The sequence below is a fragment of the Paraburkholderia sp. Ac-20336 genome (assembly GCF_017105025.1).
Lineage (GTDB): Bacteria > Pseudomonadota > Gammaproteobacteria > Burkholderiales > Burkholderiaceae > Paraburkholderia.
The window spans coordinates 1-57,671 of record NZ_JAAGPS010000025.1 but is presented as its reverse complement, the minus strand read 5'-3'; the positions used below and the strand labels follow the sequence as shown (position 1 = coordinate 57,671).

Below are 57,671 nucleotides of genomic sequence, written 5' to 3'. Positions count from 1 at the left end.
GAACAACGATCACGGCAGGGGCGGTATTGACAGCCAGGGTCATGAACGACTGAATCATGATCGCCATTTCCAGTAGCTCGGGTTTTATGCCACAAAGCAAAACCGTCACATCCGTACCGTAGAGCAGGCCAGCGCTGCCGTCAAAATAGATCGCACCACCTTCCAACTTTTGTGGCGTGAGATTGCCATGACATGCTGCTGTTTCATGGACGATGCCGTTGCTGGGGAAGTCGGTTGTTGATCCGGTTCCTGCGATTTCCCGTCCTTTGAGGGTTATTTGGGGCAAGGTTAGTTTTCTGTGCAGCAGTTTCGGAATCGGGACGGAGATACCCATCCCAAATCCGGCATATTTGAACTGCTGGCGTTTGCCTTCAGGGTCATCCAGAACCAGAAGTCCAACGGATACGAGGAATGCGCCAAGACTATCCGCCACACCATCTCCACTTTGATTTGAGCTTGACCTGTTGTTAGCCAGCAAACGATCAACTATTCGGCGTCGCTCGCGGCGCTTTCACGTACGTCCGTTTCGCGTAGATGTGCCGTGCCAGGCTATGTTCGGAAAGGTCCATTTCAATTGGAATGGGATAACTCCGAAAAGTGGGATTGTGAGATCGGAATCAAAACCAAAGGCCTGCGCGGGATTGCTCCGGCAGGCCCGTCAGTCATTGCAGTTGAAGCTACTATGACAGTGCAAACAGATCGGTTTCGCGACTCGGGCGCAAGCGATCATGCTGCGTCGTCTTATCTAATCGGAAAACCTCGGTCAACCCATGTCATGGACGAAGAGCAGTACCCGCTCCAATGACGTTCAATCAGAACGCGTGCCGCAACCCCACCATCCCGACGAACTGCGATGGCCCCGACGACGGCGTCGTGTTCTGCGAGTCGCCCACCACCGCGACCGCGTCGGCAATGCTCACGCCGCTGCCCGCCGCGATCAGCGCCTTGCCGCTCGCATGCTGATATGCCTCGAGCGCATAGAGCGTCGTGCGTGTCGAGAGGTTGTACGTCTGCTCGAACGAAATCTGCTGGTAGTGCGCGGGATCGTCGATGCCGTTCGCCTTGCTCTGCTGCGTGAAGCTATAGCCGCCGCCGACCGTCACGCTCGGCGTGACCCGGTAGGTCGCAATCACGCCGTAGGTGTTGAACACGGCCTTGTCGAGGAACAGCGAGCCGTTGCCCGGCGCGTACTGCACGTTCGAGTAGTTGAGCCCGACCATCAGATCGTGCCAGCTATAGCGGCCCGCCGCCGCGAACAGTTGCGCGCTGCGCGCGCTCGCATAGCCGTTGTTCACCGGCGAGTTGATCGCGAAGCTGCCGAGCGCCGCGCTCGTCGCGACGTCCTTGAGCTTCACGTAGCCGGCCGCGATCGACACCGGCTGATAGTCGTAGCGGAACGCCGCGCTGAAATTGCTGCCGTTCGCGACGCTGCCCGGCACGCCGCCGAGCGCGTATTGCGCGCTCATCTGCAGGCCCGCGATCGTCGGCGATAAGTAGGTTACCGAATTATTGAAGCGCAGCGTCGTGTCGAGCGCGTCGATATCGCCGGGGTGCGCGCCGGTCGCACCGGTCAGCACGCCGGTCGGCCCGAGCGCGCCGACCATGTTGAAGTAGGGCGTGTACTGGCGGCCGAGCGTCACGGTGCCGTAGCGGTCATTGGCGAGGCCGACATAGGCTTGCCGGTTGAACAGGTAGCCCGCGGTGCTTTGCGCGCCGGTCAGCGAATTGAAGCCGCTTTCGAGCCGGAAGATCGCCTTCGTGCCGCCGCCGAGATCTTCCGAGCCGACCAGGCCGAACTTGCTCGCCTGCAGGTTGCCCTGGCTCATATAGAAGTTCGAATGCCCCTTCTGGTTGCTGACATAGCTGAACGCATTGTCGACGACGCCATACAGCGTGACGCTGCTTTGCGCCGATGCGTTGGTCGACAATACGGCGCCCGCGAACGGCAGGCAGCAGAGGACGAACGCGCGAGTACGCGCGTGCTGGATGGGATTCATGATGGACGTGTCTCCAGACTGGATGAATAGGCCTGAGAGATCGATGAGCGCTCAATCAGTTCTCGATCGGAGTGGGTCGGAGTTGATAGGGCGTTCATCGATCTCTCAGGCCGCTGCGGTTGTTGTTTCGTGCTGCGCGGTACTTCGTCTTTTGTACTTCGTACGTCGTTTGTGCTTCGTTTGTGCCTCGTAGTGCTGGCGAGTGTCTCGCGATACCTCAGTGCGGCAGTGAAACTGTCAGGCAGCGCCAGCCGTCCGCGACATGGTCGTCGGCCAGCGTGCCGTTTGCGCAGACGATCGCACGCGTTTCGCTCATCGGCACGAAGATGCGAACCTGCGCTTGCACCTGCGATTGCGGCAGCCAGCCCGGCCGCTCGACCGCAATGCGCAACGTGCCCGTATCGTCGCTCGATAGCGCGACCTGCCAGCGACCTTGCTCGCCGTTGCGCCATGCCTCGCTCTCGCCGTCGTCTTCGATCGAGCCGCCTTGCGCGGTGCCCATGCCCGCATACGGCACCGCGATGAACGCGCGTTCGTCGGCGAGGCGGCCGAAGTGCTGCTCGGCAACGTTCAGCGGAATCACGCTGCCTTCGCGCAGCAGGAACACGGGATGCTCGAACGGCGCCGGCAGCGTGACAGTCTGGCCGCCAGCGAACGCTTCTCCGCTCCAGTACGACACCCAGCGCGTGCCGGCCGGCAGATACACGTCGCGCGTGGTCCGGTTCGCGTCGACCACCGGCGCGACCAGCATCGACGAGCCGAGCATCATGTCGTCGCCGTCGGCGAGGCAGCGCGGATCGTGCGGAAACTCCGCGAACATCGGCCGCAACACCGGCTCGTAAGCGCTGTGCGATTGCCACAGCAGTTCGTACAGGTAAGGGATGAGCCGGTAGCGCAGCTTGATCAGATCGGCGACCTGTTGCGTGACCTCGGGGTACATCCACGGCTCGTTGACGGTGCCGTCGTCGTTCCACGAGTGAATCGAAAAGCGCGGCAGGAAGATGCCGAACGCGACCCAGCGCGCGAACAGTTCCGCTCCAGGCGCCGGACCCGCGAAGCCGCCGATGTCGTGTCCGCTGTTCGAGATGCCGGACATCGCGAGTCCGAGGCCCATCTTCAGATTGAAGCGCAGCGTTTCCCACGACGTGTAGTTGTCGCCCGACCATGTCTGCACGTAGCGATGCATGCCGACGCCGCCCGAGCGCGACACGAGGAACGGCCGTTTGTCTGGCGCATGCTCGCGCTGCGCGTCGTGCGACGCGCGCATCATCAATTGCGTTTGCAACACCTTGGCCTGATGCGCCGGATAGGCACGGCCGAAGCCATGCGCGAGCGCATTCGGCGTCCAGATCTCGAACTCGTTGTTGTCGTTCCACGTGGCCGCGATGCCGTACCGGAGCAGCGCGTCCTTCACGCGCGCTTTCCACCAGTCGATCGTTGCCGGATTCGTGAAGTCGAGATAGGCGCCCACTTCGTCCCAGAACTGCACCCATGCGGGTTCGCCGTCGGATGCTGCGATCAGCAGACCGGCTTGCGCGACTTCCCCGAACTTCGGATGGTCTTGCAGCAAACACGGCTTGATATTGGCGCACAGCCGCACGCCGTGATCGAGATAGCTTTGCACGAAGCCGTCGATGTCCGGAAACTTCTCGTGATTCCAGTTGAACACGTAGCGCTTCGGCCCGATCGACGTATAGCCCGAGGACAGATGGAACGAATCGCACAGCACGTCGTGCTCGCGGCAGCGCTCGATGAATTCGCCCATCTGCTGCTGCGCGTCCGGCGCGTCGGTGTAGCTCATCGTCGAGCCGGAGTAGCCGAGGCCCCACTTCGGCATCCACGCGGGACGGCCAGTGAGCCACGTGAAGCGGCGCACCGCGTCGAGCGGCGTGCCCGGCGAGGCGATGAAGTAATAGTCGAGATCGCCATGCTCGGCGATGAAATGGCGATAGTGGCCGTGATAGTTGTCGAGCTCGCGGCCCATGTCGAAGCGGCAATCGGCGAGCGTGTCGTAGAAGAGCCCGAAGCCCGTCGACGTCTGCGGCTGCCATGTCACGTAAAACGGAATGTGCTTGTAGAGCGGGTCCGTGGTGCGCGCGCTGTAGCCCATCGCGTCGATGTTGCGCATCTCGTAGCTCTGCTGCGCGCGATCGAGCGAGCCGGCGCGCTCACCGAGGCCGACGTACATTTCGTCGCGGCGCCGTTCGAGGTAGTGATAGACGCGCGAGTCCCACCAGCCGAAGTTGTACGCCTGCGTTTTGCGATCGCTCATGACGCGATGCCACGTGCCCTCGTGCAGGATGTCCCATGCGCAGGTGCCGCCTTCGAGCGCCACGCTCACGCGCACGCGCGCGGTTTCGATCACGACGTGGCCGGCCTGTTCCGAGACCGTGAACGGCGGCGGCGTGAAGCCGCTCAGGTCGTGCCGTTCGCGGCCTGCGAGCGGCACGTCGTCGGCGCCGGGCGCGATCGCCCACGTGCGTGGTCCGCGCGTTTCGCCGTCCGGCAGCACGAGCACGCGGATGATGTCGTCCGCGAGCACGAACAGTTCGATGCGGCAGTTCGGTTGCGCAGTCAGCACGATCGGGTTGCCGGCCGTGGACGACAGCGCGAAGCGCGGCGGATGCCTGAGAGTGGTCGATGAGGGCATGATGGGTCTCGAGGAAGGTTACGCGGCCGTGCCGGCGTTGAGTTCGGCGCGGCGCGCGCGGCCATGGCGCGGCACGCCGCGCATCAGGATGATCAGCAGCGTCGCGCCGATGATGTCGAATACGCCGAGCGCACCGAACAGCGGCGTATAGCCGATCGAATCGGCCAGCGCGCCGACCATCAGCGAGAAGCCGAGGCCGCCGATCCACGCGGCCATGCCCGCAAAGCCGGCGACGGTGCCGACCTCGCCCGGGTCGAAGACGTCGGCGGCGAGCGTGTTGACGAGCGCGGAGAGCATCTGGTGCGCGAAGCCGCCCACGCAGAACAGCGCGATGGCCTGATACGGCGACGAGACGAAGCCGATCGACGCCGGGCCGAGCATCATCAGCGCGCCGAGCACGACGCCGGCGATGCGCGACCAGATCAGCGGCACGCGCAGATGCTTCATCAGGAACGGCGACAGGTAGCCGCCGAACAGGCCGCCGAGGTCGGCGGCAAGAAACGGCAGCCAGGCGAACATCGCGATCTGCTTCAGATCCATATGACGTTGCGTGGCGAGATAGAGCGGAATCCAGAAGCTGAACGTTTGCCAGGCGGGCTCGGCGAAAAAGCGCGCCTGCGCGATCGCCCAGAAGCGGCGCGTGCGCAGCACCTCGCGCACGCTCGCGCGCTGCGCGGCGGGCGGCGCCTGGCCGTCGAGAATCATGCTGCGTTCGGCATCGCTGGCGCGCTTGTGTTCGTTGGGCGAGCGATACATCAGATACCACATGGCGGCCCACACGAAGCCGAGTGCGCCGGTGACCGCGAACGCGCTCTGCCAGCCGTAGCGCAGCGACAGGAACACCACGAGCGGCGGCGCGAGCAGCGAGCCGAGCGAGGTCCCCATATTGAAGTAGCCGACCGCGACCGATTTTTCGCGGTCGGGAAACCATTCGGCGACCACCTTCATGCCGGCCGGAATCGCGGCCGCTTCGGAGAGGCCCATGAAGCCGCGCAAGGCCGCGAGCGAAAACCAGCTGCCTGCGAAACCGTGGAACACGCCGGTCAGCGACCACAGGCAGGCGAACAGCGCAAAGCCGAGCCGCAGGCCGATCATATCGATGATGAGGCCGCAGATCGGCTGCATCACCGTGTAGCCGACCTGGAACGCGCCGACGACATACGAATATTGCTGTGTGCTCATGTGCAGCAGCTTCATCAGCTCGGGGGCCATCACGCCGAGCGCGTTGCGCGACAGATAGTTGATGATCGTCCCGAGGCAGACGAGGGCGATGATCCACCAGCGCAATCCCTTGATCGTTTTCAAAATCAGTCTCCGTGGCGCGGCGAAACGCCACGCGGGTGGCGGCGCTCGCTGATGCGCGAATTCGAACATTTGTTGATTTTCGGTGACAGTCATCCTACCACTTGCAATGGGCCGAGATACCAGGGAAAACCATGTCGATTTCTCAAAATTTCCTTGATTTTACGGGATAATTTGGAGATTTCTCATTTCAGATCGTAATGTGATCTGATGACAGATTTTTTGTTAGACCGGTTTATATGTTCTTTCGAACATCATAATGTTCGTTTTCGGTGTCGGTAAAGCGAACCGGTTCGAAGCGCCGCAAGCGGCGGGCGAGGCCATTTTTTGCCGCCTTCTTCACCGCTTTATGTCCGATGTAACCAGACGTTACCCGTTGCGTGAGCACGCGATTTTCAGCATCAGTTATTACAAAGTTGAAATACGCGCGACGCGACCTTGCGTTATATTTCCGCCAACAAAACGTGTTTCCATAAAGGGTGATCAATGAAGTCCGCTCGTCTTGTTCCGCTTGTGCTCGGGGTGTTGACGTTGGCCGCGTCGGGTGCGGCGATGGCCGGTGGCCTCAACGTCGGCGTCAATATCGGCATTCCCGCTCCGGTCTACGTTGCGCCGGCTCCGGTCTACGCACCGCCGCCGCCCCCGCCGCCGCCCGTCGTCTATCAGCCGGCGCCTGCTTATTACGGTGGTCCGCAGATCGTGATCGGCTGGCATGGCGACCGTTACTGGGACGGCCATCGCTACTGGGCGCGTGACGACTGGTATCGCCACCATCCGCCGGGACGCGGCGGCTATGGACACGATCGCGGCAATCATCGCGGTTGGCACTGAGTCGGCACTGAGTCAGCGCTGCCTGGTGCTGCGGCGTTGAGCCGGTGTCAGGCATCACGCTGCGTGTTGCGCAGCTCATTACGCTCCTTAACCGGCAGCGCAAAACGGAAACCGCCCGCAAGGGCGGTTTTTCTTTGGTGCGAGCGTTTGTAACCACAACGCATGGCCTTGCACGAGTCGAGCAGATTGCGCGGATTAATTGGGTAGAATGCCCCGCACCGCCATTGCCCACTCATCAGCAAGACCTCTATGACAACTGGCTCGCGACGGGTTCGAACGCCTCATGTATTTCTGCACCACGTGATTCATGGACCCTTGCGCGCCGCGCTCGCTGCCATGCTGGCCTGTGCGGGTCTGCTCGCGGCGGCGCCGGCGCAAGCGGTCCATGCGATCGCGCAATACGGCGAGCCGAAATATCCGGCCGGCTTCAAGCACTTCGACTATGTGAATCCCGATGCGCCGAAGGGCGGCACGCTCGTGCTCGCGAACCCGAGCCGCCTGACGAGCTTCGACAAGTTCAATCCGTTCACGCTGCGCGGCAATCAGGCGCCGGGCCTCGAAATGATGTTCGAGAGTCTGACGACCGGCAGCGGCGACGAAGTCGCATCGGCGTACGGGCTGCTCGCCGACGACATCGTCGTCGCGCCCGACGGTCTCTCGGTCACGTTCCACATCAACCCGCACGCGCGTTTCTCGAACGGCGACCCCGTCACCGCCGACGACGTCAAGTTCTCGTTCGACACGCTGAAAAGCCCGCAGGCCGCGCCGCAATACGCATCGATTTTCGGCGAGATCACGCGTGCGGTCGTCGTCGATCCGCAGACGGTGCGCTTCGAGTTTCGCGACCGCAATCGCGAGTTGCCGCTCGTCGCGGGCAGCATGCCGGTGTTCTCGCGCAAGTGGGGGATGAAGCCGGACGGCCGCCGGATTCCGTTCGACCAGCTCGCGTTCGAAAAACCGATCGCGAGCGGCCCGTATCTGATCGAGAGCTACGACAACGGCCGCACGATCACGTTTAAACGCGACCCGCACTACTGGGGCGCCGATCTGCCGGTGCGCGTCGGCACCGACAACTTCGAGCGCATCGTCTATAAGCTCTACGCGGACAGCACCGCGCGGCTCGAAGCGTTCAAGGCCGGCGAATACGATGCACTCGTCGAATACATCGCGCGCAACTGGGTGCGGCGCGACATCGGCAAGAAGTTCGACAGCGGCGAGCTGGTCAAGCGCGAATTCGCGCAGCACAACGGCTCCGGCATGCAGGGCTTCATCCTCAACACGCGGCGGCCGTTGTTCCAGGATGTGCGCGTGCGCAAGGCGCTCGATCTCGCGCTCGACTTCCAGTGGCTGAACCGGCAACTGTTCTTCAACCAGTACACGCGTATCGACAGTTATTTCGCCAATACCGAATGGCAGGCGAAAGGGTTGCCGTCGCCGGGCGAACTCAAGCTGCTCGACCCGTTTCGCGACAAGCTCGACCCAGCCGTGTTCGGTCCGATGCCGACGCAGCCCGATACCGATCCGCCCGGTTCGCTGCGCGCCAATCTGCTGCGCGCGCGCGATCTGTTGCAGCAGGCCGGCTGGGTCTATCGCGACGGCGCGCTGCGCAACGCCAGGGGCGAGCCGTTCCGCTTCGAGATTCTCGACGATTCGGGCTCGGCATCGTCGATGGAGCCGATCATCGCGACCTTCACGCGCAATCTGCAGAAGCTCGGCATTACCGTGACGTTCCGCACGGCCGATTTCGCGGTCTACCAGAAGCGCCTCGATGCATTCGATTTCGACGTGACGACGCTGCGTATGCCCGATGTTCAGGTGCCCGGTTCGGAGCAGGTCAACCGCTACGGCAGCAAGGCCGCCGATACGCCCGGTTCCGACAACGCGATCGGCGTGAAGTCGCCGGCGGTCGATGCCGTGCTTGACGCGCTCGTGCATGCGCAAACGCGCGAGCAACTGACCGACGCCACGCACGCGCTCGATCGTCTGCTCATGCATGGCTATTACGTCGTGCCGCACTGGTACAGCGGCACGCACCGGGTCGCGTTCAAGCGCGGGCTCGCCTGGCCGAAGACCTTGCCACTGTACTATGGCGCGGAAGGCTGGATCACGTCGATGTGGTGGTACGAAGACCCGCGGGCACGTGGGCAAGCGGACCCGCAAACGGATCGGCCGGCACCGGCACAAACGCCACCGTCCGCCGGCGCGTCGCCGAAGCCGCAGCCGAAACCGTAGCCGCTTCGTCGCAGCGCCGCGTTGCTCGCGCCTCGCCGATTTCGATTTCATCACCGACCGTCCGTTCACCTCAACGCTGTCGCACCGGAACACCGCCTATGTGGAGCTACATCCTCAAACGTCTGCTGCTGATGATCCCGACCTTGCTCGGCGTGCTCACGCTGACCTTCGCCGTGATCCAGTTCGTGCCGGGCGGACCGGTCGAGCAGATGCAGCACGAGCTGCGCAAGGGCGCGGAGGGCGCCGCGCCGTTCGGCCTGCGCGCGCATAGCGGCGTCGACGCGCAACAGGTCGCGCAACTGAAGCAGCTCTACGGTTTCGACAAACCGCCGCTCGAACGCTATGTGCTGATGCTCAGGCGCTTCGCGAGCTTCGATCTCGGGCAAAGCTACTTTCGCCATCAAAGCGTGTGGTCGCTGATCGTCTCGAAGCTGCCGGTGTCGATCAGCATCGGCTTGTGGACGTTCTTCCTCACGTATCTGATATCGGTGCCGCTCGGCATCGCGAAAGCCGTGCGCAACGGCTCGCGCTTCGACATCGCGACGAGCCTCGTCGTGCTGATCGGCTATGCGATTCCGGGCTTCGTGCTCGGCGTGCTGCTGCTCGTGCTGTTCGGCGGCGGCACGTTCCTGCAGCTGTTTCCGCTGCGCAACCTCACGTCCGACAACTGGGACCAGCTGAGCCTGTTCGGCAAGATCCTCGACTATCTATGGCATATCGCATTGCCGATCACGGCCTCGGTGGTCGGCAGCTTCGCGGTCGTCACGATGCTCACGAAGAACGCGTTCCTCGACGAAATCCGCAAGCAGTATGTGCTGACCGCGCGCGCCAAAGGTTTGTCGGAACGGCGCGTACTGTGGAAGCACGTGTTCCGCAATGCGTTGCTGCCGTTGATCGTCGGCTTTCCGGGCGCGTTCATCGGCGCGTTCTTCACCGGCAGCCTGCTGATCGAAACGCTGTTTTCGCTCGACGGGCTCGGGTTGCTGTCGTATGAATCGGTGATGCGGCGCGACTATCCGGTCGTGCTCGGCACGCTGTATCTGTTCACGCTGATCGGCCTCGTCACGCGGCTGATCTCCGACCTTTGCTATGTGTGGGTCGATCCCCGCATCCAATTCGAACAACTGGAGCGCTGATGAATCGAGCCCGCCTTTCCGCCGATGCGACGGCGCGCAGCGAATTGCCGCGCGCGCTCGTGTCGCCCACGCCCGCGCGCCGCGTGTGGCGGCGTTTTCGCCAGCAGCGGCTCGGCTACTGGAGCCTCGTTATCTTTCTCGTCGCGTTCGCGGCGAGCCTCGCCGGGCCGCTGTGGTCGAACGACAAGCCGCTCGTTGCGCGCTATGACGGCCACCTGTATTTCCCGATGTTCAAGACCTATGCGGAAACCACTTTCGGCGGCGACTTCCCGACGCCGGCCGACTATCTCGACCCGTACATCAAACATCGCTTCGACGCGCCGGGCAACTTTGCGCTGTATCCGCCGAATCATTACTACTACGACACGCTGAACTACTTCTCGACGTCGCCGAACCCGGCGCCGCCGTCGCGCGAAAACTGGCTCGGCACCGACGACCGCGGCCGCGATCTGTTCGCGCGGCTGCTATACGGCTTTCGCGTGTCGGTCGAATTCGGCCTCGTGCTCACGGTAATCAGCACGATACTCGGCATTGCCGCCGGCGCCGTGCAAGGTTATTTCGGTGGACGAACCGATATCGTCGGGCAGCGCCTCATCGAAATCTGGAACGCGATGCCGCAGCTTTATCTGCTCATCATCTTCTCGTCGATCTTCGAACCTGGCTTTGCGTTGCTGATCGTGCTGCTCTCGCTGTTCAACTGGATTGGCCTGTCCGATTACGTGCGCGCCGAATTCCTGCGTAATCGCCAGCAGGACTACGTGCGCGCCGCGCGCGCGATGGGCCTCTCGCACTGGCAGATCATCTGGCGTCATGTTCTGCCGAATAGCCTCACGCCGGTCATCACGTTCCTGCCGTTCAGCATGAGCAGTGCGATTCTGGCGCTGACGAGTCTCGACTTTCTCGGTCTCGGCGTGCCGGCGCCGACGCCGAGCCTCGGCGAACTGCTCGCGCAAGGCAAGGCGAATCTCGACGCGTGGTGGATCTCGGTGTCCACCTTCGGCGTGCTCGTGGCGATGCTGCTGTTGCTGACCTTCATGGGCGACGCGCTGCGCAATGCGCTCGACACGCGCATCTCCGATGCGATGCGTGCCGGAGGTCAGCAATGAGCGCCACGTTGCCAGGTAATCCGCAAGACGCGGCGGCGGCGGAGAAGCCGCTGCTCGAACTCGATCATCTGCGCGTGACGTTCGGCGATACCGTCGCGGTCAACGACGTGACGCTCGCGATCGGACGCGGCGAGCGCGTCGCGCTGGTCGGCGAATCGGGCTCGGGCAAGAGCGTGACCGCGCTGTCGGTGCTGCGGCTGCTGGCCGACGCGCAGGTGAGCGGCACGATCCGTTTCGACGGCGAGGACCTGCTCGCGAAAAGCGAGCGCGCGATGCGCGGCCTGCGCGGCTCCGACATCGCGATGATCTTCCAGGAGCCGATGACGGCGCTCAATCCGCTCTACACGATCGGCGACCAGATTGCCGAGACGATCGTCGCGCATGACGGCGCGGGTGCGAGCGAGGCGGCGCGGCGCACGGTCGAGCTGCTCGCGCGCACGGGCATCGCCGAGCCGGGCAAGCGTGCGAACAGCTATCCGCATCAACTGTCGGGCGGCCAGCGGCAGCGCGCGATGATCGCGATGGCGCTCGCGTGCCGTCCGCGTCTGCTGCTCGCCGACGAGCCGACCACGGCGCTCGACGTGACGATCCGCGCGCAGATCGTCGAGCTGCTGCTCGAACTGCAGCGCGACGAAGCGCAGAAGCGCGGCATGGCCGTGCTGCTGATTACGCACGACCTGAACCTCGTGCGCCACTTCGCGCAGCGCGTCGCGGTGATGGAGCAGGGCGTGCTCGTCGAGAGCGGGCCCGTCGAACAGCTGTTCGAGGCGCCGCGGCATCCGTATACGCAGCGCCTGCTCGCGAGCCGGCCGCAGCGCTCGGTCGTGCCGGTGATGCCGATCGCGCCCGTGCTGCTCGAAGCGCGCGAGGTCTCGGTCGATTTCAGAACGAAGCTGCCGGGCTTGCGCGGCTGGTTCGGCTCCGGCCATTTTCGCGCGGTCGACGCGGCGAACCTGTCGGTGCGCCAGGGCGAGACGCTCGGGATTGTCGGCGAGTCGGGTTCGGGCAAGTCGACGCTCGCGATGGCGCTGCTCGGCCTGCAGCGCACCGCGCACGGCGAGATCGAATTTCAGGGCAGGGCGCTCGGCAGCTATCGCGGCGCGGAAAAGACCGCCTTGCGCTCGACTATGCAGGTCGTCTTTCAGGATCCTTTTAGTTCGCTTTCGCCGCGGCAGACGATCGAGCGCATCGTCGGCGAGGGGCTCGCGCTGCATCGGCCGACGATGACGCCCGAGGCGCGGCGCGACAAGGTGATTGCGGTGCTGCGCGAAGTCGGCATCGACCGTACGGCGTTGTATCGCTATCCACATGAATTCTCGGGCGGCCAGCGGCAGCGCATTGCGATTGCGCGGGCGCTGGTGCTGGAGCCGCGCGTGCTGATCCTCGACGAACCGACGAGCGCGCTCGACGTGTCGATCCAGCAGCAGGTGCTGAAACTGCTCGCCGGTTTGCAGCAGAAATACAATCTCGGCTTCGTGTTCATCAGCCACGATCTCGAGGTGATCGGGGCGATGGCGCACCGTATCGTGGTGATGCAGAACGGTTCGATCGTCGAGAGCGGGGAGGCCGAGAAGGTTTTTGCGACGCCGTCGCACCCTTACACGCGAAAGCTGCTGAAAGCAGCGCTTGACCGTTGATTTTTCACTCCTTTAACAATTGGGAGTGTATCTCGATTGATTTTTTCTATTTCTTTTGACACACAAATACTTACTGGCTACTATCGACCAAACTTTTTTTCGCAGTCCACTGATTTTTAGGCAAAAACTACTGACCAATGCAGCAAGGAAATCTAACCCAGGCTTGCACGCGCGTCGTCGCCGGGATGTTCATTGGCGTCCTGATGGCAGCAGCTCCCGGCGCGTTCGCCGACGAACCCGGCAGTTTCAATCAGAACGCCTCCTATTCGACCACCAGCGGGTCGAATTCTTCCTCCCTCTCCACTCCCCAGACTCAAAGCCCAGCGGCCGACAGCGATAGCGGCAGCACCCGGTCGTTCCTTTCCGGCATGGCCGGCAAAGCGGGCGACGTGGTGGTCGGCGCGCTGAACATGATCGGCGTTCGCTACCGTTGGGGCGGCAATACGCCGGATTCGGGGCTCGATTGCAGCGGTTTCGTGCGCTACGTGTTCCAGGACACGCTGGGCCTCGCGCTGCCGCGCCGCGCCGAGGAAATGAGCCGGGTGGGCGAAAAGGTGCGCGTGAGCGACCTGAAGCCGGGCGATCTGGTGTTCTTCAATACGATGCGCCGTACGTTCTCGCATGTGGGCATCTATATCGGCGACAACAAGTTCGTGCATTCGCCGTCTACCGGCAGCACGATCCGCGTCGACGACCTGGATGACGGCTACTGGGAAAAGCGCTTCACGGGTGCACGCCGGATCGAGACCTCGTATGACGGCGACGATCTGCGCAAGCGCGTGAACGCGACGATCGGCGGGAATAACTGATTCCGCGCCGCATTGGCGATAAAAAAGCCTGCTTCGTCTGAAGCAGGCTTTTTGCATTTCATGTGCGCATTTTGCGATGGGGATGCGGTCTCGCCCGCCGGTACACCGGTATGCCGGTACGATCGTACGCGGCGGCTCGTACCGGCTTTTAACCCGAACCGCTTACGCCCCTAGCCGGCGTGCGGCGAGCTTGCGCTGCAACTCCGGCATCATCTTCGCCACGGCTTCCTCGCCCGCGAGGATCGCCGCATTGCGCTGCGAGAAGTCGCTGCCGCTCATCGCGGCGAGATTCGGGCGGATCACGATGTCGGCGTACTTGTCGAGCTCGTAGGCCTTGATCGTCTGGCCCATGATCGTGAAGGTTTGCATCAGCACGTCGAACGAACTCGTGGTGACGCCGGTTTCAGGGCGCTGCGAGATGTCGACCGCGATCACGAAATCCGCGCCCATCTTGCGCGCGAACGACGCCGGCACCGGGCTTACGAGACCGCCGTCCACATACTCGTGACCGCCGATCTTCACCGGCTCGAAAATCGACGGCACGCTGCACGACGCACGCACCGCGATGCCGGTGTTGCCGCGCTGGAACAGGATCGGCTGACCGGTTTGCAGATCGGTCGCGACCACGCCCAGCGGCTTGACCATCTTTTCGATCGGGCGATTGTGCAGCGTCGTGTTCAGGTAGTTCTGCAGCGCGACGCCTTGCAGGAAACCGCGCGTGCGAAACGGCATGGCCCAGTCGCTGATCGAGGCTTCGTCCATCGCGAGCGCGAGCTTGTTCAGCGCAAAGCCGTTCATACCCGACGCGTACAGCGCGCCGACGACCGAACCGGCGCTGGTGCCGGCGACGAGATCGATCTGGACATTGCGCGCCTCGAGCGCCTTGATCACGCCGATATGCGCGAAGCCGCGCGCGGCGCCGCCACCGAGCGCGAGCGCGACGCGCAGAGGCTTCTCGGCTTTTTCGGGCGGCGGGGGAGTGGTGGGCGTGGCGGCGACCGGTGTGCTATCGACTGTGCTGCCGGTCGTGGTGCAGGCGGCGAGCACCGCGGATGCGGCCGCCAGCGAGAAGTTGCGGCGGCTCAAACGGAGGGATGACGGTTTCAACAGGATTCTCCAGCAACGGCGCGGGCAGCGCGGTGGCGCCGCGCGTGCCGCGATCAGCCCGAGGGGCGAACTGGGTTCAGGCGAGCTTGCCGCCGGACCTCGGGCGCAACGGATCGCCGACGGCGATTGCGCGCTGCGTGATGACGTCCAATCGAGCTTTTCCGACTGGGTGTCCGATTGCAGCGCGCACATCATAAAGCAAAGGATCGGCTCGCGCGGCGCGCTGTAATGAAACGTTGCAGAGGAAGTATTCGGGTGCGGTGGGCGAGGTGAGCAGCGCGGTTTTCAGGGGAGTCTCGCGTGTGGAGGCCGGGGCATGCGTAGCATTACCCGGATTCGCAATGACCGCTGATGGCCTGCGTGGACGCACGGTTTTGTCTTGCACGCAGGCCGCGATGTCCGCGCCCGAGCCGGCAGCTCGCCGTCAATCGCAAATGCTTCGAACTATCCTCCGGCAGGGGCTTCCGAGCGCTCGGAAACCTCTTCGGACAGCTTCTGCGCAAACGCCCCTGGCCATTCGGACGAGGGCGGCAACGCGTGTGCGGAAGGTATAATTCGACCCTTGCACTTATTTCCTTCGTGTTCATGCGCAGCGTCGTGCGCCGCATGGGCACGGTCCGCTGCCGCGCCTTGCGGGCTGTTCGCTCGGGCGCTGGCGCCTGTTTTCCGAGTAATCGCTAATGACCACCTCCGTTCGTACCCGTTTCGCACCGAGTCCCACCGGCTTCATCCACCTCGGCAACATCCGCTCCGCGCTCTATCCGTGGGCGTTCGCGCGCAAGATGAAAGGGACCTTCGTGCTGCGGGTCGAGGACACCGACGTCGAGCGTTCGACCACCGAATCCGTCGACGCGATTCTCGAGGGTATGCAATGGCTCGGCCTTGATTTCGACGAAGGCCCGTTCTACCAGATGCAGCGCATGGACCGTTATCGCGAAGTGCTCAAGCAGATGCAGGATGCGGGGCTCGTCTACCCGTGCTACATGTCGACCGAAGAACTCGATGCGCTGCGTGAGCGGCAGCGTGAAGCCGGCGAAAAGCCGCGCTACGACGGCACCTGGCGCCCTGAGCCGGGCAAGGTGCTGCCGCAGCCGCCCGCGGGCGTGCAGCCGGTGCTGCGCTTCCGCAATCCGCTGGCGGGCATGGTCGCGTGGGACGACGCGGTGAAAGGCCGTATCGAGATTTCGAACGAAGAACTCGACGACCTCGTGATTGCGCGTCCGGACGGCACGCCCACTTACAACTTCTGCGTCGTGATCGACGACCTCGATATGCGCATCACGCACGTGATTCGCGGTGACGACCACGTCAACAACACGCCGCGCCAGATCAACATCCTGCGCGCGCTCGGCGGCGAGCCGCCGGTCTATGCACACCTGCCGACCGTGCTCAACGAGCAGGGCGAAAAGATGAGCAAGCGGCACGGCGCAATGAGTGTGATGGGGTATCGCGACGGCGGGTATCTGCCGGAAGCGGTAGTCAACTATCTCGCGCGCCTCGGCTGGTCGCATGGCGACGCGGAGATTTTCACGCGCGAGCAGTTCGTCGAATGGTTCGATCTCGAGCATCTCGGCAAATCGCCCGCGCAGTATGACCACGACAAGCTGAACTGGCTCAACGCGCACTACATCAAGGAGGCGGACAACGCGCGCCTCGCCGAGCTTGCGAAGCCGTTCTTCGCGGAACTGGGTATCGACGAAGCCACGCTCGCGCAGGGGCCGGATCTGACGGCTGTGGTGGGGCTGATGAAGGACCGTGCATCGACCGTGAAGGAGATCGCGCAGAATGCGGCGATGTTCTATCACGTGCCGGCTCCGGATGCCGAATCGCTCGCGCAGCATGTGACCGAGGCGGTTCGTCCGGCGCTCGCGGAACTCGCCGCCGCGTTGACGACCGTCGAATGGAGCAAGGAGGCGATTGCCGCCGCGCTGAAGGCCACGCTCGGTGCGCACAAGCTGAAGATGCCGCAGCTCGCGATGCCGGTTCGTCTGCTGGTGGCGGGCACGACGCATACGCCGTCGATCGATAGCGTGCTGATGCTGTTCGGGCGTGACGCTGTCGTCAGCCGCATTGAAAAGGCGCTCGCCTGAGCGGTTGGTGAGCAGACGCGTTCCGGCGCGCGTGCAAGGTTTTGCGTGCCGGCGAAAAAATCGCATGTAATTGCTCAAAGGGTATTTACAAAGCGCAGATCGCCCTCTAAAATCTCGTTTCTCTGATCTGCAAGGGGGTATAGCTCAGCTGGGAGAGCGCTTGCATGGCATGCAAGAGGTCAGCGGTTCGATCCCGCTTACCTCCACCAACAGAGCAGAGAAGTTAAAGTGGTTACGAAGTCTGAAAGTTGTAGAAAAAAAGACTTCACAAATCACTGAAACGTAGTTAAAGTAGCGGTCTTCGCAGTTGACGAAACGAAATAACTGAACAAGTTAGCGTAAGTTGGCAGCGAGTTAAAGACAGATCTGAAAAGATTATGTCCCCTTCGTCTAGAGGCCTAGGACATCACCCTTTCACGGTGAGTACAGGGGTTCGAATCCCCTAGGGGACGCCAGACATCAGCGTCGCTTTAGTATTCGAGTAGTAGTAAAGCGGCGCAGCTTGCAGAGAATTAACCGACGCTCGCAAGCTAGGGTGTAAAGACTGGAGTGGTAGTTCAGTCGGTTAGAATACCGGCCTGTCACGCCGGGGGTCGCGGGTTCGAGTCCCGTCCACTCCGCCAGACAAAGCCCGTTCAAAAAATCTGAACGGGCTTTTTCATTAAAGATGTAAGCAGTACGTTGTCCCCTTCGTCTAGAGGCCTAGGACATCACCCTTTCACGGTGAGTACAGGGGTTCGAATCCCCTAGGGGACGCCAGACATCAGCGTCGCTTTAGTATTCGAGTAGTAGTAAAGCAGCGCAGCTTGCAGAGAATTAACCGACGCTCGCAAGCTAGGGTGTAAAGACTGGAGCGGTAGTTCAGTCGGTTAGAATACCGGCCTGTCACGCCGGGGGTCGCGGGTTCGAGTCCCGTCCGCTCCGCCAGAAAAAGTCAAAGGGTTACGTCGAGATCGGCGTAACCCTTTTGTCGTTTCTGGGCATCGTGTGATGGTTGGGTCCTGAGTTTCTCGCGCGCAATCTGTCTTTCGCATTGCGTCTCGTAAGCGCATTGTCCGTATCGGCTAGGCTAGGCTGCTGCATTGCTGCCGGCCATGGCAACTTATTCGATCGCGGCAAGCGACATCGGCCCGCATTGTCTACGACCGGACCAGCGCAATCGCCTCCCACGGTTCTTTCGTAACCGCCTCTCGCACAAGCCAAAGAACAATCTCGCTCACCAGGTCGATGTCGACACTGTGATAGGCCGCCTCGCTCAATGCCGTGGCTGAAGGCGGCATGCGACGTTTCATCATTCTTTGCCGGCCTGCGCCGCGGCTTGCTCGATCAACTTCGCGACCTCGGTCGGGTGCGACATGTAGGCCACGTGGCTCGAGTTGATCTCAATGGTCTTGCTGCCTGCGCGCTGGGTCATGAAGCGTTCCAGATCAGGGTTGATCGCGCGATCGGCGGTCGCCACGACGGCCCAGCTCGGCTTCGTTCTCCATGCGGCATGTGTGATTGGCACACCGAACGATTGTGCCGCGGGCGTCACCTGCGAGATAGCCATGAAACCGGCTTCGGCGGCGGGGAGATCGGCGGCGAAATCCTGGTGGAAGTTGGCCGGATCGATGTACAGATGGCCGTCGGCGGTCGCCTTGATGGCCTTGGTCGCGGGCGGCATCTTTTTGGTCAGTTCGAGTGGGCTTTCTCCGGTGTCCGGCTGGAACGCGGCCACGTAGACGAGCCCCGCGACCTTGTCGTCGTTGCCGGCTTCGGTCACCACCGCGCCGCCGTAGCTGTGGCCGACGAGGATGCTCGGGCCGTCCTGCGCATCGATGACGCGGGTGGTTGCCTTCACGTCGTCGTCGAACGAGGTTTCCGGTTCCTGCACGACGGAAACCTTGTAGCCGTCATGCGTGAGGATTTTCGACACGGCTTGCCAGCCCGAGCCATCGGCGAAATACCCGTGGACGAGGACGACGTTTCTGATCGGCGCAGCCGTGGCGGCCTGCGAGCCAAGAGCGGCGGCGGAAAGGGCAACGGCGGCGGCGATGCGGGTGACGTATGAGGCAATCTTCATTTTCATGCTCCAGAGGATGAGGTAACGGAGAAATCGACAGGGTTTTACCTGTTCGATGTAACCATCCTACTAGTAGGATGGAATGGATGCAAGAAAATTTTTGCAACTGGAAATTGCGTTTCTCTCCGCGTAAACTTCCTGACAACAAACCGACTAGATGGTAGGCAAAATGACAGTAACAGGCGACCTGACGGCAAACAGGATCATGGCAGCGGCACGGCAACTCATCATGCGTCGCGGCTACAACGGGTTTAGCTATGCCGACATCGCGGAAGCGATCGGCATTCGCAAGGCGAGCATTCACCATCACTTCCCCGTAAAAACGGACCTCGTGATCGCCGTGCTGAACGAATGGCAAGAAGCGTTCGACGCCGACGTGGCGCTACTTCAGGAAAGCGGCGCCGATGCCATGGCGCAGTTGCGTGCCTATATCGGTCATTGGGAGCGCTGCATTGCGGACGACACGGCTCCGTTCTGCGTAGCGGGCATGCTTGGCGCCGAACGTCCATCGTTGCCTGAAGAGGTGGCGCAAGTGGTGACAGCGTTCTTCGATAATCTGACTGTGTGGCTCGAACAGGTGCTCGAGTCGGGCGTGAAAAGCGATCTCATCAAATTGGGCTCGTCGTTTCAAACCGAGGCGGCCATGCTCGTCTCGCTGGTCTACGGTGCGATGCTTGCCGCGCGGGCCTATGGCAACGTTGAGTTATTCAAGGACGTGACCGGGAGCGCGGTGGAAAGACTGGTGAAGACGCGCAAACGCACGCGATCTGCCTGAGGCGAGGCCCATGCCTGCCGCCCCGATGCAGGCAGGAGTCGCCTCGTTTTTTCCGTGGGGGGATGAGTTGCTTGCGGTGATGTAAAGCGCGTCCAGATATCGACTCGCCGCGGCCGGCACATGACGGCGTATCACGATGGCGGCCGATCTTTTGCGATCGCATCTGGCACGTGAGCACCGGGCAGGGTACCGAACATGTGTTGATTGCATTTCGCTTCGCCCCACGCCGCTTTCAGCTTGAGACCCGCACGCATGCGGCGTGAGACTGGCAGGATCTGTTCGCCGGCCAGCATGCCGAGCAGGCCGATTAGCGCAATGGCGGGCGGAGCCGGCGACTGCACGCCAATCGCGTAGTAGACGAAACCGGCGAGCATGCCGGCGAGCAGCGAGAATGCATACGGTTTCATGACACGAATCTCATTGACGCCCGAGTGGCGGCGTCCACTGGCGTGTGGGCACCTAGTGTGTGGACACTGTTACGCCGCGATTTTTTTTAAAGCGTATCGGCTTTGCGCGAATAAGAAAAGAGTCAGCACGACGATTTAATACGCAATTTCTGGAATAGTTTCGATTCCATTTGTTCGATGTTCTTTTGCCGGATTTGCGTGTTAAATGATTGGGGCTGGATGACGGAATTTCCCGGCGCATCACCTCTTCGGCTCCTCTCTATCGTTACGGAGAGGCGGTCTTCTTTTATCTCCGGATCAGAGGACAAACACGTCATGAGTAATCCGAAGCTTGAAGTACTCACTCCGCAGAACAGCCAGCTTATCATTATCGACCAGCAACCGCAGATGGCCTTCGGCGTGCAGTCTATCGACCGGCAGACGTTGAAGAACAACGTCGTCGCCCTGGCGAAGGCGGCCAGGGTGTTCGGTATTCCGACCACGATCACGACAGTCGAGTCGGAGAGCTTCTCGGGATTCACGTATCCCGAAGTACTCGACGTATTTCCAGGCCAGAAGCTGCTCGAGCGCACGTCGATGAACTCGTGGGACGATCAGAAGGTCCGCGACGCGCTGGCCGCCAACGGCCGCAAGAAGGTGATCGTGTCGGGCCTGTGGACGGAGGTTTGCAACAACACGTTCGCCTTGTGCGCGATGCTCGAGGGCGGCTACGAAATCTACATGGTGGCCGATGCCTCGGGGGGAACCTCGAAGGAAGCGCATGACTACGCGATGCAGCGCATGATTCAGGCGGGCGTCGTCCCGGTCACCTGGCAGCAGGTCATGCTCGAATGGCAGCGGGACTGGGCGCGCCGTGAAACCTACGACGCCGTCATGAAGATCGCAAAGGAGCATTCGGGCTCCTATGGCATGGGCATCGACTATGCCTACACGATGGTCCACAAGGCACCGCAGCGCACGGCGTCCACCCACGAGGCGCTGCCCGCCGTGCCGGCGAAGTGATCGCATGGAACCGTATCTGGTGTCACTGGGTGCGGGCGTGTTGATCGGCGTGATCTATAGCGCAATCAAGGTTCGCTCGCCCGCGCCGCCACTGGTTGCGCTCGTCGGCCTGCTCGGCATGTTGATCGGCGCGCACGCTGTCCCGGTTCTCAAGCCCTTGCTGGGCCTTTAATCGGAGTGAGCGAAGCGAGGATACGCACATGAGCACAACTGGCAGCCAACCTGATCTGATTCTGCATAACGGACGCATCACCACGCTCGATCGCTCGAACCCAAGCGCGAGCGCGGTGGCGATTGCAGATGGCCGCTTCGTCGCGGTCGGCAGCGATGCGGACGTGATGCCGCTCGCGGGCCACGCGACGCAGGTTATCGATCTCGCCGGGCGGTCCGTGTTGCCGGGTCTGATCGACAATCATCTGCATCTGATTCGCGGCGGCCTGAACTACAACATGGAACTGCGCTGGGATGGCGTGCGCTCGCTCGCCGTCGCGATGGAGATGCTCAGGCGGCAGGTCGCGATCACGCCCGCGCCGCAATGGGTGCGGGTGGTCGGCGGTTTTACCGAGCATCAGTTCGAGGAGAAGCGCTTGCCGACGATTGCGGAGCTCAACGAGGCGGCGCCCGATACGCCCGTGTTCATCCTGCATCTATACGACCGTGCACTGCTCAATGCCGCCGCGCTGCGCGTGGTAGGTTATACGAAGGATACGCCGGAGCCTCCGGGCGGCACGATTCAGCGCGACGACATGGGCCATCCCAGCGGCTTGCTGCTGGCCAATCCGAACGCCGCGATTCTCTATGCGACGCTTGCGAAAGGGCCCAGGCTGCCGCCCGAGTATCAATACAATTCGACGCGCCATTTCATGCGCGAGCTCAATCGCCTTGGCGTGACCGGTGCGATCGACGCGGGAGGCGGTTCGCAGAATTATCCGGAGGATTACGAAGTTATTCGCAAACTGCACGATGCAGGCGAAATGACCGTGCGTGTCGCGTATAACCTGTTTACCCAGAAGCCGAAGGCCGAGAAGGAGGACTTCGTGAACTGGACCCGCGCAGTCCGGTATCACGACGGCACGGATTATTTTCGCCACAACGGCGCGGGCGAGATGCTGGTGTTTTCGGCGGCCGACTTCGAGGACTTCCGCGTCGCGCGTCCGGAATTGCCGGCCGGGATGGAGGACGAACTCGAAGGCGTGGTGCGCGTGCTTGCGCAGAATCGCTGGCCGTGGCGGCTGCATGCCACCTATGACGAAACCATTGGCCGTGCGCTCGACGTGTTCGAAAAGGTCGCGAGAGACATTCCGCTCGACGGCATCCACTGGTTCTTCGATCATGCGGAAACCGTCTCCGAACGTTCGATGGAGCGCATCGCCGCGTTGGGTGGCGGCATCGCGGTGCAGCACCGGATGGCCTATCAGGGCGAGTATTTTGTCGAGCGCTACGGTGCGCAGGCGGCGGAGGCCACGCCGCCCATCGCGAAGATGCTGGAGAACGGCATCAAGGTGTCGGCCGGCACCGACGCGACGCGTGTGGCGTCGTACAACCCGTGGGTCTCGCTCGCATGGCTGGTCAGCGGCAAGACGATCGCCGGCCTGCGCATGTATCCCCGGCGCAATTTGCCTGATCGCGAAACGGCGTTACGCATGTGGACGGAGTACGTGACGTGGTTCTCGAACGAAGAGGGCAGAAAAGGTTGCATCGCGCCCGGACAGCTTGCCGATCTGATGGTGCCGGACCGCGACTTCTTTTCGTGCGCCGAGGACGATATCGCCGACACCACCGCCTTGCTGACGGTCGTGGGCGGCAGGATAGTCTGGGGGGCGGGGCCGTTCGCTTCGTACGATGCGCCGATTCCGCCGGCGATGCCCGACTGGTCGCCGGTTCGCCAGTATGGTGGTTATGGCGGCTGGGGCGCTGCGTTACGCGGCGGCGCGCCGTTGCAACGTGCCGCCGCGGCGGCGCTGTGCGGCTGCGCGAGTGCCTGCGGGGTGCACGGCCATGCGCATGCGCGCGCATGGAGCAGCGCCTTGCCGACTTCGGACGCGAAGGGCTTCTGGGGGGCGTTCGGCTGTTCCTGCTGGGCGGTCTGATATGGCGGCAACGAGCGGGCGCGGCAACCCCGCCTGGGTCCGCGCGCTTCTTGAGCCGCCGTGGATCGGATTGCTCGTGCGGATGGCGCTCGTGTCGGCGTGGCTGATCGGCGGCGTCGACAAGGCGCTGCACTTCGACAGCGCAATCGCGGAGCAGGCGCATTTCGGCCTGCATCCGCCTGCACTGTACGCGGCACTGGCGGTCGTCGTGGAAATCGCCGGTTCGTTGTGCGTGATATTTCGCCGATATACGTGGCTCGGCGCGGGCGGCCTCGGCATGTTGACGGCCGTGGCGATGCTGGTTGCGAACGACTTCTGGAATCAAACGGGCGCTGCGCGCTTCACGGCGCTCAACAGTTTTTTCGAGCATTTTGGCCTGATTGCTGCCTGCGTGCTCGTGGTCATGTCCGGCGGTTCCGCAAGCGCCACTGTAAAGGACACCTGACCGATCGAACATCTCGACACGACAACAAGGACATTCCGTTATGAAAACCCTTCGCTCGACGTTGCCTGGCATGATGCTCGTGTGCGGACTCGCTGCCGCGTCGGTGTCGTTCGCGAAACCACCGGCGATGGAGGCCGAGACACCGTCCGTCGCCGTGGCGCCGCAGTACGACACGACGCACGTCTACGTCGCGCCGGAAGATTTCGACCGCTTCACCGACAGCTTCGTGGCGACGTTCGGCGGCAGCAAGTCGCAGCAGGGCGTTTTTCAGGTCACGCCAACGCCCAGTCAGACCATGTCGCAGCTCGTGTTCACCCCGGTGGGCACGATTTCCGTATTCGGCTTCAAGACACCCATCCCGTCTCCTTTCGGCGCGGAGCGTACCGGTTATCTCGTGACCGACATGGATGCGGCCGTGAAGGCGGCGCGCGCGCATGGCGCGGATGTGATCGTCGATACGTTCCCCGATCCGATCGGCCGCGACGCGATCCTGTCGTGGGCGGACGGCGTGAACATGCAGATCTATTGGCATACCCAGGCACCTCACTACGCGGCGTTGCAGACCGTGCCCGAGAACCGTGTCTACGTTTCTCCGCACAGCGTGCACAAGCTGGTGCACGATTTCGTGAAATTTTCGCACGGCAAGGTGGTGTCCGATGAGCCCAGGGCGCCGGGCGTCGAAATCGGCCGGCCCAACGATACCTACCGCCGCATCCGGATCGAGTCCGGCTTCGGCAAGATGACCGTGCTCGTGACGGATGGTCATCTGCCCTATCCGTTCGGGCGGGAAACGACGGGGTACGACGTATCGAATCTCGACGAGACGGTGGGGAAGGCGAAGGCTGCCGGCGCGACCGTACTCGTGCCGCCGTTCACTTCGGACGGGCGCGATGCCGCGATCGTGCAGTTCCCCGGCGGCTACATCGCCGAAATCCACGCCGTCGCGTCGAAATGAAATACGAGGACACGATCCTTGCCGCCATTGCCGGGTTCGTCGATACGCTAGGTTTCGCCGCGCTCTTCGGGTTGTTCACGGCGCACGTGACGGGTAATTTCGTATTGATCGGTGCCGCGCTCGCCGGCTTCGGCACAGGCGTTCTGCTCAAACTGGCCGTGTTCCCCGCGTTTGTCTGCGGTGTCGTGCTGAGCAGCCTGCTGGTGCGAGCGCTTCCCGCGCGGCATGCCCGACAGGGCGCGCGCGTGCTTCATGCGGTACAGGCCGTGCTCATGTTCGGCTTTTGCCTCGCGGGCGTGTCGGTGGCGCCGATTACCCAGTCCGACAGCTTGCCGGTCATCGCGACGGGCGTGATCGGCGCGCTCGCGATGGGCGTGCAGAATGCGCATTCGCGGCTGATTCAACGCCCCGGTGTGCCCCATACCGTGATGACGGGCAACGTCACCCAGGCGATCCTCGATGCCCTCGACATGCTATCCGCAAGCGCGGACGAGGCCATGCACGCGGCGGTGCGAGCGCGATTCGCGAAGACGATGCTGGCGATCGTCGCGTTCGCGGCAGGCGCGCTGGCCGGGGCGATGGGGCTGCGCTACGCGGGATTCTGGGCACTGCTCGTACCCGCCTGCGCGCTCGTGGGATTGTCGTTGACGACCGGAGAGCACGAGCGCGTGGCCACGCCGGGGCGCGCATGAGGGAGGGCGAGAGGGCGCGGCGGCGCGGATTCTGGCCGTGGCGTGCACGGCTACGCAACGATAAGCGCGTGGCCGCAATCGTTGCGCCAATGGCCGCAATCGTTGCGCCAAGCGTCGAGCCGGCGACGATGCGCAGGCGTTGCCGCGAAACGGCTATCTGTATCGCGGTGATATCAGGACTACTGCTGGTTGCCGCGGACGCGGCATACGCGGATGCCGAGGTCAGTACCGCGGTCAGCGCCGACACATCGGCTGCCGCGTGCGATGTCAAACGGCCGGTCGTGATGTTCAACCGCTGGCAGGAAGATTGGTCGGTACTCGCTAATCCCTGTGTTCCGCGCGAACCGCTCGATACGCTCAAGTACGTCCCGCTCGGCGGAGATCCTGTGTCGTGGTTGACGCTCGGCGCGAATCTGCGCGAGCGTGTCGAAAGCAATAACGCACCCCTGTTCGGCATCGGCTCCGCGCAGGCGGACACGTATCTGATCCAGCGTATCGAGGTCCAGGCCGATGCACGTCTCGCCGAACACTGGCAGTTCTTCGTGCAACTCGAAGACGCACGTGCATTCGGCAAGAACGCGGTGACGCCCGTGGACCAGAATCCGCTCGATCTCGAACAGGCCTTCGTGACCTACACCAGCGTGGTCGGCGGCGGTACGCTCAAGCTTCGCGTCGGGCGTCAACAGATGGCGTTCGACCTGCAGCGTTTCATTTCCGTGCGTGACGGTCCCAATGTGCGTCAGTCGTTCGATGCACTCTGGGCCGATTACGAATACCAGAAGTGGCGTTTCATTGCCTATGCGACGCAGCCCGTGCAGAACCGCGACGCTACGGTATTCGACGATGTGTCGAATCGCCATCTCACCTTCAGCGGCGTGCGTGTCGAGCGGCAATCGGTGGGGCCGGGCGATCTTTCCGGCTACTGGTCGCGCTATGACCGTAGTAACGCGCAGTTCCTCGACGCGAGTGGTGTCGAGCGCCGCGATGTCTGGGATCTGCGCTATTCCGGCACGCATGAGCACTTTGATTGGGACGTCGAAGGCATGCTGCAGACTGGAGCGGTCGGCAGCAACACGATTCTTGCATGGGCGATCGGCTCGATTGCCGGCTACACGCTCGATATGCCGTGGTCGCCGCGCGTTGCACTGCAACTCGACGCCGCCTCGGGCGACCGGCATCCACGCGATGGCCGGATTGAAACCTTCAATGCGCTGTTTCCGAACGGCTATTACTTCACGTTGGCCGGCTATACGGGCTACGCGAACCTCATTCACGTCAAACCGTCTATCACGCTCAAACCCACGGCGAGTCTCGCGCTACTCGGCGCATTGGGTTTCCAGTGGCGCGAGACGACCGGCGACGCCGTGTATCAGCAGGCCAATCAGGCCGTGCCGGGCACGGCGGGCAGAGGCAGCTTGTGGACCGGGATGTACCTCCAGTTGCGAGCGGACTGGACGATCGTCTCAAACCTGACCGGATCGATCGAAGCCGTGCATTTCCAGGTGGGCAACTCGATTCGCCACGCGGGCGGACACAACGCGGACTACGCCGGCGTCGAACTCAAGTACCAGTGGTAGGCCGCGTAACGCAGGGGGCAACTCGGAGGATAACTCAGGGAACGACGGTGGCCCACGGCGCCGAAGCCAGGCATTCCGCCAGATAGTCCAGCAAGGCGGTAACGCGCGCCGGGCGCAGGATGTTGGGCGGCGTCACGAGGTTCACGTTGATCTGGCTGATTCGCCAGTCCGGAAACACATCGATCAGTTCTCCTCGCGTGAGCGCGTCCCAGACGATGAATTCGGGCTGGAGCGCGAGGCCTTGTGCCGCCAGAAGCGCCGGGCCGATCACATCCGCGTTGTTGCTGCGAATGCGGCCCTTCACCGGCACTGCGCATTTTTCACCGGACACGACATGCTGGAATTGCCATAGCTCGGGGGTCGGCAGATTCGTATAGATCAGACAGGCGTGGTGGGCGAGGTCTCGCGGGTGAGCGGGGCGCCCGTGACGTTCCAGATACGCGGGCGTTGCCACGAGCGGTCGATTCACGACGCAAAGCCGGCGCGAGCGCAGCGACGAATCGGGAAGCTCCGCAATGCGGATCGCCATGTCGAAACCGCCGGCCACCACATCGACGATCTGATCCGTGAGGACGAGATCGATTTCCACTTCTGGATAGCGTTCGAGGAACGCGGGAATCAACGGCGCGAAGTAACGGATTCCGAATGACATCGGTGCGGTGATACGAACCATGCCGCGCGGCTGAATCACCTGAGCCGATGTCTCGGCTTCCACGGCTTCCCCTTCGCTCAGGATGCGAATGGCGCGTGCCTTGGCTACCTCGCCGGTCGGTGTGAGCGAAAGCTGGCGCGAATTGCGGTAGAGGAGCGCCGTGCCGAGCCTGTGTTCGAGGCGGGAAATGGCTTTCGACACGGTCGGTTGAGAAATGCCCAGCGAGTCCGCCGCCTTCGCGAACGAGCCGGTTTCGAGAACGCGCGCGAAGATGGCCCACGCTTCGAGGTCAGGGAGTGTTGGCATGGAAAAAGAGAGCGGATACCGTTCTGTTCTTTCGGGAAGATGTCGGGAAAGCCATGTCGGGAAAATCACGTAAGCCGATATGGTATCGCGATACCGCGCGATTGCATGCCGACTTTCAGGCGCCGGGGCGGGGTGCTGCGAATGGGTGTGCCGCGCCAGGGTTGCGGGCGCGAAAGCCTTCACCTCGCGACAGATATGGAATGTCTTCTATTCCATTTGTTCTATTTGTAGTTGGCTTCGGGTCCGATAACATTTCACCTGGAAGCGTTTTTCATCTGTTGGCAGTATGCAGTGCCTTCTGTACCCGATTGCCAGGGCGGGCCAATAGAACAAGTGGAATCCACCCTCAGAACAATTGCATGCAAAGTCTTCCCGATCTAGAAGCGTGGGCGATTTTCGCGCGCGTAGCCTCAACAGGCTCTTTTGCGAAAGCGGCCGAAACGCTCGGCATGTCTCAACCCACGGTTTCAAAGGCGGTCATCAGGCTGGAGAAGCGACTCGGCGCGACGCTGCTCTATCGAACCTCGCGTCGAATCTCTCTCACGCCGACGGGCCTCAGCGTGATGGAGCGCGCCAAGCACATCGTCCGGGAGTTCGAGTCGATCGAAGCGGAAACGTCGGCGCATGCGCGGGCGCCCAAGGGGCTGCTACGCATCTCGGCGCCGATGTCGTTCGGCCTCAAGTATGTGGCGCCCCTGATACCGGGGTTTCTCGCGCGCTATCCTGAGGTGAAGATCGAAGTATCGTTCGACGACGCCGTCGTCGATATAGTCGGGGGCGGTTTCGATGTGGCGATCCGGATTGCCGAGCCGGAAGACGCGTCCATGCGCGCCCGCAATCTGTACCTCATGCGACGCATACTCGTCGCCAGTCCGGCATATCTTGCGCAACACGGGCCGATCGACCACCCGCGGGAAATCGGCGCGCATGCGTGTCTGTGCTACGCGAGTCATTCGACGTCTCTGTCCTGGCGTTTCCAGCATGCATCCGGTGAGGAATGCAGTGTGACGATCGACGGCCGGATGCGGACCAACAATGCCGAGTCGTTGATCCCGGCGCTACTGGCCGGCATGGGGATAGCGCTACAGCCGGAGTTCGTCGTGGCGGATGCCTTGCGGCATGGCGAGCTGGTCGAACTGCTGCCTGAATGGAAAATAGCGCAGGTCTATCTGAGTCTGGTCACGCCGTCGCAGGTTATCCGCTCCGCGCGTGTTGCGGCATTGCTCGACTATCTGTCGCAAAGTTTGTTGTCCACACCGTAGGCGATCGCTGACATAGCGCGAGGATGTCGCGCACCGCGATGCCGGCGCGACGGGTCGCGCCGGCATCTTCAGGCATCGCGTTCAAGGTCAGTACGAAAGCGACGCCTGCATATAGACCGTGAGCGGCTGCCCCACGTACTTCCCGCCGTTGTTATCGGTCGAGCGCGTGAAGTAGCGGCGATCCAGCAGGTTCTTGACGCCCACCGCCACGTCGAGGTTGTTGAGTTCCTTGCCGAAATGGTAGGCCGCGCGCAGGTTCACCGTCGCATAGCCGGGGATGTCGCCAAGGCGTCCCGTCGGATCTTCCTGCGTGACGTACGTCGCGCCGGCGTTGGGGTCGCCCGGCGAATGCTGCTTCGTCTGGGCGAAGAGGTCGGCATTGAAGGTCCACTGATTGCGCCGGTAGGTCGCGCCGAGCGTTGCGACCTGCCGGGAGTAGAGCGGCAGGTCGCGTCCGGCAAATACACCTGCCTTCGCAATCGCCTGCGTGTACGTATAGGTCGCGTAGACCGACAGCCCGTTCAGTGCCGGTACGAGGCTCCCGATGTCGTAGTGCACGGCGGACTCGACGCCGCGATGACGCGTCGCGCCGAGGTCCGTCCATATCCCGTCGCCGACGATCGAGCGGCTCAATTGCAGTTCCTGATCGAAGTCGATATTGAACAGCGTCAGCTCGCCGCCCCACGTGGGCCCGTTAAAGCGCGTGCCGAGTTCATAGGTCGTGGCCTTCTCGGGATGAAGCCCTTGCGTCGTCGAGGCGAGCTGCGAATACTGCTCGGGTCCGAATGACTGCCCGGCATTGGCGAACAGCGACCAGTTGTCCTGCACGCGATACAGCACCGACAGCATCGGCAGCGCCACGTGCGAATCGATCTTCGGATACAGCGCGCTCGTCACGGCGCCGTTGCTCAGGTTCGTCACGTTGTTGAAGGTGCGGATGATTTCATAGCGCACCCCCGGCGTGATGGTCCAGCGCCCGATGTCGATACGGTCGTCGATATAGAACGCGTTGGCGGTCGTGCCGCCCTGGCTCGTTTGATAGGCCTGTGACGCCAGCGTGCGCGCATCGATTCCGCTATTCGGATCGTAATACGCGGTACGGGCGGCCGTCTCCGAACTGGCTTCGTTCAGGAACCGGTAGCCGACGCTGATTTCCTGCACGATGCTGCCTATGTCGATGAGCCGTGAATAGCGTGGCTCGATCGCGAGGGTATGGTAGCCGCGCGGCGCGGAAGTCAGGCGGCGAAGCCCGGCCGTGGCCCCGCTGCCCTCCTGTTCGATATGGCTGCCACGGAACGAGTCCGTGTAATAAGCAAGGAGTTCGAAACTGTTGAGCGCATCCTTGTGTGTGTACTTGATCGAACCGTCGGTGCGCCGGCCGGTATAGTCGTCGTAGGGGCGAGTGGACTGGAACGGATCGTCGGCGTACTGCTGCGTGGTGAGGCCGCCGGGCATGCGTCCCTGTCCTTCGAAATGGTGCAGCGAGACGGCGATATCGTCGTTGACCGTGAATTTATAGGCGCCCTTCAGGATCACATCGTCGATATCGATGCGGTCGTTACTCTCGCGATACCCGTTGCCATGCGTGCCGGAGTAGAGAATCGCACCGCCGAGGCCCTTGGCGTTGGTGCCGCCGATAAACGCGCTGGGCATCGTCTTCACGTCGCCGCCGTGGCTATAAATCTCCGTGCCGACCGCGGCGTTTGCGGTGAATTGCTCGGGAATCGGCCTGGTCACGAAGTTGATGATGCCGCCCACGTTCTGCGGACCATAGCGAACCGAACCGGCACCGCGTACCACGTCGACCATCTCCAGGTTGCCGAGCGACAGCGGCGCCAGCGACAGCTGCGGCTGGCCATAAGGCGCGTAGGCGAGCGGAATGCCGTCCATCAGAATCGTGGAGCGCGGCGAGAGGCGCGCGGTCAAGCCGCGCACGCCGACGTTCAGCGAAATATCGCTGCCGCCCGTGCCATTGCTATCCTGAACCTGCACACCGGGAATCCCACGCAGGGCATCGCGCACGTTCATGGCGCCGCGCTCTTCGAACTCCTTGCGCTCGACGATGGTGCGAGCCCCCGGATGTTCCAGCAGCTTCTGCTCGGTCGGGCTGCCTAGCCAGTTGCCGGTGATCTTGATGGATTCCAGCACGTTCTCCTTCGCCGGCTCGGGCGCGTCGGCGTCGGCGGCATAGGCGGGCATGCCGAACGGCAACAAAGCCATGGCCACGGTAAGGCGCTTGTAGCGAATCATTCTTCTTTTCCTGAGGAAGTGGGACGTCGGTGGTGAGAGATCGGGTGTGCAGACAGGCGCAAAGTCCGCCGCGGAGTCAGCGGCCGTTCATCGGCAGTCCAGCGAATGGGGCGGGCGAGCATGCATACGGATGAGGCGCCACGACGCGAACGCGGTTGACGCCTGGGTCCGGAACAGCACAGGGAGAGAGGGATGCGCGGGTGCGGAAAGCGGTCCTGCGTTTGGCGCTATGCGGCTAGGCGGCCAGGACTGCGATGAATACCGACGCAAGCCGCTACGCCCTGCGATGTCCATTTCGATCGCGCTATCGCTGCATGACGGGGCGTGCTTCCGCTTGCGTCCGCGATGGACGGCGTTTCACGTCGTGGAGATGGAATTCAGTATGGCCAACTAAACAATGAATCATGTGAAGAACCGGAAACGATGACAACCGCGGAAAGGACCCGCAGTGCCTGACATGCTGGAAGCGCTTCAGGCAAGAGCGCGAGCCACAACTTTCAAGAAAATGCAAATGCGAATGATTTGCATTATTTCACAAGTTGAAAAGTTTGTGTAATGATTTCGAGAGGTGTTGGGTAGTCATGGCTAGGGAAAATACGTAAATTTGCCGTATTTTTAAAATTTAAACAGTGAAAAGGTCATGATTTTCTGGAGAAAAATTACAGTTGAAAATGGAAACCATTCGTATTTATAATGCGCTCGTTTCTTGGGGCGAAACGTTCCGTCGCCACTCACACGCTCAGCGTGAGCCGCGTTCGAGCGACGAAGACAACACGCAACCATGGCCGTTGCTGACTGACGCCGCTCATCGATCGTCAACCCGACACTACACGCGGCGCTTCATAGGCAGGACACTCCTTGATTGACGTAGCGATGAACCTGGCTTTCCTTACGATACGAGTCCGGCATGCGACGGCTGCGTAACCTCTGGCTCAGCGCGCACCGGTGGTTTGCGCTGAGTCTCGGCTGGATGCTCGGGCTCATCGGCCTGAGCGGCGCGCTGCTCGTGATCGCGCCGCCTCTCGACGAACAATTGCATCCGCAACTGTTCAGGGTGCTGGCCTACACCCACGACACCCACGCCCATCGCGAGGCGCTCCCGCTCGAAACGATCAGATCGAAGCTGCGTGCCGGATTCGGCGAGAAGGCGAGCTTCTCGTTTCTGCCGCCTCGCGAAGCGGACGGCAGCCTGTCGGTTATCGTGCGCGGCCCGTGGCGAGGCACGCTCTATCTCGATCCGTTCAGCGGCGCCGAACTGGGGCGGCGTGGCGAGAGCGAAGGGGTCGTCAACTTCCTGTTCAAACTGCACAGTTCGCTGATGCTGGATGATGTGGGCCGGTCGATCCTGGCGATCGTCGCGCTCGGTTATCTGCTGCTTCTGGCAAGCGGCCTCGTCTTATGGTGGCCGCGCGACTGGAGAGTGGGGTGGCGCATCGAGTTGCACAAAGGACTGACTCGCAGCCTTTTCGATCTGCATCGGGTCGCCGGTGCCACGCTCGGGGTCGTGATCGCCGTATCGGTTGCGACCGGCGCTTATATGGGCTGGCAGCCGCTGCGCAAGTTCGTCACCACGATCAGCGGCACCACGTCGCTGCATGCGCCAGCATTGCCCGTGGCCTCGCGCGGACGCGAGGCCACGCTGCCTCTCGATACGCTCGTGGCGGCGGCGCGCGCGGTGTTCCCGGACGGGCGCGTCTACCTCGTTCAGACACCGGCGAAAGCGGATCGGCCCGTACACGTCCGGCTGCATCTCCCCGACGATCCGCATCCGAACGGGCGCACGCTGCTCTGGGTCGATCCGGTGACGGGCAAGGTACTGGTTGCGCAGCGCTGGAATCAGGCCGATATCGGCGCGCGGGCTGTCTCGGTGGTTTATCCGCTGCATACCGGCGCGCTCGGCGGTCCGCTGCTCGAAGCGCTCGTGATGCTGGGCGGCCTCGCGCTCGCGGCCATGAGCGGGAGCGGGTTGTGGCTGTGGTGGCGCCGTTCGAGGCGAGTCGCGTCATCGTCGCGCGCCCGTGCGAGTCATCGGGGCGGGGCCGTCGAATGAGGGAGGGCGGCCGTTCATGGCGCCGCCGTCGGCCGATGTGTCCCGGCGCGGGTGCTGACAGCGGTTCGAGCCCCGCACGCCTGGCCGGAGCGGGATCTTCAGACCGGCCAAGCCCGCTCGCAAAAAGCGGCGTTCTCAAGCGGTTTTTTTCCGATTTCCGCCTTCTTCCGCGTATTCTTTTCGCCCGCGCCTTGCGCCGCGCCGCAACCCGCTCGGGACAAACAGCCATTGCCAGCGGGCGCAGCCTGTTTTACCGTTGATCCGACTCATCCTCGCGGTCCCGTCATGTTTGATCCCACTGAAGCCCTGTCACCGTTTCATCTGCGCCACGCCAGCATGGATGATTTCGAGTTTGCCGAGGCCCTCACGCGCAACAACATGGGCGGCTACTATCGCCGGCATCATCTGGTTTGGCGCAGCGATCTGTTTCTCGGCAGCTGGCGCGAGTCGGAGAATTTCATTCTCGAAGTGGATGGCGTGCCGATGGGCGTGCTGCGCATCACGGAAGAAGGCGATTCGCTGCATATCCGCGACGTGCAGATTGCCGAGGGATACCGGCGGCTCGGCGCCGGCACCTATCTGCTCGACATCTCGCATCAATGGGCGCGCGAGCGTGGACTGCACGAGCTGCAACTGCGCGTGTTCGTCGATAATCCCGCGGCGCGGCTGTATCAGCGCAAGGGCTACCGGCTCGCCGGGCCGCGGCTCGCGCAGCTCGGCGCAATTCGTCATCTGGCGCGGCGGGTTTGAGCGCGGCGCGAGACATGCGGCGCGCGCTTTATACGTTATTCACACGTTCTGCGGCGACTTCTCAGACGATCCTCACACGCGTGGCGCCGGCGCAGTGGTGCCCGGCTCACCGTCTCCAATGCGGCGCCGTGCATTCTGGGCATGGGCCGTTGCGTCGCGATTCAGCGTCCGGCCGGCTCCGCCGGATTCGCGCGATCCTGTGCCGTCTCTTCGTCCGCCGGCGGTTCACCGGCCTCGCCGTTGTCCACGCGATGCTCGGCGCCTCGTTCGATAAACGCGCGCGGGCTCGCGCCGAACGCACGGCGGAACATCGCGGAAAAGGCGCTCTGGCTCTGATAGCCCAACTCGCGCGCTACGTGCGAGAGCGGCCGTCCCTGGCTCAGCAGCGGAATCGCGCGCGCGAGAATCGCCTGCTGACGCCATTGCGAAAAGCTCACGCCGAGTTCCTGACGGAACAGCCGCGCGATCGTGCGCGTGCTCGCGCCGACGCTCGACGCCCATTGTTCGAGCGACTCGCCATGCGTCGGGTCCGCGATCACTGCCTCGCAGAGCGCGCGCAAGCGCTTTTCGTTGGGCATCGGCACGGACAGCGGCAGCGGCTCGGAGCGCGTCAGTTCGTCGAGCGCGAGCGCGCCGAGCAACTGCTCGCGCGCGGCGGACAGGCCCGGCATGTCGAGCGCGGCAATCACTTCGCGCAGCAGGTTCGACACTTCGACGACGCGCGGCGTGTCGAGTCCGGCCGGCACCGTGCTCTCGGTGATGTAGAGCGTGCGCAGGAACGCGTCCTCGACGGAGAACACCTCGTGCGACACATGCGGCGGCACCCAGATCGCGCGCGAGGGCGGCACCATCCACGTGGTGCCGGTGGTCGCGACGCGCAGCACGCCGCGCGATGCATACGCGACCTGCGCCCAGGCATGCGTATGACGTGGGATGCGCCAGCCGGCCGGCATTGGCCGCGAGCGCACGCGGATCGGATGCGTCTCGGTCGGCGCGGACTCGAGCGGAATGTCGGCGAAGCGGATGCGGCTCAACAGGTCGGAGTCGGCGGACGAAGTCATGGCGAAGCCCGGTACGGATGACGGGAGACGGCCGGCATGCGGGCCGGCCGCCGCGAATCACTGCGAGTGCGGTCATTGTAGAGGGCGGCTGCCTTGCGTTGCGGTCTCGTGGTCGAGAGCGAGGCGGGCGCGCATGAAGCGGCCTGCGGAAGTCGCAGCGTGACGCGGCCGCGGGGGTTCGCGACCGAGGTTGCCCGTTTTCTGGCGTTGCATAATGTCGCGACTGTCCGGCGTGTTCGTGGCGAACGTAGCGCGGGATAAACCACGGGATAAAACGCGGGATTGAAACCGCAGGATTGCAATCACTGCATTGAAATCACCACGGGGCCGCAACCGGATCGCGACACAGCCCGCGACAGGCGCGGCTAACGCGGCCCGACTCCTCACCTCAAGGAGACCCTACGACGATGCAGACCGTCTTTGTCTACGGCACGCTGCGTGCCGGTGAAGCGAACGACATCAGCGAAGCCGCCGCGCGTAACGACATCCCCGCGCCGACCTTGCTCGGCACCGCGAGCGTGCGCGGCCATCTGTTCGACTTTGGCCTGTACCCGGGGCTCGTGGTCGACGAGGCGGGCGTCGACGTATGCGGCGACGTCTACGAAATCGACGATGCGCTCGTTGCCGTGCTCGACGAAATCGAAGCCGTCTATCCCGGCGTCGAGGACCGCTTCCTCGCCCGCGAGGTCATGGTGAAGGTGGACGGCAACGTCGTGAACTGCCGCTTCTATCCGGTCACGCCGGGCGCGGTGAAGGGGCTGCCCGAGATCCGGTCGGGCGATTGGGTCGAGTATCGCCGCACGCGGTGATCGGGCGCGCGAAAGACCGAGTGGGTGAAAGGGCGCGATGTTTGCGCATCGTGTCCTGCCCATCGCGTCCGCGTGGTGGGTCCGCGCAAAGGCGGCACGCGAGAGACGGAGCGCGAAGTACGGCACGAAACATGGCAAGACGCACGGCAAAAAGCACGGCCCGAAACGAGATGTGCAAAGCACCATGGAAAATGGCGCGCCGCTAACCGCGTGGCGCGCCATTCTTTTATCTATCGAGTCGTAACAGCTCGGGCGATCGTCCGGGCCAGACGTACATCGAACCGCGCATCCACCCGTACATCAATCCGGCCACCCGGCCCGCAGCCTCAAATCTCCTCGTAAAGCGGCAACGTCAGAAAGTCGGTGAACTGCTCCGCCGTCGACATCTGCTCGAAAATCTGCGCCGCGCGCTCATACGGCTGCGTGTCGCCGCCCACCGTCTGCTTCACCTTGTCGAGCTCCTGCGCCGCGAGTTCGCGCACGAGTTCGACCGTCACCTTGCGGCCATCGTCGAGCGTGCCCTTCGGCGAGCGAATCCACTGCCACACCTGCGAGCGCGAAATCTCGGCGGTTGCCGCGTCTTCCATGAGGTTGTGGATCGGCACGCAGCCATTGCCCGCGAGCCACGAACCGAGGTAGTGAATGCCGACGTTGATGTTGTTGCGCAGACCCGCCTCGGTGATCGGCGTTTCCGGGCGGAAGTCGAGCAGATCGGCGGCGCTGACGAGCACGTCGTCGCGCTGCTTGCCGATCTGGTTCGGCCGGTCGCCGAGCACCTTGACGAACTCTTCCATCGCGACCGGCACGAGGCCCGGATGCGCGACCCAGCCGCCGTCGTAGCCGTCGCCGGCATCGCGAGCCTTGTCCGAGCGCACGCCGCCCATTGCTTTTTCGTTCGCGGCCGGATCGTTCTTGATCGGAATCAACGCGCTCATGCCGCCGATCGCCGGCGCGTTGCGCCGATGGCAGGTCTTCAGCAACAGCAGTGCGTAGGCGCGCATGAACGGCGAGGTCATCGTGATCTGCGAGCGGTCGGCGAGACAGAAGTCGCGGTCGCTCTTGAACTTCTTGATCGCCGAGAAGATGTAGTCCCAGCGGCCCGCGTTGAGGCCCGAGCTATGTTCGCGCAGCTCGTACAGGATCTCGTCCATTTCGAACGTGGCGAGGATCGTCTCGATCAGCACCGTCGCGCGAATCGTGCCGCGCGGCACGCCGACCGCTTCCTGCGCGGCGACGAAGAGGTCGTTCCACAGACGCGCTTCGAGATGGCTCTCCATCTTCGGCAGATAGAAGTACGGACCCGAGCCGCGCGCGACCAGCTCCTTCGCGTTGTGGACCATGTACAGCGCGAAATCGAAGATGCCGCCCGATACGCGCTTGCCGTCGACCTTCACGTGCTTCTCGTCGAGATGCCAGCCGCGCGGACGCACGATCAGCGTCGCGGTCCGGTCGTTGAGCTTATAGGACTTGCCGTTCTGTTCGAGCGAGATCGTGCGGCGCACCGCGTCCTTCAGATTGATATGGCCGGTGATCTGGTTGTCCCAGCTGGGCGCATTCGAATCCTCGAAGTCGGTCATGTAGGAATCCGCGCCGGAGTTCAGCGCGTTGATGATCATCTTGCGCTCGACCGGCCCCGTGATCTCGACGCGGCGGCATTGCAGGTCTTGCGGCAGCGGCGCGATCTGCCAGTCGCCGTCGCGCACGCTCTGCGTGGCGGCGAGGAAGTCGGGCCGCTCGCCCGCGTCGAGCCGCCGCGTGCGTTCGACGCGCGCCTGCAGCAACTGCTGGCGGCGCGGCTCGAACGTGCGATGCAGCGCGGCGACGAGTTCCAGCGCTTCGCGTGTGAGGATCGCTTCGAAACCGGGCTTGATCTCGCCGGTGATTTCCATGCCTTGCGGCAGCGACAGCGAATTCGTCATGTTTTCTCCTTGGTCGGTCAGATTGCAGAAAGTCGGATTGCGGAAAGGTGGAGGTTGAAAAGCAGTGAGTGGATGGCGCTGGCCGGATCGCCGCGCGGGCGCTCGTCAGGCGCGCGGGCCGGCGCGCTTGCGGGTGCCGTCGCCGCGCGGTTTTTCAGGCTGGCCGATATGGGGCGAGGGCGAATCAGGCGCTCGCAGGAACGCCAGCAGATCGTTCATGCCGCTGCCCGTGCCATGCGGCGTGACGCCGAGTTCTTCGAGCGGCGCGTTCTGCCGGTTGAGCCAGAACGTCGTGAAACCGAACCACGTCGCGCCGGCCACGTCCCAGCCGTTCGACGAGACGAACACGATCTCGCGCGCGGCCACGCCGAACGCGGCCGGGCCGAGCGCATAGGCGGCGGGCGAGGGCTTGTAGGCGCGCACGGCGTCGACGGACAGCACGTGATCGAAGAGCGCGCTCATGCCCGCGCTCTTGACCGCGATGTCGAGCATCTGCGGATTGCCGTTCGAGAGGATCGCGAGCCCGACATGAGGCGTGGTTGCCGCGGCTGTGGTGCTCGCGGAGCTTGGGGCTGGGTTCTGATCTGGGTTCAGACTCGGGTTCGACGCCGCCTCGCGCAACGCGCGCAGCACCGGCACCGCATCGGGAAAGGCGGACAGGCACGCGTATTCGTCCATCAGACGCTTTTCGGCCACGCGCCCGAGCGTGAGCTGCAGTTTTTTCGCGGCGAAGCGCAGGGCGTCGAGCGTGATATCCCAGAACGGGCGGTAGTGTTCGCCGGGAGCGTCGGTGCGCGCGGCGAGTGTGCGCAGTTGCGTGTATTCGATCTGCTTCTGGCGCCACAACTGCGAGAGCGCATTGCCGTGGCTGGGGAACAACTGCTCGGCGGCGGCGATCACCGAATGCACGTCGAAAAGCGTGCCATAGGCGTCGAAGATCACTGCTCGCGGGAAAGGTGTCGTTGTGGCCGACATTGCCGTGCGCTCCTGTCAGAGGTCGGGATCGATTGTATTGGTGACCTTAGGTGCTAAAAAATAGGCTAAAGATCACTTGATCTTTTACTTTCATATACCTAATCTGACGCCAATCGCCCTATTTCCGCCCCTTGCTCCTGCTCGCGGCGCGCACCGTTCATGGACCGTTTCAAGCAGATCGAGACTTTCGTCACCGTCGCGGCCAAGGGCAGCCTGTCCGCGGCGGCGCTCGCCGAGGGCGTCGCGCCCGCGATCATCGGCCGGCGCATCGATGCGCTCGAAGAGCGCCTCGGCGTCAAGCTGCTCGTGCGCACGACGCGCAAGCTCACGCTGACCTTCGAAGGCTCGGCTTTTCTCGAAGACTGTCAGCGCATCATTCACGACATGCAGAACGCCGAGGCGAGCGTGTCGGCGGGCGGTGTGAAGGCGAGCGGCCATCTGCGGCTGTCGGCGCCGGCCGGCTTCGGGCGCCGCCATGTCGCGCCGCTCGTGCCCGCGTTCACGGTCGGGCATCCGGACGTGTCGATCACACTCGATCTGTCCGACCGCCTCGTCGATCTCGTCAACGAGGGCTTCGACTGCGCGGTGCGGCTCGGCGAATTACCCGATTCGTCGCTGGTCTCGCTGAAGCTCGCCGAAAACCGGCGCGTGTGCGTCGCCTCGCCCGCGTATCTGAGCCGGCGCGGCGCACCGCATAGCCTCGCCGATCTCGCACGCCACAACTGCCTCGCGTTCGGCGCGAGCGCGAACCAGCAGCGCGGCTGGATGTTCCAGCAGGACGGCAAGGTGGTGTCGATCAAGGTGTCCGGCACGATGGAATGCTCGGACGGCGCGGTGCTGCACGAATGGTGTCTCGCCGGCCATGGGCTCGCGTGGCGCTCGTGGTGGGAGGTCGGCGACGAACTCGCGGCCGGCCGGCTCGTCACCGTGCTCGACGAATTCGCCGCGCCGCCGATCGGCATCCACGCAGTGTTTCCGCAGCGCCGCCATCTGCCGCTGCGGGTGCGGCTGTTTCTGGACTTTCTCAAGCATACGTACGGCGAGCCCGGTTACTGGGACTGAAGGCGGGGACGGACAGCGGAGACCCACTGCGGAGACCAATCGCGGAGACCGACGCGCAAGCGCCCGCCGGTCCCGGCATCGGGACAGACCCTTGGCCGGTCTCCGCCCGTATCGGCACGCACTACAATCATTCGAACAGCCTGCCCGGCGGGCTTCGTTGAACGCTGACGCCGCGCTGCGCGCAGCCGGCGACGGAGGGCATCATGTTCAGGCACATCCTGGTTCCGACCGATGGTTCGGATCTGTCACGCAAGGCGATAGCGGGCGCGATCGATCTCGCGCAGGTCGTCGGCGCGCGCATCACCGCGTACGCATGTCTGCCGCAATATCCGTACTCGCCGTTCTCCGACATCGCGGTCGAGCCGCCGGGCGAGTTTTTGCAGCGCAGCGAGCGCGAGGCGCAGGTGCATCTGCGCGAGGTGGAACTGGCCGCGCACCGGGTCGGCGTACACGTCGACAGCCGCACGAGCGTGCATCCGGCGCCTTACCTCGGCATCATCGAGGCGGCCGAGCAGGGCGGCTGCGACGTGATCTTCATGGCCTCGCACGGGCGGCGCGGGCTCGGCAGCCTGCTGATCGGCAGCGAAACGCAACGGGTGCTCACGCACACGAAGATTCCGGTGATCGTGTATCGCTGAATATCGCGTTGAACGTTGTGCCGGCGTCGAAAAAAAAGCGCGCCAGCGATAAGGCCGGCGCGCTTCTTGTTGCCGCACGATGCGCTGTGCGGATTTCCCCCTGCTGCGAGATTTTTTCTGTCTTGTCGTGCCCCGGCCACCGGGAGCCGGTTGCGGGCCGGCTTCGGCTCGACTGTCGGCCCCCGGCGGCGCGGTCCCTCCCTCTGGCGACGGCTCTCTGACGGAGCCGCCTGCCGTTTGCCGATCGTTGCTGCGATTCCAGGGCCATTCCCGGATCATTCCCGGGCCACGCATGGGACCGGCGACACCGCCCGGTCCGCGTGGCCCACTGCTTCGACTTCGCGGCGGGTGGGCCTCAGGCCACCTTCTTGTCGAAGAACTGCTCGTTTTCGGTCGAACCGTGCAGCGCGGTCGTCGAGGCTTCGCGCTCGACCGTCTGCGTCACCGCGTCGAAGTAGCCGGTGCCGACTTCGCGCTGGTGCTTCACGGCCGTAAAGCCCTTTTCGGCCGCCGCGAATTCCGCCTGCTGCATTTCGACGAAGGCGGTCATCTGGTTGCGGGCATAGCCGTGCGCGAGGTTGAACATCGAGTAGTTCAGCGCGTGGAAGCCGGCCAGCGTGATGAACTGGAACTTGTAGCCCATCGCGCCGAGTTCGCGCTGGAACTTCGCGATCGTCGCATCGTCGAGGTTCTTCTTCCAGTTGAACGACGGCGAGCAGTTGTACGACAGCAGCTGGTCCGGGTACTCCTTGTGGATCGCGTCGGCGAATTTCTTCGCGAACTCGAGGTCCGGCTTGCCGGTTTCGCACCAGATCATGTCGGCGTACGGCGCGTAGGCGAGGCCGCGCGAGATCGCCTGTTCGAGACCCGGCCGCGTGCGGTAGAAGCCTTCGACGGTGCGCTCGCCGGTCAGGAACGGGCGGTCGTTGTCGTCGATGTCCGAGGTCACGAGGTCGGCGGCTTCCGCGTCGGTGCGGGCGAGCAGCACGGTCGGCGTGCCCGAGACGTCGGCGGCGAGACGCGCGGCGGTCAGCTTGGCGACGGCTTCTCGGGTCGGCACGAGCACCTTGCCGCCCATGTGGCCGCACTTCTTGACCGAAGCGAGCTGGTCTTCGAAGTGCACGCCCGAGGCGCCCGCTTCGATCATCGCCTTCATCAGTTCGAACGCGTTCAGCACGCCGCCGAAGCCGGCTTCCGCGTCGGCCACGATCGGCGCGAAGTAATCGACGTAGCCTTCATCGCCGGGGTTCTTGCCTTCCGACCACTGGATCTGGTCGGCGCGCGTCAGCGTGTTGTTGATGCGCTTCACGACGAGCGGCACCGAGTTGGCCGGATACAGCGACTGGTCCGGGTACATTTCGCCGGCCACGTTCGCATCGCCCGCCACCTGCCAGCCCGACAGATAGATCGCTTTGAGGCCCGCCTTGACCTGCTGCATTGCCTGGTTGCCGGTCAGCGCGCCGAGCGAGTTGACGAACGGCTCGTTGTTCACGGCGGCCCACAGCTTTTCCGCGCCGCGCTTCGCGAGCGTGTGCTCGACCTGCACCGAGCCGCGCAGACGCACCACGTCTTCGGCCGAGTAGGTGCGCTTGACGCCCTTCCAGCGCGGATCGGTTTCCCATTGCTGCTTGAGTTGCTGCACTTGCTGTTCGCGGGTCATGGTCATGATGTGCTCCTTCTAGGCCTGTTATGGGGGATGGGTGACTCTGTCTTCTCGAAGCGTCGGGCCCGGCTGGGCGTTCTGTTTCGTGAAGTCTTATATAAGAGTCTAGGCAAATCGAAGGTCGCGCAACAGGCGCCGCAAAGCGTTTTTCCAATATTTATTTTTCAATAAAATCAATGCATTGAACTTGTAATTTCGTATTGAGAAACGATATTTCCCCTATTGCAATAGGCCGTCTTGTGCCTTGCAGCATGATTTTTTACGACACAAAAAAATTTTTCATATCGTGAAATTTTCGGTGGCGAGCGATAGACGAAAAAAAACCGGTGCCTGAGCACCGGTTTTTCCGGACCGACGGACAGCGGGGCGCTGTCCGGGTCCTGCTGCGTGTCCTGAACGGCAAACGCGGGCGGGTTCTTTCGAAACACGCCGCGCCGCGATCAACGACGCTCAGCCCGCCTGTTTAGCCGCCACGGCGCGCCGTACGCGGACCGTCGTTGCGACGCGCGCCGTAGCCGTCACGCGAGCCGTTGTAGCCGCCGTCGCGCGAACCGCCGTTGTTGTAGCCGTCACGCGAACCGCCGCCGGCCGACCGGTTGCCCCAGCTGTTGCTGTTGCTATTGCCATTGCCGTTACCGTTGCGCGAGCCGCCGTTGCCGTAACCGCCGGGCTTGCCCGAACCGTTGCCGAAGCGCCGGCCGTTGCCGCCCGGACGGCCGCGGCCGCCGAAGCCAGGACGGCCGTTGCCCGAAGGCGGCGCCTTGCGCGGCTCGAAGCCTTCGACGACGTTGACCGGCAGCGGCGTGCGCACGAAGCGCTCGATGCGCTTCAGCGCACCCTGTTCCGCATGATGCACGAGGCTCACCGCGACGCCCGAGCGGCCCGCGCGGCCGGTACGGCCGATACGGTGCACGTAGTCTTCGGCGAACTTCGGCAGGTCGTAGTTGAACACGTGCGTGATGCCGGGGATGTCGATACCGCGAGCGGCGACGTCGGTCGCCACCAGCACGCGCACGCGGCGCTCGCGCAGCGCGCGGATCGTGCGGTTACGCGCGCCTTGCGGCAGGTCGCCGTGCAGCGCGGCCGATTCGAAACCGGCGTCGGCCAGACGGCCCGCGAGCTGATCAGCGTCCATCTTGGTGGCCGTGAAGACGATGGCCTGGTCGAGGCCTTCGGCGCGCAGCAGATGGTCGAGCAGACGGTCCTTGTGATCGCGGTCGTCGACGTAGTGGACGGTTTGCGCGATGTTGGTGCGCTGTTCCATGCGCTGGACGATCTCGATGCGCTCCGGGTCTTTCAGCAGACGGCCGGTCAGCGAGCCGATCTTGCCGTCGAGCGTGGCCGAGAACAGCATGGTCTGACGCGTGGCCGGCGTTTCGGCGACGATCGTGTCGATGTCGTCGATGAAGCCCATGTCGAGCATGCGGTCGGCTTCGTCGAGCACGAGGATCTGCAGTTGCGACAGATCGATGCGACCGCGCTCGAGGTGGTCGATCAGACGGCCCGGCGTGGCGACGAGAATTTCGGGGTTCTTGGCGAGCAGCATCAGCTGCTGGCCGTAGGCGACGCCGCCGAGAATGCTGACGGTGCGCAGGCGCTTGAGGTGCTTGCCGTAGGTGGCGGCGGCGGTCGTGACCTGCATCGCGAGTTCGCGGGTCGGGGTCAGCACCAGCATGGTCGGACGCGCGACCGGCTGCGGACGGCGGCCGCGGCCACCGTCGGCCGGGCGCGGTTCGCGCGGCTGGTTCGCCTGGGTCTTTTGCAGCTGCGCGAAACGCTCGATGGCGGGCAGCATGAAGGCGGCGGTCTTGCCCGAGCCGGTCGGGCTCGACACCAGCAGATCGCGGCCGGCGATGCCGGCCGGTACCGCGCGCTGCTGCACCGGCGTCGGGTGCTCGTAGCCGGCGGCGGTCAGCGCGGAGACGACTTCCGCGGACAGGCCGAGCGACGCGAAGGTCGGTTTGGCGTCAGCCGGAGCGGCCGCGACGGGAGCCTCGGGGGTAAGACCGAGTGCTTCGTCGGCGATGGCGTTCAACGGGCTGGCGGAGGAATTGCTCGAAGTCATGTGAATCCTTGAAAACGATCCTGGGAAATTCAGGGAGTTAAAACGTCAACGCCAATCGGCATACCCAAGTCGTCGGATTCAGCGAGCAAAGAAGCAGCGAGCAAATCGAAAAACGGGGGCAGCTCGCAGCAATGAAGGCGAGCTTTTCGTTAGAAGCTGTATCGGATGCGACATGCCGACATGGCGTGCCGCCAGCCTTGGACTTGACGCCCGTAGAGGGCCAGGCAGGAGGGGACAGGTTCTAAACTGGATTGGAGCTAAACGCTACGGGGCGCTGCGCCGCCAGAGCCGCTCGGGAAAGCAGCACTAGCGATGAAGTGCAGGCCGCATTATATAGGTATTTGCTGCACTGCGCCACTATTCGGAATCGTCTGATCGGAAAAGTGTGCCGGAACGGGTAGGGCGGGTGAGTCGGCCGGGCGTGGCGTTCGCGGTTCGGGAATCGCCGCGAGGCCGTTTTTCCCGGTCGGGCGGCCTTGTTGCGGCGATTTCGCGGCTCTCGTTGAGGCCGCTGGTGTGTCAGGCCGCCGCGCCGCTCTTCAGCGATTCGACGAGCTCGACGTATTGCTGCTTCGCAGCGTCCTGCGCGGTGCCCTGGAGCGCGGCCCATGCGTCGTACTTGTATTTGCCGACGATGTCGGTGAAGCCCGGCTTGTCGCCGTGCACGTCGCCTTCGCTGGCCTGCTTGAAGAGCGCATAAAGACGCAGCAGCGTGAGATTGCCGGGGCGCTCGGGCAACTGCTTGACGTCTTGCTGGGCCTGGGCGAACTGGGTATCGATGTCGGTCATGGTCGTGTGGCCCGCTGGGCGGGCGTGGATGGGATCGGCCGAAAATCATAACAATTGAGTGCGGCCGCGGGGCCGAGGGCTTATTCCAAACGGCGGCCGGGGGCGGCAAGCGGCGGCAAGGCGCGCGAGGCGGTGCCAAGGGGCGCAACAGGCCAAGAGGCACCAAGCGGCGGGTAGCGAGCAGCGGTGGCCACGCGACCACCCGGCCCGCGCGCGCCGCGAGGCCGCAAACCACCATCCCCGTGCACGGCGCCGATTACAATACGGTCCATGACTCAAACAGTGCTCCTTGCCCTCGATACTTCGACCGAATTCTGTTCGGCGGTGCTCGTGTCCGCGAGCGTCGATACCACTGGCCGGCCCACTGCCGAACCCCGCGTCTGGGTGCGCCACGAACGGACCGGCGCGGTCTCCAGCACGCGGCTGCTTCCCGCGATCCGCGAGCTGTTCGCCGAAGCCGGCCTCGCGCTCGCGGACTGCGACGCGATCGCGTTCGGTGCCGGTCCCGGCTCGTTCACCGGTCTGCGTACCGCGACCGGCGTCGCACAAGGCCTCGCGTTCGGCCTGAATCTGCCGGTCGTGCCGATCGGCACCCTGCTCGCGTGCGCCGAAAGCGCGCGTCTGCGCGATCCTTCGGTGACGCGCGTGCTCGCCGCGCTCGACGCGCGCATGGACGAAATTTACTGGGCCGACTACGCGTGGGATGACGCGCAACACGAATGGCGCGTCGTGCAGACGGCATCGCTCGATGCGCCCGAGCGGCTCGTGCTGCCCGACGCGCCGTTCACGCTCGCCGGCAACGCGGCTGCGGCGTTCGGTGCGCGGCTGCCGGCCGTGGTCGCCGCACGGACGGTCGACGGCGAGGCGCTGCCGCATGCGTTGCCGCTCGCCTACGCGGCGCTGCGCGCGTTTCACGCCGGCCGCACGGTGCCTGCCGATCAGGCCGCGCCCGAATACGTGCGCGACAAGGTCGCGCAGACCACGGCCGAGCGCGTCGCCGAAAAGGCGGCCAAAGCGGCGGCACAGGCAGGGCAAGCGGCGCAGACCGCCGGGCACGCGCCCGACGGCGGCGCGTCCGCACAGGCGCCGCACGGCGAGGCGCGGCGATGAGCGGCGTGCTGCTCGCGGACCGCTACATGTCGCCGATGACCGAAAGCGATCTCGACGAAGTCGCCGCGATCGAGAAGCTCGCCTACGAGTTTCCGTGGAGCCGCGGCAATTTCGGCGATTCGCTGCGCAACGGTTATTTCGGCGTTTGTCTGCGCCACGTGACGGGGACGCTGCTCGGCTATTGCGTGCTGATGCCGGTCGTCGACGAAATGCATCTGCTCAATCTATGCGTCGCGCCGCAGGTACAAGGCGCGGGCGCGGGCCTTGCGCTGCTGCGCGAGGCGGTGCGCATCACGCGCGCCGAAAGACTCGAGGGCCTGCTGCTCGAAGTGCGGCCGTCGAATCATCGGGCGATCCGGCTGTACGAACGTTTCGGCTTCGCGTCGATCGGCCGGCGCAAAAATTATTATCCGGCGCGGCATCGCGGCCGGGAGGACGCGATCGTGATGCGTCTTTCGTTTGCCACGGAGGGCGAAGATGGCGCTGCATGAATCGGTACTCGAAGAATTCGGACTCGCGCCGCTGTGGGTGCGGCGCGGCATGGCGGCGCGGCAGCCGGCGGGCGAGGCGGCTGTCGGACTCGGTGATGCCGGGGGCGCGCACGCACCGCGGGACGAAGGGGGCGAGAGCGTGCATGCTAGGGCGCGCGAGCAGGATGTGCCGGCGGGTCAAACTCAGGCTCAGGCGCAAGGCGAACGGCGTGCGCCCGAGGAGCGCGACGAAGCGATGCTGGCGGAAGATCCACGCCATCGCTCCGACGATCGCGCCGCCCGGGAGCGCGCGGACGAGTTGCAATCGATGCAGGGCGACGTGCGCGATGAGCGTCGAGCGGAGCCCGCATCGCGGACCATGCCCGAAGCGATGCACGCGTCGGCGGATCGGGGCGAGCCATCGCCAGCCCGACGCGAACCCGCTCAGCAGGATACGACCGCAGCCCGACGCGAACCCGCTCAGCAGGACGAAGCCGCAGCGCATCGCGAACCCGCACAATCGCGAGCATGTCAGCAGGAGCAACAGCGGGCGCAACCGCCAGCCTATTCTCCCGCGCCGCCCAACTTCGACGCTCCTCCCGACGACGACTTCGCGTGGTTCGACGATCTGCCCGCGCATTCGCGTGCTAGTGAATCCGCTCATGAACCCGTTGAAGCCCGCGGCAACGCTCCCGCACTGCCTGCCGTCCACACGCTCGACTGGGACGCGCTGAGCGAGCGCGTCGCCGCGTGCGAGTCGTGCCGCCTATGCGAGAAGCGTACGAACACGGTGTTCGGTGTCGGCGATCGCAACGCCGAGTGGATGCTGGTCGGCGAAGCGCCGGGCGAGAACGAGGACCGCCTTGGCGAACCGTTCGTCGGCCAGGCCGGCAAGCTGCTCGACAACATGCTGCGTTCGCTCGCGCTGGCGCGCGGCACCAACGTCTATATCGCGAACGTGATCAAGTGCCGTCCGCCCGGCAACCGCAATCCGCAACCGGACGAAGTCGCGCGTTGCGAGCCGTATCTGCAGCGCCAGGTCGCGCTCGTCAAGCCGAAGCTGATCGTCGCGCTCGGCCGCTTCGCCGCGCAAAGCCTGCTGAAGACCGAGGCCAGCATTTCGTCGCTGCGCGGCCGCGTGCATCGGTACGAGGGCGTGCCGGTGATCGTCTCGTACCACCCCGCGTATCTGCTGCGCAGCCTGCCCGACAAGGCGAAGGCCTGGGCGGATCTGTGCCTCGCGCGCGATACGTGGCTCGCGGGCGGCGGCGCGCCGTCGAACGAGCCGAAGTGACGACGCCCGAGGGGCCGGCGGCGCACGATGCCGCCGCGCCGATCTCTCGCGCCGGGCTGCTCGACACGCTGCTCGGTGTGTGGCCCGATAAGCGGGGCGATGAGCGTCCCGATGTGCGCATTGAAGCGCCTGGTAAGGCACACGCTCACACGCACACGCAAGCGGTCGCGCCATCCGCGCCGCAATCCAGCGCGCCACTCCACTCGTCATCCGAGTCGTCACCCGACATAGCCGCCGCTCCCTCGCACAACGATCCGTTGCGCGACCCCGCCGTGCGCGATCTCGCGTGGTTGCTGCTGAGTCCCGATCTGTTGCGTCCGCAATTGCCGGTCGGCGTGCTGGCGAATCCCGTCGAAACGCCGCAGCAACGGCAGGCGACCGTCGCCTGGCTGCGCGCGCTCGATGCCGCGCCTGAGCCGCTCCATCGCGATCTCTCGGCGACGCGCATCACGCGCCTGGGCCGCTATGCCGAGCGGTTGCTTGGCTGGTTTCTGCAGCATGGACCGGCCGCGCAACTCGTCGCCGCGGGCGTGCCGTTGCGGCGCGCGGGCGTCACGCTCGGCGAATGCGATTTTCTCGTGCAGACGCACGAAGGCGCGCGGCTGCATTGGGAACTGGCGGTGAAGTGCTACCTGCACGCGGGAGCCGCACGCGAAGCGCAGGCGGGACGTCTCGCCGATTACGTCGGCCCCAATCTGAAAGACCGCTTCGACATCAAGCTCGCGCATCTGCTCAATCATCAGTTGCCGTTGAGCGCGCGCGAGGAGTTCGTGCTGGCCGGTTATGCGGGGCCGTGGACGCCGCAGATGTTCGTCAAAGGCTGGCTGTTTTATCGGCATGGCGAGACGCCGCTCGATCCGCCCGAGCTCGATCCCGCGCATGGGCGGGGCTGGTGGGTCACGCGCGGCGACTGGCCCGGGTTCGCGGCGGCCCATGCGCGGATCTGGCGGGTCTTGCCGCGACTGGAATGGCTTGCGCCGCGACGCGTAGCGGCTCTGGAAGAGCAGGGCGACGACGAACGCGCGTCATACGTCGATGCGCCTACGCTCGCTGTACAGACTTCGCATCAACACAGCCCGGTGATGGTCGCCGCGTTCGTCGAAGACGGTGCCGGCCATCTGCTCGAACGCTCGCGCGGCTTTATCGTGCCCGACGACTGGCCCGAGCAGGCGCGGCATTACGCCATGCAATAGCCGCAACGCAGTCGTGCGGCAGTAGTGCGGCATTCGCGGCGTGCGATCGCGATCGAGTTTGCGACGCATCGCGAACACAGGCGCATACGCACGCATCTGCGCACACGCGCAACGATAAATCCCTCACCACCAGCGGTGAAAATGATGCACCGGCCCCACGCCGTGACCGACTTCGAGACGGTCGCTCGCCTGCAACGCGCCGGTCAGATAAACCTTCGCGTCGGCCACCGCACTCGCGAGATCGCCGCGCTGCGGAATCAGCGCCGCAATCGCCGACGACAGCGTGCAGCCCGTCCCATGCGTATTCTTCACCGGCACGCGTGGCCCGCCGAGACGCAAGGCGCCGCTGGCCTGCACGAGCCAGTCGGGGCTGTCCGCCGCGCTCAGGTGGCCGCCCTTCATCAGCACCGCACGCGCGCCGAGCGCGCGCAGCGCTTCGCCCTGGCCGGTCATGCCGGCTTCGTCGGTGGCAGGCTGCATGCCGAGCAATGCGGCCGCTTCCGGCAGATTCGGCGTCAGCAGGTCGGCGAGCGGCAGCAGTTCGTCGCGCACGACCGCGACCGCATCGGGCAGCAGCAAGGCGTGATGGCTCTTCGAGATCATCACCGTGTCGAGCACGATGTGCTTCGGCTTGTGACGGCGCAGCGCATCGGCGACCGCGCGCGCGATCGGCGCATTCGCGAGCATGCCGATCTTCACCGCGTCGATGCGGATGTCGTCGAACACCGCGTCGAGCTGCGCACTGACGAAGCCCGGGTCCGGTGCATGAATCGCGCTCACGCCGCGCGTGTTCTGCGCGGTCAATGCGGTGATGACGCTCGCGCCATAGGCGCCGAGCGCGGAGAAAGCCTTCAGATCGGCCTGGATGCCGGCGCCGCCGCCGGAGTCGGAACCGGCGATCGTCAGCACATTGGGAATCGGTTGAGTCATGGTCAGGCGAGGAAGAAGGCGCGCGCGCGGGGAGCGCATGCGCATCGTCGAAACAGCCGGCTCGCGGAACGAAACACGCGGCCGGCCCGGGGGGCCAGCGCCTGTTCAGCGCTGGCTCAGTGTTTAGCTTCGCCGATCAGCGCGACCGAATCGAACGCGCGCTGGTTCGCCTGGTGGCGCCGCATCACGAGCCACATCATCAGGCAGACGAAGGTGCCGAACAGCACGATCACGGCCGCGACCGGCACGTCGAGCCACACGAGCACCGCGTACAGGCACAGCATCACGAGCACCGAGAGATTCTCGTTGAAGTTCTGCACGGCGATCGAGTGTCCCGCCGACAGCAGCACGTGCCCGCGATGCTGCAGCAGCGCGTTCATCGGCACGACGAAGAAGCCCGACAGACCGCCGACGAGCATCAGGAAGAGATACGCGACGATCAGATAGCCGGGCATGTGCATGCGGCCGAAATAGATGCCCCAATGCGAGGGGAACAGATCGCGCGTATAAAACGCCATCAGCATCACGGCGATCCCCATCATGATGCCGACCGGCAGCACCGAGAGCGACTTCTTCAGCGGCACGCGCGAGGCCGCGAAGATCGCGCCGCCCGCGACGCCGACCGCCACCACCGCCTGCAGGATCGCCGCTTCGGACAGCGACATGCCGAGCGACACCTCGGCCCACTTCAGCACGATGAATTGCAGCGTCGCGCCGGCACCCCAGAACAGCGTCGTGACCGCGAGCGAAATCTGTCCGAGCTTGTCGCGCCACAGCACGAGAAAGCAGTCGGCGAAATCGGTGATGAGGCGGATCGGCCCGTGTTCCTGCTTCGGATAGCGCGCGCCGGTATCGGGAATGCGCAGATTGAAGAGCGCCGCGATGACGTAGATGCCCATGATGACGAGCATCGCGGCTTCCGAGGGCGTGTTCACGGTGGGAATGCGCAGGTGCAGGATGGGCGCGGCGATATGCGGACTGATCAGCGCGCCGCCGAGCACGGTGCCGAGAATGATCGAGCCGACCGTGGTGCCCTCGATCCATCCGTTCGCGGCGACGAGCCGGTCAGGCGGCAGCAGTTCGGTGAGGATGCCGTATTTGGCGGGCGAGTAGGCCGCCGCGCCGAAGCCGACGATGCCGTAGGCGATGAGCGGATGCGCGCCCATCAGCATCGTGATGCAGCCGAGAACCTTGATGGTGTTGGTGACGAACATCACGCGCCCTTTCGGACGGGAGTCGGCGAAGGCGCCGACGAAGGCGGCAAGAACGACGTACGACAGCACAAAGAACAGCTTGAGCAGCGGCGTCATCCAGTTCGGAGCGTGAAGATCTTTCAGCAGTGCGATAGCGGCGATCAGAAGCGCATTGTCGGCCAGCGACGAAAAAAACTGCGCGGCCATGATGGTGTAAAAACCTTTTTTCATCTGATGCGATGCTGTCCTCGCTGCGGTCTGTCCGCCCCGGCCGTTTGCAGTGCGTCCGGGCTTATGCCGATCGAAATGGGTTGTGCGCACGGCTTTATATCACGAAAATAGCTGGATTCGGACTAGCAGAATCCTTGATCGCACCGCCCAGCGGGCCGCCGAGCGCCGAAAACGCCAGGTAAGCCGCTGATTCGCAAGTGTCTTTACGAAAAAATCCCATGCCGCGCCCCCTCTCAGCCACGATACATACCGCTGCTCTCGCCAATAATCTTGCCGTCGCCCGGCGTTATGCGTCGAAGTCCAAAATCTGGGCCGTCGTCAAGGCAAACGCGTACGGACATGGCCTCGCGCGCGTGTTTCCGGGCTTGCGCGCAACGGACGGCTTTGGGTTGCTGGACCTCGAAGAAGCGGTGAAGTTGCGTGAATTGGGCTGGGCGGGCCCCATTCTTTTGCTCGAAGGCTTTTTCCGACCGACCGATATCGACGTGATCGACCGCTACAGCCTGACCACCGCGCTGCATTCGGACGAGCAGTTGCGCATGCTCGAAATGGCGCGCCTGTCCAAACCGGTCAACATCCAGTTGAAGATGAACACCGGCATGAACCGGCTCGGCTACACGGTCGAGAAATTCCGTGCCGCATGGGAGCGCGCGCGCGCCTGCCAGGGCGTCGGCCAGATCACGCTGATGACCCATTTCTCCGACGCCGACGCCGAGCGCGGCATCGCGCATCAGATGGCAGCGTTCGAGCGCGGCGCGCAAGGCATTGCCGGCGCGCGCAGCCTCGCGAATTCGGCGGCCACGCTCTGGCATCCGGAAGCGCATTTCGACTGGGTGCGCCCCGGCATCATCCTGTACGGCGCGTCGCCCTCGGGCGTGACGGCCGCGATCGAGAGCACCGGCCTGCAGCCCGCGATGACGCTCGCCTCGGAACTGATCGCCGTGCAGACGTTGAGCGCGGGCAATTCGGTCGGCTACGGTTCGACGTTTACCGCGCGCGGCGCCATGCGTATCGGCGTGGTCGCGTGCGGTTACGCGGACGGCTATCCGCGCGTCGCGCCGGAAGGCACGCCGGTGATCGTCGACGGCGTGCGCACGCGGATCGTCGGGCGCGTCTCGATGGACATGCTGACGGTCGACCTCACGCCGGTGCCGACCGCCAACATCGGCTCGCGCGTCGAGCTGTGGGGCACCGCCTTGCCGATCGACGACGTCGCCCAGGCCTGCGGCACGATCGGCTACGAGCTCATGTGCGCGGTCGCGCAGCGTGTGCCGGTCCGTGCGGAGTAACGCGTGGCGAAAGCAAAGACGTTGTACATCTGTAGCGAGTGCGGCGGGCAATCGCCGAAGTGGTCGGGCCAATGCCCGTCGTGTCAGGCGTGGAACACGCTCGTCGAATCGGTGGCCGAGGGGCCGGCCACGCATCGTTTCCAGTCGCTCGCGAAGAGCACGCCGGTGCGCCGTCTCGCGGACATCGAAGCATCCGACGTGCCGCGCTTCACGACCGGCGTCAGCGAATTCGACCGCGTGCTCGGCGGCGGTCTCGTGCCGGGCGGCGTGGTGCTGATCGGCGGCGATCCGGGCATCGGCAAATCGACGCTGCTGCTGCAAGCGCTCGCGGAAATCGCCGCGCACAAACGTGCACTGTATATCAGCGGCGAAGAGTCCGGCGCGCAGATCGCGTTGCGCGCGCAACGGCTCTCGCTGCTCGAACCGGGTTCGACCGCGAGCGAGCTGCAACTGCTCGCGGAAATCCAGCTCGAAAAGATTCAGGCGACGATCGCCGAGCAGCGTCCCGACGTCGCCGTGATCGACTCGATCCAGACCGTCTATTCGGATGCCTTGACATCGGCACCGGGCTCGGTCGCGCAGGTGCGCGAATGCGCGGCGCAACTGACGCGCATCGCCAAGCAGTCGGGCACGACGATCATCATGGTCGGTCACGTGACCAAGGAAGGCGCGCTCGCGGGCCCGCGCGTGCTCGAACATATCGTCGATACGGTGCTGTACTTCGAGGGCGACACGCACTCGTCGTATCGCCTCGTGCGCGCGATCAAGAACCGCTTCGGCGCGGTCAACGAACTCGGCGTGTTCGCGATGACCGAGCGCGGCTTGCGCGGCGTCGCGAATCCGTCGGCGTTGTTCCTGTCGCAGCACGAGCAGTCGGTGCCGGGCTCGTGCGTACTGGTCACGCAGGAAGGCACGCGGCCGCTGCTGGTCGAGGTGCAGGCGCTCGTCGATGCGGCTAACGCGCCGAATCCGCGGCGTCTCGCGGTCGGCCTCGAGCAGAACCGTCTCGCGATGCTGCTCGCGGTGTTGCACCGGCATGCGGGCATCGCCTGTTTCGATCAGGACGTGTTCCTCAACGCGGTGGGCGGCGTGAAGATCACCGAGCCCGCCGCCGACCTCGCGGTGCTGCTCGCGATCCATTCGTCGATGCGCAACAAGCCGCTGCCGAAGGGGCTCGTCGTGTTCGGCGAAGTGGGCCTCGCCGGTGAGATCCGGCCGTCGCCGCGCGGCCAGGAGCGTCTGAAGGAAGCGGCCAAGCTCGGTTTCTCGGTCGCGGTGATACCGAAGGCCAACGCGCCGAAACAGCCGATCGAAGGCTTACAGGTCGTTGCGGTCGAACGGATCGAACAGGCCATCGATCGGGTCCGCACGCTCGAATAAACAGGGACTTGCGGCGCGCGGGCGCCGTGGGTGCGCCTTGCATGCCGTAATGCACGGTAAATATCTCGTTCCTGGCTGTAACCTGGCCGCCACGCCTTTTTTCTAAGCTGTAAGGGTCTATGTCTCTTCTGATGCCCGAAAAAAGGATCGCGCTTTGAAACAGTCACATGAAACCGCAGCAGAGCGTTCTATCCAGGTGCGTGGTTGCCGGGTCTCCGCACCGATTCACCAGCCTTGGGGCGGCGCCTGCCGGATCGTCGAATGGATCGACACGGCGGGGCAGATATCGCGGCGGGTGGTGGCCGAGGACGTGACGCCCGCCGAGGTGCGCGCCACGATCAGCCGCCATGTGGAAGGCCGCAAGCATCTGCTGTACGACGACGAGAAGTCGCCGCGTCAGACGCTGCCGAGACAGACGGTGGTGCGGCGTTGAGCGTGGGGTCTGCACGCCTCTTTTGCACGTTTGTATTTCAAGCTTGTTTTCCGCGCCTTGCCTGATGCGTTTGTTCTCGTCATGCGACGGCCGCCGAGGTCCATCGTATTGCGGTATTGCGGTATTGCGCGAGGCCGCGCATTTGATTCTCGTGGAATCCGTCGCGCAGCCGCCGTGGCGGCATCCGCGCTAACCCGCGAAGTTCTCCCCATCGCTGTCGTTCAGGCCATCGCTTGCCGCCGCATACGCCTGCGGATCGAACAGCGGATGCCGCGCGGCCTCGGCCGCCGTCAACACCGGCGACACGCAGCAGTCGAGCGCTTCGAGCGACTGCATCCATTCCGCTAGCGTGCGCGTGCCGATCACGGCGCCCAGTTCCTCTGTGAGCGCAAGCGCATCCGGACCGCCGATCGCCTGACCCAGACTCCAGTGACGCGTCGCCCATTCGGGCCGGTCGAGCGCCATGCACAGCGTTTCCCAGAACTTCAGTTCGAGCGCGCCGACCGCGAGCCAGCGGCCATCGCGTGTGCGATACAGGTTGTAGCAGGGCACGCCGCCGTTGAGCAGGCCGGCGCCGGCGGCGGGCGCCGCGCCCTCGTTGGCGAGCGAGACTTGCGCGATGACGTTGTGCGCATACGAAGCGTGCGTCATCGAGACATCGACGAAGCGGCCTTCGCCGCCGCGCGCCACCTGCCAGAGCGCGGCGAGAATCTGCGTGACGGCGGCGAGTGCGCCGCCGAGCAGGTCGGCGATCTGGAAGTTGGGCAGGATCGGCGTGCCGTCGCGCGCGGCGAGCTGATCGAGCACGCCCGCATAGCTGATGTAATTCAGATCGTGGCCGGCGTGCTGCGCGAACGGACCGCTCGCGCCATAGCCGCTGATCGCGCAATAGACGAGCCGCGGATTCGCCGCGCGCAGCGTCTCGTAGCCGAGGCCGAGACGCTCCATCACGCCGGGCCGGAAGCTCTCGATCAGCACGTCCGCGTCGGCCGCGAGGGCGCGCAGCACATGGCGCCCCGCCTCCGATTTGAGGTCGAGGCGCGTTTCGCGCTTGCCGCGATTGACCATCCGGTAGAACGCGCCGGGCCGTCCCGCGACGCGGTCAGCCGACGATTGCAGCATCGTGCGGGTCGGGTCGCCCGCGCCGGGCGCTTCGATTTTCAGCACGTCGGCGCCGAGTTCGGCGAGCCGCAGCGCGGCCACCGGGCCGGGCAGCAGACGCGTGAGGTCGAGCACGCGCAGTCCTTGCAGCGCCGGGGCCGCCGGTGAGGTGGACGATGAGGTTGCGAATGACAAGGCCAGGCTCCCATCGATGCCGGCGCGGCCCGGCGCTGCGTGCCGCTAGCCGATCTGTTCGAGTTCCTCGTGCGTCTCGAGCCATTCGGCTTCGAGCGTGTCGAGGCGCGCATTCACATCTGCCTGCCGGCGGATCGCGTCCGTCAGCTTGCTCTTCTGCTCGGGCTCGTAACTCGCGGGATCGGCGACGAAGGCGTCGAGCGTCGTTTTCTCCGCGTTGAGCGCGTCCATTTCCTTTTCGATCTTCGCGATACGGCTTTGCAGCGGCTTTTTCAGATGCGCCAGCTTCTGCCGCGTTTCCGCTTCGAGACGGCGCTGTTCCTTGCGATTGACGTTGCCGTCGGCATTGCCTGCCGCGCCGTTGGACGCCGCCTCGGCCGCGCCCGAGGCATTCGCCTTCAGCGCCGCGCGCTGCTCGGCCGCATGCTGCAAGAGCCAGTCGCGATAGTCGTCGAGATCGCCGTCGAACTCCTGCAGACGGTGCTTCGCGACCAGCATGAACTGGTCGGTCGTCGCGCGCAGCAGATGGCGGTCGTGCGAGACCAGAATCAGCGTGCCTTCGAATTGCGCGAGCGCCATCGTCAGCGCGTGGCGCGTTTCGAGGTCGAGGTGGTTGGTCGGCTCGTCGAGCAGCAGCAGGTTCGGCTTCTGCCAGATGATCAGCGCGAGCGCGAGGCGCGCTTTTTCGCCGCCAGAGAACGGCGCGATCTTCGCGGTCGCCATGTCGCCGGAAAAATTGAAGCTGCCGAGGAAGTCGCGCAGTTCCTGCTCGCGCGTATCGGGCGCGAGGCGCGCGAGATGCTGCAACGGCGTGTCGTCGGGGCGCAGCGTTTCGAGCTGATGCTGCGCGAAGTAGCCGATGCGCAAGCCCTTGCCTTCGCGCACGTGGCCGGAGAGCGATTCGAGCGTGCCCGCGAGCGTCTTGATGAGCGTCGACTTGCCCTGGCCGTTCGCACCGAGCAGACCGATGCGCTGACCGTTCTGGATCGACAGCATGACGCGCTCGACGATCGGAATCTCGCTGCCGTCTTCGGCGCGATAGCCGCAGCGCACGTCTTCCATGACCATCATCGGATTCGGCGCGGAGTCGGGCGTGCGGAATTCGAACGTGAACGGCGAGGCGACGTGCGCGGGCGCGATCAGCTCCATCTTCTCCAGCGCTTTCACGCGGCTTTGCGCCTGGCGCGCCTTGGTGGCCTGCGCCTTGAAGCGGTTGATATAGCTCTGCAGATGCGCGACCGTGCGCTGCTGCTTTTCGTACGCGCTCTGTTGCAGCGCGATCTGCTGCGCGCGCAGCACTTCGAATTGCGAGTAGTTGCCGCCATAGCGCTTGATCTGCTGGTTTTCCAGATGCAGCGTGACGTTGCAGACCGAATCGAGAAACTCGCGGTCGTGCGAGATCACGATCAGCGTGCCGGCATAGCGGTTGAGCCAGTCTTCGAGCCAGACGATCGCGTCGAGGTCGAGGTGGTTGGTCGGTTCGTCGAGCAGCAGCAGGTCGGAGCGGCACATCAGCGCCTGCGCGAGATTGAGCCGCATGCGCCAGCCGCCCGAGAAGCTGCTGACCGGCTCGCGCGTCTGGTCGAGCGTGAAGCCGAGGCCGAGCAGCAGCGCTTCGGCGCGTGCCGGCGCGGTGTAGCCGTCGGCGTCGGCGAACGCCGCGTGCGCTTCGGCTTCGGCCGCGCCGTCGTGGGCCGCC

General features: G+C 64.1%; 49 protein-coding genes and 5 tRNA genes (1 of these 54 running past the window's edge). 33 read left to right on the top strand and 21 right to left on the bottom strand.

Features of this window, described 5'->3' with window-relative positions; genetic code table 11:
- From GXB81_RS10955 to GXB81_RS10935, 5 genes are all read right to left on the bottom strand, one after another.
- On the bottom strand, positions 1–433 hold the 5' portion of the coding sequence (locus GXB81_RS10955; protein WP_205989118.1) for a hypothetical protein. The gene continues 92 nt to the left of window position 1, outside the view; the window shows 433 of its 525 coding nt (coding positions 1–433); it begins with the start codon at positions 431–433; its stop codon lies beyond the left edge, outside the window.
- A 379-nt stretch (positions 434–812) separates the two neighbouring features.
- Positions 813–1,997 carry a porin gene (locus tag GXB81_RS10950; protein WP_167282551.1) on the bottom strand — a complete coding sequence of 395 codons (1,185 nt, stop codon included), beginning with the start codon at positions 1,995–1,997 and terminating at the stop codon, positions 813–815.
- A gap of 217 nt (positions 1,998–2,214) precedes the next feature.
- Positions 2,215–4,647 carry a glycoside hydrolase family 31 protein gene (locus tag GXB81_RS10945; RefSeq protein ID WP_205989117.1) on the bottom strand — a complete coding sequence of 811 codons (2,433 nt, stop codon included), beginning with the start codon at positions 4,645–4,647 and terminating at the stop codon, positions 2,215–2,217.
- Between the two features lie 18 nt (positions 4,648–4,665).
- Complete coding sequence (locus GXB81_RS10940) at positions 4,666–5,952, bottom strand: MFS transporter (protein WP_167045082.1); 1,287 nt, start codon at positions 5,950–5,952, stop codon at positions 4,666–4,668.
- A 232-nt stretch (positions 5,953–6,184) separates the two neighbouring features.
- Complete coding sequence (locus tag GXB81_RS10935; protein ID WP_205989116.1) at positions 6,185–6,436, bottom strand: hypothetical protein; 252 nt, start codon at positions 6,434–6,436, stop codon at positions 6,185–6,187.
- Here GXB81_RS10935 and GXB81_RS10930 point away from each other — a divergent pair.
- From GXB81_RS10930 to GXB81_RS10905, 6 genes are all read left to right on the top strand, one after another.
- Positions 6,436–6,780: a hypothetical protein gene (locus tag GXB81_RS10930; protein WP_205989115.1), complete on the top strand. Its 345-nt coding sequence runs from the start codon at positions 6,436–6,438 to the stop codon at positions 6,778–6,780. The two genes, GXB81_RS10935 and GXB81_RS10930, sit on opposite strands and share 1 nt — an antisense overlap.
- A gap of 336 nt (positions 6,781–7,116) precedes the next feature.
- A complete protein-coding gene (locus GXB81_RS10925) occupies positions 7,117–9,012 on the top strand; it encodes an extracellular solute-binding protein (RefSeq protein WP_240162719.1) in 1,896 nt (631 codons plus the stop codon).
- 98 nt (positions 9,013–9,110) lie between these two features.
- The gene (locus GXB81_RS10920; protein ID WP_167045091.1) at positions 9,111–10,148 is read left to right on the top strand and encodes an ABC transporter permease subunit; all 1,038 of its coding nucleotides are present in this window, start codon (positions 9,111–9,113) and stop codon (positions 10,146–10,148) included.
- The gene (locus GXB81_RS10915; RefSeq protein ID WP_167045094.1) at positions 10,148–11,254 is read left to right on the top strand and encodes an ABC transporter permease; all 1,107 of its coding nucleotides are present in this window, start codon (positions 10,148–10,150) and stop codon (positions 11,252–11,254) included. The genes GXB81_RS10920 and GXB81_RS10915 overlap by 1 nt, the downstream gene beginning before the upstream one ends.
- Positions 11,251–12,891 carry a dipeptide ABC transporter ATP-binding protein gene (locus tag GXB81_RS10910; RefSeq protein WP_205989114.1) on the top strand — a complete coding sequence of 547 codons (1,641 nt, stop codon included), beginning with the start codon at positions 11,251–11,253 and terminating at the stop codon, positions 12,889–12,891. Before GXB81_RS10915 ends, GXB81_RS10910 begins: the two co-directional genes overlap by 4 nt.
- Positions 12,892–13,028: 137 nt before the next feature.
- Positions 13,029–13,700, top strand: a complete 672-nt coding sequence (locus GXB81_RS10905; protein ID WP_167045100.1) for a C40 family peptidase — start codon at positions 13,029–13,031, stop codon at positions 13,698–13,700.
- A gap of 162 nt (positions 13,701–13,862) precedes the next feature.
- Here the strand turns inward: GXB81_RS10905 and GXB81_RS10900 are convergent, their stop codons facing one another.
- Positions 13,863–14,807, bottom strand: coding sequence for a patatin-like phospholipase family protein (locus tag GXB81_RS10900; protein WP_167045103.1), 945 nt, complete (start codon positions 14,805–14,807; stop codon positions 13,863–13,865).
- Positions 14,808–14,883: 76 nt separating this feature from the next.
- Entirely contained in the window at positions 14,884–15,192 is a 309-nt protein-coding gene (locus GXB81_RS10895; RefSeq protein ID WP_205989113.1) for a hypothetical protein, read from the bottom strand.
- A gap of 295 nt (positions 15,193–15,487) precedes the next feature.
- On the opposite strand from GXB81_RS10895, the gene gltX reads away from it, so the two are divergent.
- From gltX to GXB81_RS10865, 6 genes are all read left to right on the top strand, one after another.
- A complete protein-coding gene (gltX, locus tag GXB81_RS10890) occupies positions 15,488–16,897 on the top strand; it encodes a glutamate--tRNA ligase (RefSeq protein ID WP_167282561.1) in 1,410 nt (469 codons plus the stop codon).
- 133 nt (positions 16,898–17,030) lie between these two features.
- Positions 17,031–17,106, top strand: a tRNA-Ala gene (locus tag GXB81_RS10885).
- A 170-nt stretch (positions 17,107–17,276) separates the two neighbouring features.
- Positions 17,277–17,352: transfer RNA gene (locus GXB81_RS10880), tRNA-Glu, on the top strand.
- A gap of 91 nt (positions 17,353–17,443) precedes the next feature.
- Positions 17,444–17,520 (top strand) — tRNA-Asp (locus GXB81_RS10875).
- A 60-nt stretch (positions 17,521–17,580) separates the two neighbouring features.
- Positions 17,581–17,656: transfer RNA gene (locus GXB81_RS10870), tRNA-Glu, on the top strand.
- A gap of 91 nt (positions 17,657–17,747) precedes the next feature.
- Positions 17,748–17,824: transfer RNA gene (locus GXB81_RS10865), tRNA-Asp, on the top strand.
- Between the two features lie 364 nt (positions 17,825–18,188).
- Here the strand turns inward: GXB81_RS10865 and GXB81_RS10860 are convergent.
- Positions 18,189–18,959 (bottom strand): alpha/beta hydrolase, encoded by a 771-nt coding sequence (locus GXB81_RS10860; protein ID WP_205989122.1) that lies wholly within the window; start codon positions 18,957–18,959, stop codon positions 18,189–18,191.
- A gap of 169 nt (positions 18,960–19,128) precedes the next feature.
- Between GXB81_RS10860 and GXB81_RS10855 the strand changes: the two genes are divergently transcribed.
- Positions 19,129–19,734, top strand: a complete 606-nt coding sequence (locus GXB81_RS10855) for a TetR/AcrR family transcriptional regulator (protein WP_167045374.1) — start codon at positions 19,129–19,131, stop codon at positions 19,732–19,734.
- Between the two features lie 131 nt (positions 19,735–19,865).
- Here the strand turns inward: GXB81_RS10855 and GXB81_RS10850 are convergent, their stop codons facing one another.
- Entirely contained in the window at positions 19,866–20,141 is a 276-nt protein-coding gene (locus GXB81_RS10850; RefSeq protein WP_167282565.1) for a XapX domain-containing protein, read from the bottom strand.
- 315 nt (positions 20,142–20,456) lie between these two features.
- Between GXB81_RS10850 and GXB81_RS10845 the strand changes: the two genes are divergently transcribed.
- The 7 genes from GXB81_RS10845 (at position 20,457) to GXB81_RS10815 (ending at position 26,902) form a co-directional block, all read left to right on the top strand.
- Complete coding sequence (locus GXB81_RS10845; protein ID WP_167045117.1) at positions 20,457–21,143, top strand: hydrolase; 687 nt, start codon at positions 20,457–20,459, stop codon at positions 21,141–21,143.
- Positions 21,144–21,147: 4 nt separating this feature from the next.
- The gene (locus GXB81_RS10840; RefSeq protein WP_205989112.1) at positions 21,148–21,315 is read left to right on the top strand and encodes a DUF1427 family protein; all 168 of its coding nucleotides are present in this window, start codon (positions 21,148–21,150) and stop codon (positions 21,313–21,315) included.
- A gap of 28 nt (positions 21,316–21,343) precedes the next feature.
- Positions 21,344–23,233 carry an amidohydrolase gene (locus tag GXB81_RS10835; protein ID WP_205989111.1) on the top strand — a complete coding sequence of 630 codons (1,890 nt, stop codon included), beginning with the start codon at positions 21,344–21,346 and terminating at the stop codon, positions 23,231–23,233.
- 1 nt (position 23,234) lies between these two features.
- Positions 23,235–23,678: a DoxX family protein gene (locus GXB81_RS10830; RefSeq protein ID WP_205989110.1), complete on the top strand. Its 444-nt coding sequence runs from the start codon at positions 23,235–23,237 to the stop codon at positions 23,676–23,678.
- A gap of 40 nt (positions 23,679–23,718) precedes the next feature.
- The gene (locus tag GXB81_RS10825) at positions 23,719–24,633 is read left to right on the top strand and encodes a glyoxalase (protein WP_167282571.1); all 915 of its coding nucleotides are present in this window, start codon (positions 23,719–23,721) and stop codon (positions 24,631–24,633) included.
- Entirely contained in the window at positions 24,630–25,325 is a 696-nt protein-coding gene (locus GXB81_RS10820) for a YoaK family protein (protein ID WP_205989109.1), read from the top strand. Before GXB81_RS10825 ends, GXB81_RS10820 begins: the two co-directional genes overlap by 4 nt.
- A 128-nt stretch (positions 25,326–25,453) precedes the next feature.
- Positions 25,454–26,902 (top strand): alginate export family protein, encoded by a 1,449-nt coding sequence (locus tag GXB81_RS10815; RefSeq protein WP_205989121.1) that lies wholly within the window; start codon positions 25,454–25,456, stop codon positions 26,900–26,902.
- Between the two features lie 34 nt (positions 26,903–26,936).
- Here GXB81_RS10815 and GXB81_RS10810 read toward each other — a convergent pair whose 3' ends face one another.
- Positions 26,937–27,860: a LysR family transcriptional regulator gene (locus GXB81_RS10810; protein WP_167282713.1), complete on the bottom strand. Its 924-nt coding sequence runs from the start codon at positions 27,858–27,860 to the stop codon at positions 26,937–26,939.
- Positions 27,861–28,219: 359 nt separating this feature from the next.
- On the opposite strand from GXB81_RS10810, the gene GXB81_RS10805 reads away from it, so the two are divergent.
- Entirely contained in the window at positions 28,220–29,122 is a 903-nt protein-coding gene (locus GXB81_RS10805) for a LysR family transcriptional regulator (protein WP_205989108.1), read from the top strand.
- 87 nt (positions 29,123–29,209) lie between these two features.
- Here the strand turns inward: GXB81_RS10805 and GXB81_RS10800 are convergent, their stop codons facing one another.
- A complete protein-coding gene (locus tag GXB81_RS10800) occupies positions 29,210–31,321 on the bottom strand; it encodes a TonB-dependent siderophore receptor (protein WP_241016310.1) in 2,112 nt (703 codons plus the stop codon).
- 958 nt (positions 31,322–32,279) lie between these two features.
- Between GXB81_RS10800 and GXB81_RS10795 the strand changes: the two genes are divergently transcribed.
- Complete coding sequence (locus tag GXB81_RS10795; protein ID WP_205989106.1) at positions 32,280–33,422, top strand: PepSY-associated TM helix domain-containing protein; 1,143 nt, start codon at positions 32,280–32,282, stop codon at positions 33,420–33,422.
- A gap of 285 nt (positions 33,423–33,707) precedes the next feature.
- On the top strand, positions 33,708–34,172 hold the full coding sequence (locus GXB81_RS10790; RefSeq protein ID WP_167045142.1) for a GNAT family N-acetyltransferase: 465 nt from the start codon (positions 33,708–33,710) through the stop codon (positions 34,170–34,172).
- A gap of 161 nt (positions 34,173–34,333) precedes the next feature.
- On the opposite strand, the gene GXB81_RS10785 is transcribed toward GXB81_RS10790, so the two are convergent.
- On the bottom strand, positions 34,334–35,233 hold the full coding sequence (locus GXB81_RS10785) for a helix-turn-helix transcriptional regulator (RefSeq protein ID WP_205989105.1): 900 nt from the start codon (positions 35,231–35,233) through the stop codon (positions 34,334–34,336).
- Between the two features lie 407 nt (positions 35,234–35,640).
- On the opposite strand from GXB81_RS10785, the gene GXB81_RS10780 reads away from it, so the two are divergent.
- Positions 35,641–36,042 (top strand): gamma-glutamylcyclotransferase family protein, encoded by a 402-nt coding sequence (locus tag GXB81_RS10780; RefSeq protein WP_167045146.1) that lies wholly within the window; start codon positions 35,641–35,643, stop codon positions 36,040–36,042.
- A 326-nt stretch (positions 36,043–36,368) separates the two neighbouring features.
- Here the strand turns inward: GXB81_RS10780 and aceB are convergent, their stop codons facing one another.
- Positions 36,369–37,961 carry a malate synthase A gene (aceB, locus tag GXB81_RS10775; protein ID WP_205989104.1) on the bottom strand — a complete coding sequence of 531 codons (1,593 nt, stop codon included), beginning with the start codon at positions 37,959–37,961 and terminating at the stop codon, positions 36,369–36,371.
- A gap of 105 nt (positions 37,962–38,066) precedes the next feature.
- On the bottom strand, positions 38,067–38,936 hold the full coding sequence (locus tag GXB81_RS10770; RefSeq protein WP_205989103.1) for a (S)-2-haloacid dehalogenase: 870 nt from the start codon (positions 38,934–38,936) through the stop codon (positions 38,067–38,069).
- Positions 38,937–39,095: 159 nt separating this feature from the next.
- On the opposite strand from GXB81_RS10770, the gene GXB81_RS10765 reads away from it, so the two are divergent.
- Complete coding sequence (locus GXB81_RS10765; protein WP_167282582.1) at positions 39,096–39,998, top strand: LysR family transcriptional regulator; 903 nt, start codon at positions 39,096–39,098, stop codon at positions 39,996–39,998.
- Between the two features lie 203 nt (positions 39,999–40,201).
- On the top strand, positions 40,202–40,636 hold the full coding sequence (locus tag GXB81_RS10760) for a universal stress protein (protein ID WP_167045154.1): 435 nt from the start codon (positions 40,202–40,204) through the stop codon (positions 40,634–40,636).
- 355 nt (positions 40,637–40,991) lie between these two features.
- Here the strand turns inward: GXB81_RS10760 and aceA are convergent, their stop codons facing one another.
- From aceA to GXB81_RS10745, 3 genes are all read right to left on the bottom strand, one after another.
- Positions 40,992–42,296: an isocitrate lyase gene (aceA, locus tag GXB81_RS10755; RefSeq protein ID WP_205193076.1), complete on the bottom strand. Its 1,305-nt coding sequence runs from the start codon at positions 42,294–42,296 to the stop codon at positions 40,992–40,994.
- Between the two features lie 466 nt (positions 42,297–42,762).
- Positions 42,763–44,364 carry a DEAD/DEAH box helicase gene (locus GXB81_RS10750; protein WP_205989102.1) on the bottom strand — a complete coding sequence of 534 codons (1,602 nt, stop codon included), beginning with the start codon at positions 44,362–44,364 and terminating at the stop codon, positions 42,763–42,765.
- A 519-nt stretch (positions 44,365–44,883) separates the two neighbouring features.
- Positions 44,884–45,153, bottom strand: a complete 270-nt coding sequence (locus GXB81_RS10745) for an acyl-CoA-binding protein (RefSeq protein ID WP_167045161.1) — start codon at positions 45,151–45,153, stop codon at positions 44,884–44,886.
- Positions 45,154–45,423: 270 nt separating this feature from the next.
- Between GXB81_RS10745 and tsaB the strand changes: the two genes are divergently transcribed.
- From tsaB to GXB81_RS10725, 4 genes are all read left to right on the top strand, one after another.
- The gene (gene tsaB, locus GXB81_RS10740) at positions 45,424–46,263 is read left to right on the top strand and encodes a tRNA (adenosine(37)-N6)-threonylcarbamoyltransferase complex dimerization subunit type 1 TsaB (protein WP_205989101.1); all 840 of its coding nucleotides are present in this window, start codon (positions 45,424–45,426) and stop codon (positions 46,261–46,263) included.
- On the top strand, positions 46,260–46,754 hold the full coding sequence (gene rimI, locus GXB81_RS10735) for a ribosomal protein S18-alanine N-acetyltransferase (protein WP_167045167.1): 495 nt from the start codon (positions 46,260–46,262) through the stop codon (positions 46,752–46,754). The genes tsaB and rimI overlap by 4 nt, the downstream gene beginning before the upstream one ends.
- Entirely contained in the window at positions 46,741–48,027 is a 1,287-nt protein-coding gene (locus GXB81_RS10730) for a uracil-DNA glycosylase family protein (RefSeq protein WP_205989100.1), read from the top strand. Before rimI ends, GXB81_RS10730 begins: the two co-directional genes overlap by 14 nt.
- A gap of 227 nt (positions 48,028–48,254) precedes the next feature.
- Positions 48,255–49,220 (top strand): DUF1853 family protein, encoded by a 966-nt coding sequence (locus GXB81_RS10725; protein WP_205989120.1) that lies wholly within the window; start codon positions 48,255–48,257, stop codon positions 49,218–49,220.
- Between the two features lie 123 nt (positions 49,221–49,343).
- On the opposite strand, the gene thiD is transcribed toward GXB81_RS10725, so the two are convergent.
- Positions 49,344–50,150, bottom strand: a complete 807-nt coding sequence (gene thiD, locus GXB81_RS10720; RefSeq protein WP_167045173.1) for a bifunctional hydroxymethylpyrimidine kinase/phosphomethylpyrimidine kinase — start codon at positions 50,148–50,150, stop codon at positions 49,344–49,346.
- 116 nt (positions 50,151–50,266) lie between these two features.
- On the bottom strand, positions 50,267–51,574 hold the full coding sequence (lplT, locus tag GXB81_RS10715; protein WP_167045176.1) for a lysophospholipid transporter LplT: 1,308 nt from the start codon (positions 51,572–51,574) through the stop codon (positions 50,267–50,269).
- 218 nt (positions 51,575–51,792) lie between these two features.
- Here lplT and alr point away from each other — a divergent pair, with 218 nt between their 5' ends.
- The 3 genes from alr to GXB81_RS10700 all read left to right on the top strand — a co-directional run bounded on the left by alr (position 51,793) and on the right by GXB81_RS10700 (position 54,676).
- Positions 51,793–52,863, top strand: coding sequence for an alanine racemase (gene alr, locus GXB81_RS10710; protein ID WP_167045179.1), 1,071 nt, complete (start codon positions 51,793–51,795; stop codon positions 52,861–52,863).
- 3 nt (positions 52,864–52,866) lie between these two features.
- Complete coding sequence (gene radA, locus GXB81_RS10705) at positions 52,867–54,243, top strand: DNA repair protein RadA (protein ID WP_167282595.1); 1,377 nt, start codon at positions 52,867–52,869, stop codon at positions 54,241–54,243.
- 154 nt (positions 54,244–54,397) lie between these two features.
- The gene (locus tag GXB81_RS10700; RefSeq protein WP_167045185.1) at positions 54,398–54,676 is read left to right on the top strand and encodes a DUF2866 domain-containing protein; all 279 of its coding nucleotides are present in this window, start codon (positions 54,398–54,400) and stop codon (positions 54,674–54,676) included.
- A 189-nt stretch (positions 54,677–54,865) separates the two neighbouring features.
- On the opposite strand, the gene GXB81_RS10695 is transcribed toward GXB81_RS10700, so the two are convergent.
- Both GXB81_RS10695 and GXB81_RS10690 read right to left on the bottom strand, forming a co-directional pair.
- Entirely contained in the window at positions 54,866–55,927 is a 1,062-nt protein-coding gene (locus tag GXB81_RS10695) for a CaiB/BaiF CoA-transferase family protein (RefSeq protein WP_167045385.1), read from the bottom strand.
- Between the two features lie 90 nt (positions 55,928–56,017).
- The coding region (locus GXB81_RS10690) for an ATP-binding cassette domain-containing protein (RefSeq protein ID WP_205989099.1) at positions 56,018–57,671 on the bottom strand (1,654 nt) is incomplete at its 5' end.

Coding starts and splice junctions, on each gene's coding strand:
- GXB81_RS10950 (WP_167282551.1), bottom strand. CDS start 1,997: ATGAATCCCATCCAGCACGCGCGTACTCGCGCGTTCGTCCTCTGCTGC.
- GXB81_RS10945 (WP_205989117.1), bottom strand. CDS start 4,647: ATGCCCTCATCGACCACTCTCAGGCATCCGCCGCGCTTCGCGCTGTCG.
- GXB81_RS10930 (WP_205989115.1), top strand. CDS start 6,436: ATGAAGTCCGCTCGTCTTGTTCCGCTTGTGCTCGGGGTGTTGACGTTG.
- GXB81_RS10925 (WP_240162719.1), top strand. CDS start 7,117: ATGCTGGCCTGTGCGGGTCTGCTCGCGGCGGCGCCGGCGCAAGCGGTC.
- GXB81_RS10920 (WP_167045091.1), top strand. CDS start 9,111: ATGTGGAGCTACATCCTCAAACGTCTGCTGCTGATGATCCCGACCTTG.
- GXB81_RS10915 (WP_167045094.1), top strand. CDS start 10,148: ATGAATCGAGCCCGCCTTTCCGCCGATGCGACGGCGCGCAGCGAATTG.
- GXB81_RS10910 (WP_205989114.1), top strand. CDS start 11,251: ATGAGCGCCACGTTGCCAGGTAATCCGCAAGACGCGGCGGCGGCGGAG.
- GXB81_RS10905 (WP_167045100.1), top strand. CDS start 13,029: ATGCAGCAAGGAAATCTAACCCAGGCTTGCACGCGCGTCGTCGCCGGG.
- gltX (WP_167282561.1), top strand. CDS start 15,488: ATGACCACCTCCGTTCGTACCCGTTTCGCACCGAGTCCCACCGGCTTC.
- GXB81_RS10860 (WP_205989122.1), bottom strand. CDS start 18,959: ATGAAGATTGCCTCATACGTCACCCGCATCGCCGCCGCCGTTGCCCTT.
- GXB81_RS10855 (WP_167045374.1), top strand. CDS start 19,129: ATGACAGTAACAGGCGACCTGACGGCAAACAGGATCATGGCAGCGGCA.
- GXB81_RS10850 (WP_167282565.1), bottom strand. CDS start 20,141: ATGAAACCGTATGCATTCTCGCTGCTCGCCGGCATGCTCGCCGGTTTC.
- GXB81_RS10845 (WP_167045117.1), top strand. CDS start 20,457: ATGAGTAATCCGAAGCTTGAAGTACTCACTCCGCAGAACAGCCAGCTT.
- GXB81_RS10840 (WP_205989112.1), top strand. CDS start 21,148: ATGGAACCGTATCTGGTGTCACTGGGTGCGGGCGTGTTGATCGGCGTG.
- GXB81_RS10835 (WP_205989111.1), top strand. CDS start 21,344: ATGAGCACAACTGGCAGCCAACCTGATCTGATTCTGCATAACGGACGC.
- GXB81_RS10830 (WP_205989110.1), top strand. CDS start 23,235: ATGGCGGCAACGAGCGGGCGCGGCAACCCCGCCTGGGTCCGCGCGCTT.
- GXB81_RS10825 (WP_167282571.1), top strand. CDS start 23,719: ATGAAAACCCTTCGCTCGACGTTGCCTGGCATGATGCTCGTGTGCGGA.
- GXB81_RS10820 (WP_205989109.1), top strand. CDS start 24,630: ATGAAATACGAGGACACGATCCTTGCCGCCATTGCCGGGTTCGTCGAT.
- GXB81_RS10815 (WP_205989121.1), top strand. CDS start 25,454: ATGCGCAGGCGTTGCCGCGAAACGGCTATCTGTATCGCGGTGATATCA.
- GXB81_RS10810 (WP_167282713.1), bottom strand. CDS start 27,860: ATGCCAACACTCCCTGACCTCGAAGCGTGGGCCATCTTCGCGCGCGTT.
- GXB81_RS10805 (WP_205989108.1), top strand. CDS start 28,220: ATGCAAAGTCTTCCCGATCTAGAAGCGTGGGCGATTTTCGCGCGCGTA.
- GXB81_RS10800 (WP_241016310.1), bottom strand. CDS start 31,321: ATGCCCGCCTATGCCGCCGACGCCGACGCGCCCGAGCCGGCGAAGGAG.
- GXB81_RS10795 (WP_205989106.1), top strand. CDS start 32,280: ATGCGACGGCTGCGTAACCTCTGGCTCAGCGCGCACCGGTGGTTTGCG.
- GXB81_RS10790 (WP_167045142.1), top strand. CDS start 33,708: ATGTTTGATCCCACTGAAGCCCTGTCACCGTTTCATCTGCGCCACGCC.
- GXB81_RS10785 (WP_205989105.1), bottom strand. CDS start 35,233: ATGACTTCGTCCGCCGACTCCGACCTGTTGAGCCGCATCCGCTTCGCC.
- GXB81_RS10780 (WP_167045146.1), top strand. CDS start 35,641: ATGCAGACCGTCTTTGTCTACGGCACGCTGCGTGCCGGTGAAGCGAAC.
- aceB (WP_205989104.1), bottom strand. CDS start 37,961: ATGACGAATTCGCTGTCGCTGCCGCAAGGCATGGAAATCACCGGCGAG.
- GXB81_RS10770 (WP_205989103.1), bottom strand. CDS start 38,936: ATGTCGGCCACAACGACACCTTTCCCGCGAGCAGTGATCTTCGACGCC.
- GXB81_RS10765 (WP_167282582.1), top strand. CDS start 39,096: ATGGACCGTTTCAAGCAGATCGAGACTTTCGTCACCGTCGCGGCCAAG.
- GXB81_RS10760 (WP_167045154.1), top strand. CDS start 40,202: ATGTTCAGGCACATCCTGGTTCCGACCGATGGTTCGGATCTGTCACGC.
- aceA (WP_205193076.1), bottom strand. CDS start 42,296: ATGACCCGCGAACAGCAAGTGCAGCAACTCAAGCAGCAATGGGAAACC.
- GXB81_RS10750 (WP_205989102.1), bottom strand. CDS start 44,364: ATGACTTCGAGCAATTCCTCCGCCAGCCCGTTGAACGCCATCGCCGAC.
- GXB81_RS10745 (WP_167045161.1), bottom strand. CDS start 45,153: ATGACCGACATCGATACCCAGTTCGCCCAGGCCCAGCAAGACGTCAAG.
- tsaB (WP_205989101.1), top strand. CDS start 45,424: ATGACTCAAACAGTGCTCCTTGCCCTCGATACTTCGACCGAATTCTGT.
- rimI (WP_167045167.1), top strand. CDS start 46,260: ATGAGCGGCGTGCTGCTCGCGGACCGCTACATGTCGCCGATGACCGAA.
- GXB81_RS10730 (WP_205989100.1), top strand. CDS start 46,741: ATGGCGCTGCATGAATCGGTACTCGAAGAATTCGGACTCGCGCCGCTG.
- thiD (WP_167045173.1), bottom strand. CDS start 50,150: ATGACTCAACCGATTCCCAATGTGCTGACGATCGCCGGTTCCGACTCC.
- lplT (WP_167045176.1), bottom strand. CDS start 51,574: ATGAAAAAAGGTTTTTACACCATCATGGCCGCGCAGTTTTTTTCGTCG.
- alr (WP_167045179.1), top strand. CDS start 51,793: ATGCCGCGCCCCCTCTCAGCCACGATACATACCGCTGCTCTCGCCAAT.